Origin of the sequence: Proteus columbae, from assembly GCF_002777965.1 — a bacterium.
Classification (GTDB): Bacteria; Pseudomonadota; Gammaproteobacteria; order Enterobacterales; family Enterobacteriaceae; genus Proteus; species Proteus columbae.
This window is the reverse complement of record NZ_NGVR01000021.1, coordinates 230,686-288,356: the sequence shown is the minus strand read 5'-3', so window position 1 is coordinate 288,356 and position 57,671 is coordinate 230,686. Positions and strand designations below refer to the sequence as shown.

Annotated in this window: 44 protein-coding genes and 1 tRNA gene (1 of these 45 running past the window's edge); 24 read left to right on the top strand and 21 right to left on the bottom strand. The window is 38.4% G+C overall.

The window, feature by feature from the left end; genetic code table 11:
- The first annotated feature begins 557 nt into the window (after nt 1–557).
- Nucleotides 558–1,076 (top strand): 4-hydroxyphenylacetate 3-monooxygenase, reductase component, encoded by a 519-nt coding sequence (gene hpaC, locus CBE70_RS10695; RefSeq protein WP_100159334.1) that lies wholly within the window; start codon nt 558–560, stop codon nt 1,074–1,076.
- A 598-nt stretch (nt 1,077–1,674) separates the two neighbouring features.
- Nucleotides 1,675–3,162: a dipeptide/tripeptide permease DtpB gene (dtpB, locus tag CBE70_RS10690; protein WP_100159333.1), complete on the top strand. Its 1,488-nt coding sequence runs from the start codon at nt 1,675–1,677 to the stop codon at nt 3,160–3,162.
- Nucleotides 3,163–3,420: 258 nt separating this feature from the next.
- Here dtpB and fbaA read toward each other — a convergent pair whose 3' ends face one another.
- The 9 genes from fbaA to dnaQ form a co-directional block, all read right to left on the bottom strand.
- A complete protein-coding gene (gene fbaA / locus CBE70_RS10685; RefSeq protein WP_098940983.1) occupies nt 3,421–4,500 on the bottom strand; it encodes a class II fructose-bisphosphate aldolase in 1,080 nt (359 codons plus the stop codon).
- A 63-nt stretch (nt 4,501–4,563) separates the two neighbouring features.
- Nucleotides 4,564–5,727 carry a phosphoglycerate kinase gene (gene pgk, locus CBE70_RS10680; RefSeq protein WP_100159332.1) on the bottom strand — a complete coding sequence of 388 codons (1,164 nt, stop codon included), beginning with the start codon at nt 5,725–5,727 and terminating at the stop codon, nt 4,564–4,566.
- 87 nt (nt 5,728–5,814) lie between these two features.
- Nucleotides 5,815–6,834 carry an erythrose-4-phosphate dehydrogenase gene (gene epd, locus CBE70_RS10675; RefSeq protein ID WP_100159331.1) on the bottom strand — a complete coding sequence of 340 codons (1,020 nt, stop codon included), beginning with the start codon at nt 6,832–6,834 and terminating at the stop codon, nt 5,815–5,817.
- A gap of 257 nt (nt 6,835–7,091) precedes the next feature.
- The gene (gene tkt / locus CBE70_RS10670) at nt 7,092–9,086 is read right to left on the bottom strand and encodes a transketolase (RefSeq protein ID WP_100159330.1); all 1,995 of its coding nucleotides are present in this window, start codon (nt 9,084–9,086) and stop codon (nt 7,092–7,094) included.
- Nucleotides 9,087–9,602: 516 nt separating this feature from the next.
- On the bottom strand, nt 9,603–10,583 hold the full coding sequence (locus CBE70_RS10665) for a hypothetical protein (protein WP_100159329.1): 981 nt from the start codon (nt 10,581–10,583) through the stop codon (nt 9,603–9,605).
- A gap of 50 nt (nt 10,584–10,633) precedes the next feature.
- Nucleotides 10,634–11,086, bottom strand: a complete 453-nt coding sequence (locus CBE70_RS10660) for a hypothetical protein (RefSeq protein WP_100159328.1) — start codon at nt 11,084–11,086, stop codon at nt 10,634–10,636.
- 327 nt (nt 11,087–11,413) lie between these two features.
- On the bottom strand, nt 11,414–11,539 hold the full coding sequence (locus tag CBE70_RS18620; protein ID WP_269800199.1) for a hypothetical protein: 126 nt from the start codon (nt 11,537–11,539) through the stop codon (nt 11,414–11,416).
- A gap of 384 nt (nt 11,540–11,923) precedes the next feature.
- Nucleotides 11,924–12,000 (bottom strand) — tRNA-Asp (locus CBE70_RS10655).
- A gap of 123 nt (nt 12,001–12,123) precedes the next feature.
- Nucleotides 12,124–12,876: a DNA polymerase III subunit epsilon gene (gene dnaQ, locus CBE70_RS10650; RefSeq protein WP_100159327.1), complete on the bottom strand. Its 753-nt coding sequence runs from the start codon at nt 12,874–12,876 to the stop codon at nt 12,124–12,126.
- A 65-nt stretch (nt 12,877–12,941) separates the two neighbouring features.
- Between dnaQ and rnhA the strand changes: the two genes are divergently transcribed.
- The gene (rnhA, locus tag CBE70_RS10645) at nt 12,942–13,424 is read left to right on the top strand and encodes a ribonuclease HI (RefSeq protein ID WP_023581088.1); all 483 of its coding nucleotides are present in this window, start codon (nt 12,942–12,944) and stop codon (nt 13,422–13,424) included.
- Nucleotides 13,425–13,432: 8 nt separating this feature from the next.
- Here rnhA and CBE70_RS10640 read toward each other — a convergent pair whose 3' ends face one another.
- Complete coding sequence (locus CBE70_RS10640) at nt 13,433–14,149, bottom strand: methyltransferase domain-containing protein (RefSeq protein WP_100159326.1); 717 nt, start codon at nt 14,147–14,149, stop codon at nt 13,433–13,435.
- Between the two features lie 38 nt (nt 14,150–14,187).
- Here CBE70_RS10640 and gloB point away from each other — a divergent pair, with 38 nt between their 5' ends.
- Together gloB and mltD are read left to right on the top strand one after the other, a co-directional pair.
- Nucleotides 14,188–14,943: a hydroxyacylglutathione hydrolase gene (gene gloB / locus CBE70_RS10635; protein WP_100159325.1), complete on the top strand. Its 756-nt coding sequence runs from the start codon at nt 14,188–14,190 to the stop codon at nt 14,941–14,943.
- A 75-nt stretch (nt 14,944–15,018) separates the two neighbouring features.
- On the top strand, nt 15,019–16,353 hold the full coding sequence (mltD, locus tag CBE70_RS10630; protein WP_100159324.1) for a murein transglycosylase D: 1,335 nt from the start codon (nt 15,019–15,021) through the stop codon (nt 16,351–16,353).
- Nucleotides 16,354–16,509: 156 nt separating this feature from the next.
- Here mltD and CBE70_RS10625 read toward each other — a convergent pair whose 3' ends face one another.
- The 7 genes from CBE70_RS10625 to dgt form a co-directional block, all read right to left on the bottom strand.
- The gene (locus CBE70_RS10625; RefSeq protein WP_100159323.1) at nt 16,510–17,892 is read right to left on the bottom strand and encodes an SLC13 family permease; all 1,383 of its coding nucleotides are present in this window, start codon (nt 17,890–17,892) and stop codon (nt 16,510–16,512) included.
- A gap of 320 nt (nt 17,893–18,212) precedes the next feature.
- Nucleotides 18,213–19,514: a phosphopyruvate hydratase gene (gene eno / locus CBE70_RS10620; RefSeq protein WP_099074305.1), complete on the bottom strand. Its 1,302-nt coding sequence runs from the start codon at nt 19,512–19,514 to the stop codon at nt 18,213–18,215.
- Nucleotides 19,515–19,576: 62 nt separating this feature from the next.
- Nucleotides 19,577–21,214, bottom strand: a complete 1,638-nt coding sequence (pyrG, locus tag CBE70_RS10615) for a glutamine hydrolyzing CTP synthase (RefSeq protein ID WP_075673391.1) — start codon at nt 21,212–21,214, stop codon at nt 19,577–19,579.
- Nucleotides 21,215–21,725: 511 nt separating this feature from the next.
- Nucleotides 21,726–22,523 carry a nucleoside triphosphate pyrophosphohydrolase gene (mazG, locus tag CBE70_RS10605; RefSeq protein ID WP_100159322.1) on the bottom strand — a complete coding sequence of 266 codons (798 nt, stop codon included), beginning with the start codon at nt 22,521–22,523 and terminating at the stop codon, nt 21,726–21,728.
- 102 nt (nt 22,524–22,625) lie between these two features.
- A complete protein-coding gene (gene relA / locus CBE70_RS10600; protein WP_100159321.1) occupies nt 22,626–24,863 on the bottom strand; it encodes a GTP diphosphokinase in 2,238 nt (745 codons plus the stop codon).
- 71 nt (nt 24,864–24,934) lie between these two features.
- Nucleotides 24,935–26,260, bottom strand: a complete 1,326-nt coding sequence (gene rlmD / locus CBE70_RS10595; protein WP_100159320.1) for a 23S rRNA (uracil(1939)-C(5))-methyltransferase RlmD — start codon at nt 26,258–26,260, stop codon at nt 24,935–24,937.
- A gap of 389 nt (nt 26,261–26,649) precedes the next feature.
- Nucleotides 26,650–28,158 (bottom strand): dGTPase, encoded by a 1,509-nt coding sequence (gene dgt / locus CBE70_RS10590; RefSeq protein WP_100159319.1) that lies wholly within the window; start codon nt 28,156–28,158, stop codon nt 26,650–26,652.
- A 127-nt stretch (nt 28,159–28,285) separates the two neighbouring features.
- Between dgt and mtnN the strand changes: the two genes are divergently transcribed.
- A complete protein-coding gene (mtnN, locus tag CBE70_RS10585; protein ID WP_100159318.1) occupies nt 28,286–28,981 on the top strand; it encodes a 5'-methylthioadenosine/S-adenosylhomocysteine nucleosidase in 696 nt (231 codons plus the stop codon).
- 104 nt (nt 28,982–29,085) lie between these two features.
- Nucleotides 29,086–29,910, top strand: a complete 825-nt coding sequence (gene btuF, locus CBE70_RS10580; protein ID WP_100159317.1) for a vitamin B12 ABC transporter substrate-binding protein BtuF — start codon at nt 29,086–29,088, stop codon at nt 29,908–29,910.
- A gap of 216 nt (nt 29,911–30,126) precedes the next feature.
- Here btuF and erpA read toward each other — a convergent pair whose 3' ends face one another.
- Entirely contained in the window at nt 30,127–30,471 is a 345-nt protein-coding gene (gene erpA / locus CBE70_RS10575) for an iron-sulfur cluster insertion protein ErpA (protein WP_064719135.1), read from the bottom strand.
- Between the two features lie 275 nt (nt 30,472–30,746).
- Between erpA and hemL the strand changes: the two genes are divergently transcribed.
- Entirely contained in the window at nt 30,747–32,033 is a 1,287-nt protein-coding gene (hemL, locus tag CBE70_RS10570; protein WP_100159316.1) for a glutamate-1-semialdehyde 2,1-aminomutase, read from the top strand.
- A 110-nt stretch (nt 32,034–32,143) separates the two neighbouring features.
- Here the strand turns inward: hemL and CBE70_RS10565 are convergent, their stop codons facing one another.
- From CBE70_RS10565 to hrpB, 3 genes are all read right to left on the bottom strand, one after another.
- Nucleotides 32,144–33,166: a hypothetical protein gene (locus tag CBE70_RS10565; RefSeq protein WP_100159315.1), complete on the bottom strand. Its 1,023-nt coding sequence runs from the start codon at nt 33,164–33,166 to the stop codon at nt 32,144–32,146.
- Nucleotides 33,167–33,484: 318 nt separating this feature from the next.
- On the bottom strand, nt 33,485–35,791 hold the full coding sequence (gene mrcB, locus CBE70_RS10560) for a bifunctional glycosyl transferase/transpeptidase (protein ID WP_100159314.1): 2,307 nt from the start codon (nt 35,789–35,791) through the stop codon (nt 33,485–33,487).
- 144 nt (nt 35,792–35,935) lie between these two features.
- Complete coding sequence (gene hrpB, locus CBE70_RS10555; protein ID WP_100159313.1) at nt 35,936–38,368, bottom strand: ATP-dependent helicase HrpB; 2,433 nt, start codon at nt 38,366–38,368, stop codon at nt 35,936–35,938.
- Between the two features lie 85 nt (nt 38,369–38,453).
- On the opposite strand from hrpB, the gene sfsA reads away from it, so the two are divergent.
- The 16 genes from sfsA to CBE70_RS10475 all read left to right on the top strand — a co-directional run.
- Nucleotides 38,454–39,164 carry a DNA/RNA nuclease SfsA gene (gene sfsA, locus CBE70_RS10550; RefSeq protein WP_100159312.1) on the top strand — a complete coding sequence of 237 codons (711 nt, stop codon included), beginning with the start codon at nt 38,454–38,456 and terminating at the stop codon, nt 39,162–39,164.
- 196 nt (nt 39,165–39,360) lie between these two features.
- The gene (dksA, locus tag CBE70_RS10545) at nt 39,361–39,816 is read left to right on the top strand and encodes an RNA polymerase-binding protein DksA (protein WP_023580786.1); all 456 of its coding nucleotides are present in this window, start codon (nt 39,361–39,363) and stop codon (nt 39,814–39,816) included.
- 53 nt (nt 39,817–39,869) lie between these two features.
- On the top strand, nt 39,870–40,781 hold the full coding sequence (gluQRS, locus tag CBE70_RS10540) for a tRNA glutamyl-Q(34) synthetase GluQRS (protein WP_100159311.1): 912 nt from the start codon (nt 39,870–39,872) through the stop codon (nt 40,779–40,781).
- A 307-nt stretch (nt 40,782–41,088) separates the two neighbouring features.
- Nucleotides 41,089–42,426, top strand: coding sequence for a polynucleotide adenylyltransferase PcnB (gene pcnB / locus CBE70_RS10535; protein ID WP_232797390.1), 1,338 nt, complete (start codon nt 41,089–41,091; stop codon nt 42,424–42,426).
- Entirely contained in the window at nt 42,419–42,913 is a 495-nt protein-coding gene (gene folK / locus CBE70_RS10530) for a 2-amino-4-hydroxy-6-hydroxymethyldihydropteridine diphosphokinase (RefSeq protein WP_100159309.1), read from the top strand. Before pcnB ends, folK begins: the two co-directional genes overlap by 8 nt.
- A gap of 359 nt (nt 42,914–43,272) precedes the next feature.
- Nucleotides 43,273–44,064, top strand: a complete 792-nt coding sequence (gene panB / locus CBE70_RS10525; protein ID WP_100159308.1) for a 3-methyl-2-oxobutanoate hydroxymethyltransferase — start codon at nt 43,273–43,275, stop codon at nt 44,062–44,064.
- A gap of 42 nt (nt 44,065–44,106) precedes the next feature.
- Nucleotides 44,107–44,958 (top strand): pantoate--beta-alanine ligase, encoded by an 852-nt coding sequence (panC, locus tag CBE70_RS10520; RefSeq protein WP_100159307.1) that lies wholly within the window; start codon nt 44,107–44,109, stop codon nt 44,956–44,958.
- Nucleotides 44,959–44,990: 32 nt separating this feature from the next.
- Complete coding sequence (gene panD / locus CBE70_RS10515) at nt 44,991–45,371, top strand: aspartate 1-decarboxylase (RefSeq protein ID WP_064719124.1); 381 nt, start codon at nt 44,991–44,993, stop codon at nt 45,369–45,371.
- Nucleotides 45,372–45,603: 232 nt separating this feature from the next.
- Nucleotides 45,604–46,236: a response regulator transcription factor gene (locus tag CBE70_RS10510; protein ID WP_100159306.1), complete on the top strand. Its 633-nt coding sequence runs from the start codon at nt 45,604–45,606 to the stop codon at nt 46,234–46,236.
- 1 nt (nt 46,237) lies between these two features.
- Complete coding sequence (locus CBE70_RS10505; RefSeq protein ID WP_100159305.1) at nt 46,238–47,794, top strand: MASE1 domain-containing sensor histidine kinase; 1,557 nt, start codon at nt 46,238–46,240, stop codon at nt 47,792–47,794.
- 67 nt (nt 47,795–47,861) lie between these two features.
- The gene (gene uhpC, locus CBE70_RS10500) at nt 47,862–49,214 is read left to right on the top strand and encodes an MFS transporter family glucose-6-phosphate receptor UhpC (RefSeq protein WP_269800200.1); all 1,353 of its coding nucleotides are present in this window, start codon (nt 47,862–47,864) and stop codon (nt 49,212–49,214) included.
- Nucleotides 49,215–49,216: 2 nt separating this feature from the next.
- A complete protein-coding gene (locus CBE70_RS10495; protein WP_069368510.1) occupies nt 49,217–50,248 on the top strand; it encodes an ABC transporter substrate-binding protein in 1,032 nt (343 codons plus the stop codon).
- Between the two features lie 74 nt (nt 50,249–50,322).
- Complete coding sequence (locus CBE70_RS10490; protein ID WP_100159303.1) at nt 50,323–52,401, top strand: ABC transporter permease; 2,079 nt, start codon at nt 50,323–50,325, stop codon at nt 52,399–52,401.
- A gap of 15 nt (nt 52,402–52,416) precedes the next feature.
- On the top strand, nt 52,417–53,457 hold the full coding sequence (gene fbpC, locus CBE70_RS10485; protein ID WP_100159302.1) for a ferric ABC transporter ATP-binding protein: 1,041 nt from the start codon (nt 52,417–52,419) through the stop codon (nt 53,455–53,457).
- Between the two features lie 225 nt (nt 53,458–53,682).
- Nucleotides 53,683–55,761, top strand: a complete 2,079-nt coding sequence (locus CBE70_RS10480) for a TonB-dependent receptor domain-containing protein (RefSeq protein WP_100159301.1) — start codon at nt 53,683–53,685, stop codon at nt 55,759–55,761.
- A gap of 10 nt (nt 55,762–55,771) precedes the next feature.
- Nucleotides 55,772–57,671, top strand: the 5' portion of a protein-coding gene (locus CBE70_RS10475) for a TonB-dependent receptor domain-containing protein (protein ID WP_100159300.1). The gene runs 470 nt beyond the window's last position; the window shows 1,900 of its 2,370 coding nt (coding positions 1–1,900); its start codon is at nt 55,772–55,774; its stop codon lies off the right edge, out of view.

Below are 57,671 nucleotides of genomic sequence, written 5' to 3'. Positions count from 1 at the left end.
AATGACAAAATATCACTCAATATAGACAGTGAAAAAGTACCGCTGTTTATGGTTTATAAAACGACTATATTCTAAGAATAGACTAATTGTTACAATTATTCATATTAACAAATAAATAAAGTTGACTCAATTTTTGCAATTTTCTTCCCTTTGTGCAATTTATCACCCATGCTCCTTTTTTAAGATTAATTTCATCTTTCGCAACATCTTGAGCTATACGAAATTTTTATGAATTGGCAATTTGTGTTATCTCTTCACCAATCAAAAAAGTAGCCTAATTTGCCTATTATCCTACCTTTGAATTAGGAATAATGTGTTTAGCGATAAGGTTGTCTCACAATTTTTTGAGATAAAGTTAACAGGTTGTAACAAAGAAAGATTGCTATCTTTGTTCATGCGCGGTAGCGTTACGGCTTTAAAACAACGCAACAAAGAAACCGGCAATAACATTACAACTTTGTTAGCGGAGTAGTTAGATGATTTTATTAGTTATCTAACTAATAATTATTTTAAGTGAAGACGCCCACAGACGAGAAGTCTGGCAGTAGGAGTAAATAATGTCTGAGGAAAAACAGGCTAACCCACTTTTTCGGGATGCGATGGCAAGCTTAGGTGCTGCGGTCAATATCGTGGCAACAAATGGCGATGCGGGATGTTGTGGCTTAACAGCAACAGCGGTATGTTCTGTTACTGATAACCCGCCTACCGTGATGGTTTGCATCAACAGTAAAAGTCAGATGAACTCTATTTTTCAAAAAAATGGGAAACTGAGCATCAATATATTGAATCATGAGCAAGAAGAAATGGCATGTCATTTCGCCGGAATGACAGGGCTCGCGATGGCTGAGCGCTTTACCCAACCAGGATGGCAAAACGGACAATTACAACAACCCGTACTAACAAATGCGCTTGCCTGCCTAGAAGGTGATATTTATGATGTACGCCAAGTTGGTACACATTTTGTTTATATGACCGAAATTAAGAATATTTCAGTGCGTGAAGATGGTGATGGGCTTATTTATTTCAAACGTCGTTTCCATTCTGTTAAAAATGAACAAGTACCAATCTCTGTTTAAATTTCACCTATTTTACCTCAAGATAAAAACGCACTTTTAATAAGGGCGTTTTTTTATTGATTATAATCACATCATAAAATTAAATATTTACTCATATTAAGTGAATACTTATTTAACGAAGTAACATTGACTCGCTTTTAGATATTTATTAAATATTTATTAACATCTGTTTGTTATAAAAGAATAATTTTTAATTATAATGAAAATTTTCTTTCTAGAATCAATCAGTCACATAATCAAAAATATTTTCTCTCTACTTTTACCCTTTGTCTTTATTTAATTCACTCAGATTAAAATATAAACAAATAATAATTTTCTTGGTTATATTTTATACCAAAGATCAATTAAATGACTTTATTTGAAAATAAACTAATGAATATTTTTTTCAATCTGGTATTAATCTTACCCACAGTGTGATCAACCTTTGAGAAGTCATTCCATCAATATATTAGTCTACTCGACTTGCTGATTACCTTCTTAAATTTGCAAACATCACTCTAAATGCGACAGATAATGTTAGCGTCGTGTAACATTCCTCGTGAATGTGAGTAAATAACATCGTTGTTGAAAATAAATAATAATTAGGGGCATTACAGATATGGATAAACCCGCTCAAGTCGGTTTATTACAACAGCCTAAACCATTCTTTATGATTTTCTTTGTAGAATTATGGGAACGTTTTGGTTACTACGGCGTACAAGGTATTCTTGCCGTTTATTTTGTTAGTAAACTCGGTTTCTCTCAAGAACAGGCTTTCATTACTTTTGGTGCATTCTCTGCACTGGTTTATGGGCTTATTTCTATTGGTGGTTATGTTGGTGACCACTTATTAGGAACAAAGCGAACAATTGTTTTAGGTGCTATCGTCTTGGCTATCGGTTATTTCATGACTGGTATGTCAATTATGTATCCTAATTTAATTTTCTACGCATTAGGAACTATCGCAGTAGGTAATGGTTTATTTAAAGCCAACCCTGCCAGCCTATTAGCAAAATGTTATCCACCTAAAGATCCACGTCTTGATGGTGCATTTACGCTATTTTATATGTCGATCAATATCGGCTCATTAATTTCTTTATCTATCGCCCCTGTACTTGCAGAACGTTACGGATATGCACTGACTTATAATATCTGTGGTGTTGGCTTGATCATGGCGTTATTAGTTTATTTCTTCTGTCGTAAAATGGTTGCCAATATTGGTTCTGAACCAGACCATTTACCAATGAGCTTTAGCAAACTGTTATTAGTTATTGCTGGCTCAATTGCGATGGTATTTGTTTGTGCATGGTTATTGCACAATGTGATGATTGCAAATATCGTTTTAGTCAGTCTGTCTATTATTGTTGTCTTCATTTATTTCCGTGAAGCTTTTAAACAAAAAGACAGAGTTGCTCGTAATAAAATGTATGTTGCATTTGTTCTGATGTTAGAAGCTGTTGTTTTCTACATTCTGTATGCTCAGATGCCTACTTCACTGAACTTCTTTGCTATTCATAACGTTCATCACACGCTTTTGGGCTTTGATATTAACCCTGTAAGCTTCCAAGCACTAAACCCATTCTGGATCATTGTTGCTAGCCCAATCCTTGCTATCGCTTACAGCCATTTTGGCGCGAAAGGTAAAGACTTCTCAATGCCAGCGAAGTTTACTGCTGGTATGCTTCTGTGCTCATTAGGATTCCTTACAGCAGCAGCATCAGGTATGTGGTTTGCCGATGCTCAAGGCTTAACATCTCCTTGGTTTATCGTTCTGGTTTACTTATTCCAGAGCTTAGGCGAACTGATGATCAGTGCGTTAGGTTTAGCAATGGTTGCAGCATTCGTACCGCAATACATGATGGGCTTTATTTTAGGTATGTGGTTCTTAACACAGGCCACAGCTTATCTGTTAGGGGGTTATGTAGCGACTTTCACAGCAGCACCTGAAGGCATTACTGATCCACTACAAACATTACCTATTTATACTGATGTATTTGGTAAAATTGGTATTGTAACCTTAATTGTAGGTATCGTTATGTGGGCAACCGTACCTTTATTAAACCGCATGATGAAAGAAGAAAGCAAAGACGTTAAAGTCACAGGCTAATCTTCCAATCAATATATTGCTCAATATAAGCGTCTATTTATTAATAGGCGCTTTTTTATATCTGCGTTATATCAACGCTACATCTCATTTCATATTGGCAAGATATCCCTAAGACTAAAGATATTGATTATCTATGTATCTCATCGTCAACGTTTAAAGATAAATATCATCAAAATCAAACTGACTGATAGCTTTTTAGCCGACATAAAAAAACCCGCCAAATAAGCGGGTTTAGTTTAATCATTAAGAATGATTCAATTACAGAACATCAACTGAATTCAGTTCTTTAAATGCTTGTTCTAAACGAACAACCATTGATGCTTGTGCTTGACGTAACCAGTTACGTGGGTCGTAGTATTTCTTGTTAGGTTTATCAGCACCTTCTGGGTTACCTAATTGACCTTGCAGATAGCCTTCGTTCTTTTTGTAGAACTGTAAGATACCATCCCAAGTTGCCCACTGAGTATCTGTATCGATATTCATTTTGATGACACCATAGCCAACAGCTTCTTTGATCTCTTCTGCTGAAGAACCGGAGCCACCGTGGAAAACGAAATCTAAGCTATTGTGTGGCAGATTGAATTTCTCTGATACGTAGTCTTGTGAGTTACGTAGAATTTTTGGCGTTAACTGAACGTTACCTGGTTTATAAACACCGTGAACGTTACCAAAAGATGCCGCAATAGTGAAACGAGGACTTACTGCACTCAGTTTTTCGTATGCGTAAGCAACATCTTCTGGTTGAGTATAAAGCGCAGAGCTGTCCATACCCGTGTTATCAACACCGTCTTCTTCACCACCTGTACAGCCTAATTCGATTTCTAAAGTCATATCGATTTTAGCCATACGCGCTAAATATTTAGCACAGATTTCGATGTTTTCTTCTAATGACTCTTCAGATAAGTCAATCATGTGAGAAGAGAACAGTGGTTTACCTGTTTTAGCGTAATGTTTTTCACCAGCATCTAACAGACCATCAATCCATGGTAATAATTTTTTCGCACAGTGGTCAGTATGCAGAATAACAGGAACACCGTAGTATTCAGCCATTTGATGCACATGATGAGCACCAGAAATTGCGCCTAAAATAGCAGCTTGCTGTGGTACATCAGATTTAAGACCTTTACCTGCGATAAATGCAGCACCACCGTTAGAGAACTGTACAATAACAGGAGAACGAACTTTCGCAGCAGCTTCTAACACAGCATTGATTGAGTCAGTACCTACACAGTTAACCGCAGGCAGAGCAAATTTGTTTTCTTTTGCTACTGCAAATACTTTTTGTACATCATCACCAGTGATGACACCCGGTTTCACGAAATCAAAAACTTTAGACATGTAATAAGATCCTATATTTGGAACAGGTAGAAAATAGCTTCCTACCTGTATGAGCTGACTTAATTACTGTTTAGCGCGTTCTTCTAACATTGCAACAGCAGGAAGTTTTTTGCCTTCAACGAATTCTAAGAAAGCACCACCACCGGTTGAAATGTAAGAGATTTTGTCTGCGATATCAAATAAATCAATAGCAGCCAGCGTATCACCACCACCAGCGATAGAGAATGCTTCACTATCTGCGATTGCATTAGCGATGATTTCTGTACCTTTGCGGAAGTTAGGGAATTCAAACACACCTACTGGACCATTCCACAGAATAGTTTTCGCGTTTTTCAGGATCTCTGCTAAACGTTCTGCTGTAACATCACCGATATCCAGTACTTGTTCATCATCTTTGATATCACTTGCTGATTTTAAAACAGCGTCTGCAGTTTCAGAGAATTCAGTTGCAACACGAACATCACTTGGTACTGGAATATCACATTTTTCCATCAGTTTTTTAGCATCATCAACAAGGTCTGCTTCATATAAAGAGCGACCTACTGGATGACCTTCTGCTGCGATAAAGGTATTTGCGATACCACCACCAACGATTAATTGGTCAGCAATTTTTGATAAAGAATCTAATACAGTCAGTTTAGTTGAAACTTTAGAACCACCAACAATCGCAACCATTGGGCGCGCAGGTTTATCTAATGCTTTACCTAATGCTTCAAGCTCTGCTGATAACAGAGGGCCCGCGCAAGCAACTTGTGCGAATTTAGCAACACCATGAGTTGATGCTTGAGCACGGTGAGCGGTACCGAATGCATCCATGACGAATACATCACATAATGCAGCGTATTGTTTAGACAGCGTTTCGTCGTCTTTCTTTTCGCCTTTGTTAAAACGAACGTTTTCAAGAACAACTAATTCACCAGCATTGACTTCAACACCATTTAAATAGTCTTTAGCAAGGCTAACTGGTGCAGTTAATTTGTCTTTCAGATAGTCAACAACTGGTTTTAAAGAGAACTCTTCGTTGTACTCACCTTCAGTAGGACGACCTAAGTGAGAAGTTACCATCACTTTAGCGCCTTGTTTTAACGCGGCTTCAATTGTTGGTAAAGAGGCACGGATACGCGCATCTGAAGTCACTTTACCATCTTTAACTGGAACGTTCAGGTCAGCACGGATAAGAACTCGTTTACCCGCTAGGTCTAAATCGGTCATCTTAATTACAGACATGATGAATCCTCTCATTGATTCTCTAAAATTTAGTAATCTTCTGTTCAGTGCCTTGTATTATTACGCGACACCGTCATTAAAACATGATTATTTAAAACCAGTTGCAGCCATTGCTAACGTTGTATCAAGCATTCTGTTAGCAAAGCCCCATTCATTATCACACCAGACTAAAGTCTTGATCAGGTGTTGCCCACTGACTCTTGTTTGTGTGCCATCAACGATTGCACTATGAGGGTCGTGGTTAAAATCAGTTGAGACTAATGGCAATTCTGTGTAATCCACTATACCACGAAATGCGCCAGTTGCTGATTTTTGAATTAACTGATTGACATCTAACACATTTACAGCAGTTTTTACAGTGACACTTAAATCAATTGCCGTCACATTAATTGTAGGAACTCGTACAGAAATTGCCTCAAAATGATCCTTAAATTTCGGGAAAATTCGCGTAATTCCTGCAGCCAGTTTCGTATCAACAGGAATAATAGATTGTCCTGCTGCTCGAGTACGGCGTAAATCCTTATGGTATGCATCAATCACGGGTTGATCGTTCATGGCTGCATGGATTGTTGTTACTGTTCCTGATTCTATATTAAACGCGTCATCCATCATCTTAATGATGGGAATAATGCAATTTGTTGTACAAGATGCGTTTGAAACAATTCGGTGCTCTTTTTTAAGTTCGTGTTGATTCACACCAAAAACGACAGTTGCATCTAAATCCGTTGTACCGGGATGAGAAAAAAGCACTTTCTTTGCGCCTTGTGCAATATGCGCTTCGCCATCAGCACGGGAGCCATATGCACCACTACAATCAAGTACGACATCAATACCAAGTTCACCCCAAGGTAAATCAGTAATATCAGCGTGATGAAATAAACGAATAGTATCATCACCCACTTGCAATAAATCGTTATTAATTCGTACATCCCAAGCAAAACGTCCGTGACTAGAGTCATACTTGAGAAGATGCCCAATACCTTGTGCATCAGCCAATTCATTTATTGCAACAACCGTTATTTCGGCTCGTTTACCTGATTCATAAAGCGCTCTTAACACATTACGCCCTATCCGACCAAAACCGTTAATAGCGACTCTGATTGTCATGTGACTTCCTTGATAACTAGTGATTTGCAACCGCTTAGAATAATAGAGCAAGATACTAATCAACAACGATAAATCAAGTAAATCTAGAAATTGTGCAGTCACCGACATTTTAAGATTAACTGAAACGGTTCAGCTTACTGATAATCAGATTACGAGAAATGAGAGAAGATCGCAATAGTAAACAAAGATAGAAGGATAAAAAAAGAGCACATCTGAGAAATTCTTCCCAAAAATGTGCTCTTGTTAACATTTATTGATTATTTAAGTAAAGATTTTGCCTGTGTAACCACATTTTCAACAGTAAAACCAAACTCTTCAAATAATTCGTTTGCAGGTGCAGATTCACCGAAGCTACGCATACCTACAATCGCGCCATCTAAACCAACATACTTGAACCAGTAGTCAGCAATACCTGCTTCGATAGCAACACGCGCTTTTACTGATGCTGGTAATACTGCTTCGCGGTAATCTGCATCTTGTTTATCAAATGCATCTGTTGCTGGCATAGAAACAACACGTACTTTACGGCCTTCAGCTGTCAGTTGTTCATAAGCGCTAACCGCTAATTCAACTTCAGAGCCTGTTGCAATAAAGATTAATTCTGGCGTACCAGCGCAATCTTTCAGGATGTAACCACCCTTCTCGATGTTTGCCAGTTGCTCTGGTGTACGTGGTTGCTGTGCAAGATTTTGACGAGAGAAGATCAGCGCTGTTGGGCCATCTTTACGATCAATTGCATATTTCCATGCAACAGCTGATTCAACTTGGTCACATGGACGCCATGTGCTCACGTTTGGCGTTACACGCAGGCTTGCCATTTGCTCAACAGGTTGGTGAGTTGGACCATCTTCACCCAGACCGATAGAGTCATGAGTATAAACAAAGATACTGCGGATCTTCATCAGCGCAGCCATACGTACAGCATTACGTGCATATTCCATAAACATCAGGAAGGTAGCGCCGTAAGGAACAAAACCACCATGTAATGCAATGCCGTTCATGATTGCAGACATACCGAATTCACGCACACCATAATGGATGTAGTTACCCGCTTTGTCTTCGTTCAGCGCTTTAGAACCAGACCACATAGTCAAGTTACTTGGTGCTAAGTCCGCAGAACCGCCCATGAATTCTGGTAATACTTTACCGAATGCTTCTAATGCATTTTGAGACGCTTTACGGCTTGCAATGCTTGAAGGGTTTTGTTGCAGATTTTCAATAAATGCTTTGGAATCTTTTTCCCAGTTTGCTGGTAATTCACCAGAAACACGACGTTTGAATTCAGCCGCTAACTCAGGGAACTGTTCTGCGTATGCAGCAAATTTAGCATCCCATGCAGCTTCTTTTGCTTTACCCGCTTCTTTCGCATCCCACTCTTTATAAATTTCTTGTGGAATTTCGAATGCGCCGTATTCCCAGCCTAACGCTTTACGTGTTTCAGCGATTTCTGCATCACCTAATGGGGAACCGTGAGAATCAGCAGTACCTGCTTTATGAGGAGAACCAAAACCGATAGTGGTTTTACAAATCAGCAGTGAAGGTTTGTCAGTAATTTGTTTTGCTGCTTCAACCGCTGCTTTAATGCTTGCTGCATCGTGACCATCAATGCCACTGATGACATGCCAGCCATAAGCGTCGAAACGTTCTGCTGTGTTATCAGTAAACCAACCATGCACTTGACCATCAATAGAGATGCCATTGTCATCATAGAATGCAATCAGTTTACCTAACTGTAATGTTCCTGCTAAAGAACACACTTCGTGGGAGATACCTTCCATCATACAACCATCACCCATAAAGGCGTAGGTGTAGTGGTCAACAATATCATGACCAGGACGGTTAAATTGAGCCGCTAATGTACGTTCTGCAATAGCAAAACCCACTGCGTTTGCAATACCTTGACCTAAAGGACCCGTTGTTGTTTCAACACCTGGGGTATAACCATATTCTGGGTGACCTGGTGTTTTAGAATGCAATTGACGGAAGTTTTTCAGATCATCTAAAGAAACTTCATAACCAGACAGGTGCAGTAAGCTGTAAATCAGCATTGAAGCATGACCATTAGATAAAACGAAACGGTCACGATCAGCCCAGTTAGGGTTAGTTGGGTTATGATTTAAAAAATCACGCCATAATACTTCTGCAATATCAGCCATACCCATAGGGGCGCCAGGGTGTCCTGATTTCGCTTTTTGCACAGCATCCATACTTAAAAAACGGATCGCATTAGCAAGGGTTTTACGAGTGGTCATTTTCTACTCCAAGTCGGATAAAAAGCATCTAGATAGCTGATTCTCTCAATGCGGACAAAAAACCGCAATATAAAAAATCCACAAAGGTGGCTATCGTAATTAGCATAAAGCAATAATTCTTTGATTTTCATGGCATTTTTTACGATCAAAGCGGAAAATAACATTACACCACCGCATTGTTGCGCAACAAAAAGAAAAAAAGGAAACTATTTGCGCAATTGAGAAGCGTGCTATTAAACCTTAGCTTGATATGACTAATCAAGATAAAATTTCATTGCTGAATTATCCATCAAATCAAAGAAATACCGTATCTGTTTTGATTATAGCCTAATAACTGACTGAACTTGTTACAAGGACGTAGAATTATAAGGGCTTAAATAAGATAAAAAGCAGATAATTCACTGATTCAGTAATAAAAATCTTATTTACATCATATATAGCTAAAAGGAAAACATCGCGTAACACAGTTGTTACTTCTTTTATAAGAAATAATTTATTTATATATTCTACTTATTTTTAATTAATTTTAGATAAGTAATATTCTAAGTGTAATTCCTTAAAATCTTCTTTCCTGACAAAAAAATGCAAATCAATAATTGATTTCAATAATAGAAAAAATTTTAAATTATCTCTTCTACAAAAAGCTTTTAACTTCAAAATTTCATTTGGGTTGTTTTTCAAAACATAATAATTATAGTTCATGATGATCATTTTAGACACAAAGGTATTGAGTGCTGATTGATCTTTACTTAATAAACTGGCTAATATTTTAAATATTTTATCCGTATCATTTTTATACGTTGTGATAAATTTTTCAGGTGATAGATAAATTAAATATTGATCTTCTAGTGTAAAAATAAAGTTTTTATCTTCCTCTAGAATAAATTGAATGATCTCTATTTGTTGTTTTTTAATTATATTCAAATCGTCATGATATTTTTCATTACTGTATTTTAATACAAGATCATAGGTTGTATTAATTAGCTCATCAATTTTTATGACTTCATCACTAGAATAACGAAAGTAGAGTTTATTATCTTTAACTAAAAAATAATGATAATAAAAATCAGCAAATCCAATATCATAGAATAAATAGTTAATAAGTTCGGTTTTATAGGTATTCTCTTTTTCTTTACCTAAAAAAGAAAGATCGGATTTTAATTGTGAAACGATATAGCTTGAAAATAAATTTTTATTATAAAAATTTTCAGTTCTATTTATAGATAATAAATTAGGCAAGATCCTCAGAAAAGAAAAAAATTGATAATAATTTTGATCATAAGGTTCATCGCTAATAATTTCATCTACTTTTTTTGAATTAAAAAGCTCATTCCACCACGAAAGATAAAGAGCTGATTTATTTTTTAGTTTTACTGAAATAATTTCATCCAACTCACCGTCCCAAGGCTGTAAAAATAAAATATCATGCTCAAAAGGAACTGCTCTTGGATTAAATAGTTTTCTTAATTTATATTGATAAATTTTAGTGATATCCATTTCTCTAAGTCCTTATGCCATTATACAATTTATTGAAAAACTTATTAAATTCAAATAATTATTACTTTATTATGGTAAATCCCTATTGGCCAATATCCTTGGTAGTAGATATTAACAATATTTTCCCAGTTGTCTCCAAGGGAAAAGTATTTTTCTGATAAGTATTGCCGAAATGCGTAACTAATCGCATTTTTAGCTGCAATATTGAAATCATGGGCATCATATTGAAATGGGGCACATGAGATATTTTTCACGCTATCCATCACACAACGCGTTATCTTTATACGTTGTTCTATTAATGCTTTAGGCAGGGTTTGCTTTGTATAAAAAGGATCATCTTGAGTTGGTGAGGTAGGTAACCATATAAAATCCAACTCAGAGAGCAGTAAACTCTCCAGCCCTGAAAATAAAATCACATTATCAGACTGTAAATCCGCTTTTCCCATATTAGAAAAAAAAGCGGTACACTGTACTTTGTGTTGTACTTCGTCAAAAAAAGTCATGATTAATCGGCTCAATAAACTCAACATCAATTCTATCGACTATCACCGTAATATACTGGTTTTCAAAATATGAGTAATGATAAAAAAGATTATCTTCAAATAACTCATTGTATATTTCATTAATAACAAGCTTATCTTTTTTCATTATTTTCCTTTGTGTTAAAACCAACGCCCCATAGGTGAATTCTCTCTCAGATTTTTATCAATCAATTCCTGTGTAATAATATTTTTTTCAATAATAGGGGGCATGATTTCATCTAGAATTCTACAATCAATATGACTCCCTGTATGGTGAAATATAAGGTTTAGCGCCTCATCAATGAATGCTTACTCACCATGTTGTTTCATTTCAAGGATAAACTGAACAATGGCTTGTTTTATCTCTTTATTTTTGCTGTATTCGGCTTGTTCAGTTTCGAATTCTTGATAATAACTGAGGTTCTTCTTCTTCAAACCACCAATTTTGATCTTTAAAATAATTGATTAACTTGGGTGTCAACATATCACAACCTAAATAATTAAATTTTTTTTATCAAACTTTACCCCATATTAGTCTTAAAAAAGCCATGAGATCTGTAAAGAGAAGAAATAACTAAGAAATAAGTTATCAGCTATTAAAAATAGTGTATTAATTGAGGATTAGAATAATTAAGATTAGAAATTTTTTTGGACTAAGAAAAGCAAAAACCCCAGCATAAATGCTGGGGTTTGGNTAAGAAATAAGTTATCAGCTATTAAAAATAGTGTATTAATTGAGGATTAGAATAATTAAGATTAGAAATTTTTTTGGACTAAGAAAAGCAAAAACCCCAGCATAAATGCTGGGGTTTGGAATGTTGGCGGAACGGACGGGACTCGAACCCGCGACCCCCTGCGTGACAGGCAGGTATTCTAACCAACTGAACTACCGCTCCGCGTATCCTTTCGGACGAGGTGAATATTACGAATCTCTTGCCTTGTCGTCAACTGTTTTTCTAACAAAAAGATGCATTTGGATAAATTTTAATCTCAACTTACCCTTTGTGCTTTTTTTATATTCAAACTGCCTCATCATTTGATGCTGGGCGCCATAAACAATGCCCGCCTTTCTTCTCAACTAAATCTAATCGAGACTCATGCTCAGCAAGTTCTTCTGCGTTTGCTCTTATTACTTTTAATCCTGAAACTGGGCGCTCGATACGCTGAATATCATTTTGCTCTTGTTCGTTACTTGATTCGCCTTCCATTGAAAATGCTAATGCGGTTTGTCCACCGGTCATTGCCAAGTAAACATCAGAAAGTATTTCAGCATCCAATAACGCGCCGTGAAGAGTACGTTTAGAGTTATCTATTAAGTATCTATCACATAAAGCATCAAGATTATTTCGTTTACCTGGGAATAATGCCCTTGCCATTGCAAGGCTATCGGTAATTTGGCAGAACGTTTCGGTAGGCGGAATATCACGATTAAGTTTTCTAAACTCATAATCCATAAAACCGATATCAAACGATGCGTTATGAATGATCAGCTCTGCGCCACGAATATATTCTAAAAATTCATCAGCAATATCTGCAAAAGAAGGACAATCCTCTAAGAATTCATCACTAATACCGTGAACTTCAAACGCTTCAGGATCAACTAATCTTTCAGGCTTAATATAAACATGGAAATTTCGCCCTGTTAGTCGACGATTGATAACCTCTACGGCACCAATTTCAATGATATTATGACCTTCATAATGAACGCCCAGCTTATTCATACCGGTGGTTTCGGTATCAAGTACAATTTGTCGTGTGATTGGAGTGCTCATAATCCGTTTTTATGTCAGACTTAGGGTTAGTTTTTCGTATTAATCAAAAAGGATAAGTCGCCTTTATGCACAAGCAGGTAGAAATATTCACCGATGGTTCATGCTTAGGCAACCCAGGCCCTGGTGGTTATGGCGCTATTTTACGCTATCAACAACATGAAAAAACCCTAAGTGAAGGTTTTTTTATGACCACCAATAACCGAATGGAACTTCTTGCCGCTATCGTAGCATTAGAAACATTAAAATTCCCTTGTAAAATTACACTGACAACAGATAGCCAATATGTCAGACAGGGTATCACACAGTGGATCCATAGCTGGAAAAAGCGCCAATGGCGTAAAGCAGACAAAAGCCCTGTGCTTAATGTCGATTTATGGAAACGCCTAGATAGTGCGATTACTCGTCATGAAATTGAATGGCATTGGGTAAAAGGCCATGCAGGTCATGATGAAAATGAACGTTGTGATGAATTAGCAAAAACGGCAGCTCAATCACCCACACAAGAAGATACTGGTTATATTGAAAGCCAGAAAGATAAAACACAATGAATCATATTTTATGGCTCTAAGTGATTGCGTGTAGCACCTAATACTCGACCTTTTACACTCATGCGTGGTAATGCAAATTTCAATGCAGTGGGTGTTAAAGGAAGCGTTCTTTTACGAGCAATAATTAAATTTAAACAGCCACCAGTGTGATAGCGGCTACCATCACGTTTTATTGGCCTTGAAAATGGCATAATTTGGAAATTCTGTTGTGTCATCACTTCGTAATTTAGCACACTAAGCCAATCAATTTGGCGTCGAAGTGAAAACATACGACTTGAATAAGGCTGCTTTTGTCGTAAAAGGGGCGTGCATTTACCCAGTCCTAATAAACTAATAGGGTTAAAGCTCGTTAATACTATCCAGCCATCGTCAATTAAAACACGATCAGCTTCTCTTAATAACCAATGGGGATCTGCACTATAATCAAGCACATGAGCCATAAGGCAAACATCAACCGATTTATTTTCAAAGGGTAGATAATCTAAAGACGCGATAACATCCGCATTTATTGCATTCGATGTCACATTGACTTGATGTGAAACGATACTTAATTTGGTATCCAGTTCGACACTGAGTTGACCGAGTTTCAGTAAATGAAAGCCATACATTTTTGGCCACCAGTTTTGTAAACGCAGTTCAATTGCCATGCGATAATATTCCCCCCAAGGAATATCACGCCAAGAATCCGGCATTGTAATTGGTTTTACTGAACGCGCTGCTTTCATCGTTTAACCCTTTTTATTTTATAAGTAAGGTAACTTATATGGAGCTTATCAGAATTCCTGCTTTATCCGATAACTACATTTGGCTATTAAGTAATGAAAATAGTGAATGTGTGATTGTGGATCCGTCACAAGCCAAACCAGTTATTGAAATGCTCTCACAACGCTCACTAACACCTATCGCGATTTTATTAACCCACCATCATGATGATCATGTTGGGGGAGTTGCTGAACTTGTAAAAAAATATCCTAACATTGACGTTTTTGGCCCACAAGAAACACAAAGTAAAGGTGCCGAAAATATTATTCATAATCAAGAGCGCATCATTGTTGGTACTTTCACTTTTAATGTGATTGGCACACCGGGTCATACATTAGGTCATGTTGCTTATTATTGTGAGCCATATTTATTTTGTGGCGATACACTTTTTTCTGGTGGTTGTGGTCGTTTATTCGAAGGTACTGCACAACAAATGTTTAGTTCATTACAAAGATTGAGTGCTTTACCTGATAACACATTAATTTGTTGTGCTCATGAATACACCCTATCAAACATGAACTTTGCACACCACATCATGCCAGAAAATGCACTTATCACCGATTATTTAGCCCAAGTTAGTGAAATGCGTAAAAATTTGCAACCTACTGTGCCAATAACACTGAAAAACGAAAAGAACATTAATCTTTTTTTGAAATCTGACGATATTGATTTACAAAGGATTTTAGGTATAACCACTAATACTTACGCTCCAATTAAGGCATTTACAAAATTAAGAGAATTAAAAGACAACTTTTAATCTCTATTGATTGTTTTATTTTGGCACACTAAGTATCATTTGGTTCAAAAAACACACAGGATGAATTTTTCTATTATGAAGACAAAAGCGATTTTGTTCTCCTTATTGCTATTGGCGGGCTGCCAGCAATCTGAGAACATTAAACCTAATTTGTCTGCGATCACACCAACATCAACGAAAGGGACTTCAACTTCTCACCAACCTCAATATGATGTAAAAACCAATTTATGGGGTTATGTGGTAAGTGAATTAAAAATGGACCTCCCTGAAAATGAAAGGATCTCGCAGCAAGAATTATATTTTTTAAATAATCCCAAACATATACAGAGCGTTGCCTCTCGCGCTGAACCTTATATGTATTCGATTATTGATGAAATTGAAAAACGTGAATTACCGATGGAACTTGCTCTTGTTCCTGTCGTTGAAAGTGCGTTTAATCCCCATGTTACCTCTTCTGCAAATGCAGCAGGTTTATGGCAATTTGTGCCGATAACCGGTAATTATTATGGTTTGGCACAAAACCAATGGTATGACGGTCGTCGTGATGTTATGGCATCAACTAAAGCTGCCCTTAATTTACTAGAGCGTTTGTATGTGATGTTTGATAGTGATTGGGCACTTGCCCTTGCTGCTTATAACGCAGGTGAAGGCCGTGTTATGCAAGCAATAAAGGCAAATGAGAGTCAAAACTTACCAACAGACTATTGGTCGCTTTCTTTACCTAAAGAAACGATGAATTATGTGCCGAAAATTCTCGCATTGAGCAAAGTTATTCGTGAAAACGAACAAACCATTACTTTTCCAAAAAGTAACTATCGCGATAAAGCATTAGCCTCGTTTGATGTCGGCGAACAAATCACGTTAAATAAAGTCGCTGAGTTAAGTCAGTTACCTATTAATACCGTGAAAGATTATAACCCCGGCTATAAGCGTGGAATAACTGCACCGAATGGCCCTCATGTCATTATGTTGCCTCGCAATAAGCTTGACCAATTCCGTAACGCTTTTGAGGATGAAGCTGTATTAGAAACTATTCGCTTGGCTGTTGCCAAAACGAACCAATCTATTAAGCAAGAAGGCGTGTATAAGGTTCGTTCAGGGGATTCGTTTTACGCTATTGCTCGTCGCTACAATATGAGTGTAAAAGACTTACAACGTATTAATGGATTGAATGCAAAGAGCACATTACTAGTTGGTCAGACATTAAAAATTCATAATGCAGGTAGTGTCAGTAATACCACGACAACGAAACCAACAAAACCTTCACCAAGCTACTATAAAGTACGCCAAGGTGACTCTTATTACAGTATTGCCCGTCGCCACGGCATTAACCTAAAGCAGTTAATGAGCTGGAACGCTGACATTAAAATGTTAAAACCGGGTACTCAATTAACACTGTATATAAAATAGTTTTCTGTACTTAAGCTTCTTTAAAGCCATCAATATATTTAAGACCTTAGAGGTAATAAATGGAGATGGCTTTTTTATTGCCAATAAAAAAGCGCCTGATATTTAACTATCAAGCGCTTCATTTTTATCTCTATTTAATTAATTTAGCGAACTAACTTATAGCCAGAAGAACCAAGCAAACAGAGAGATAACTAAGATACACACTAAGTTTAGTACACCACCAACACGTACCATTTCAGTTTGTTTGATGTAACCTGAACCAAAGACAATCGCATTTGGTGGGGTTGCAACAGGCAACATGAACGCACAAGATGCACCAATACCGATAATCATCGTCAACGCCATAACTGGCATACCTAATGCTTGTGCTACTGTTGCAAAGATAGGTACTAATAACGCGGCACTCGCGGTATTACTGGTAAATTCAGTTAAGACAATAATAAAGGTTGTTACCGCAAGAATGATCACAAACCAATGACTGTTACCGAAAGTATCTTTCATAAAGTCAGCCATAACTAAGCTTGCACCAGAAGATTGTAAAATTGCGCTCAGTGTTAAACCACCACCGAACAGCATTAACACGCCCCATTCTGTGTTCTCTTGGATTTGGCTCCAGCTTGCTACACCTGTTACACCGATAACAATTGCTGCACTGACCGCAATGACTGTATCTAAATCTTTTACACCACCAAAAGCACTGCTGATAAAAGAGCTGAAGATCCAGCAAAATACAGTAACTAAGAAGATTATCATGGTGATAACACGTTTGTTATTCCACTCTAACACTTCTAATTTTAGGTCAAATTTATGTTTTAAGTTAGGACGCAACATTAGGTACATCACAATAAACATGATAGGCAATAAGACCAACATGATTGGAATACCGTACTTCATCCATGTAATGAAATCTAAATTCAGTTGAGCTGCTGCAATCGCATTTGGAGGACTACCAACCAATGTACCTAAACCACCGATACTTGCACTATAAGCGACACCTAATAATACGAATACAAAAGTATTACGCTCTGAACGAATATCTAAGTTAGATAAAATACCTAATACTAAAGGTAGCATCATCGCAGCTGTTGCTGTGTTACTTATCCACATTGAGAGTAATGCAGTCACACCAAATAACAGCAATACCGCGATTGAAAGTTTACCTTTTGCAATCATCAGCAAGCGGTTAGCAATTAAGCGATCTAGCCCTTGAATATGAAGTGCTGTCGCTAATGCAAAGCCACCGAAGAATAAGAAAATGATGGGATTCGCAAATGATTTTAATGACTCATTGGTATTCATTAGCCCAAGTACAACGGCTAATATAGGTATAAATAGTGCTGTTATCGTAACGTGAATAGCTTCTGTCAGCCATAACACACCCACAAACACCATTAATGCTAAACCTGCATTGGCCTTTGGATCATAAGGTAAAAATTCTAGCAAAAGTAGTAATAACACCACATCAATAGCCAGAATAATTAACCCTCGTTTGTTTATCGGGCTAGACTTCGCCGATGGGGCTAAATTGGACGCGTCCATGATAATACTCCACATTAGCTGATATGAACATTGGATTCACTAAGCTTAAATTGTTAACGAAATAGGTTATATGTGAAATATAAAAACATTTCTCTCCATTGAAAATGTGCAAAAGCTATATTTGAGATCTCATCCACGAGAATTAACCAATTTATTAATAAAAGAGTAATAATTGAACACTATTTTCTCTTACACATCACACTTTTTTCAAAGGTGTTAAGAATAAATATTCTATTTTTTCCGTAAAAAACTAAAAAAAAGGGACGAACTCAAGGTTCGCCCCTTTAAAATTAATAAGATTTTTTAATCAAAGGTGCAGATTATGCTTGGCCTTTAACTTCTTTCAGACCGTTGAAAGGCGCTTTGTTACCTAATGCTTCTTCGATACGGATCAGTTGGTTGTATTTAGCAACACGGTCAGAACGGCTCATAGAACCAGTTTTGATTTGACCTGCTGCTGTACCTACTGCTAAGTCAGCGATAGTTGCATCTTCAGTTTCACCAGAACGGTGAGAGATAACTGCTGTGTAGCCTGCATCTTTCGCCATTTTGATTGCTGCTAAAGTTTCTGTCAGTGAACCGATTTGGTTGAATTTGATCAGAATTGAGTTAGCGATGCCTTTATCGATACCTTCTTTCAGGATCTTAGTGTTAGTTACAAACAGGTCGTCACCAACCAGTTGGATTTTGTCACCAAGAACTTTAGTTTGGTATGCGAAACCATCCCAGTCAGATTCGTTTAAACCATCTTCGATAGAAACGATTGGGTATTGTTTAGTCAGTTCTTCTAAGTAATGAGTGAACTCTTGTGAAGTGAAGGTTTTGCCTTCGCCTTTCAGTTCGTAGTTACCAGTTTCATTGTTGTAGAACTCAGAAGCTGCACAGTCCATAGCCAGAGTAACGTCTTTACCTAAAACGTAACCTGCTTTCTCAACTGCTTCTTTGATAGCAGCTAATGCAGCAGCATTAGATTCTAAGTTTGGTGCATAACCACCTTCGTCACCTACTGCAGTGTTCATACCTTTTGCTTTCAGCACTTTTGCTAAGTGATGGAAGATTTCTGAACCCATACGCACTGCTTCTTTCAGAGAAGGCGCGCCAACTGGTTGGATCATGAATTCTTGGATATCAACGTTGTTATCTGCGTGCTCACCACCATTGATGATGTTCATCATTGGCAGAGGCATAGAATATTGACCGTGAGTACCGTTCAGATCAGAAATGTGCTCGTACAAAGGCATACCTTTCGCAGCAGCTGCTGCTTTTGCGTTTGCTAAAGAAACCGCTAGGATTGCGTTTGCACCAAAGTTTGATTTGTTTTCAGTACCGTCTAAATCGATCATGATTTTATCGATGTTAGCTTGGTCTTTTGCATCCTGGCCAAGGATCGCTTTAGCGATTGGGCCATTAACAGCAGCAACCGCTTTCAGAACACCTTTACCTAAGAAACGTGATTTATCACCATCACGTAATTCTAAAGCTTCGCGAGAACCTGTTGATGCGCCTGATGGAGCAGCCGCCATACCAACAAAACCACCTTCTAAGTGAACTTCTGCTTCAACTGTAGGGTTACCACGAGAATCAATAATTTCACGACCAAGTACTTTAACGATTTTGGACATTCGGTTTTCCTCTGTACAAGTTAAATTTCCGAGAAGAGATACCCTATCTCTTCTCATATATCCTATTTCAGCAGACCTTTTTGGTTATCAAAGGCTGCTTTCACAAAGCCTGCAAATAACGGATGGCCGTCACGCGGCGTTGAGGTAAACTCTGGGTGGAATTGACAAGCAACAAACCAAGGATGGTTTGGATTTTCAATAATTTCCACCAGTTTGTTATCTACTGAACGACCTGCAATACGTAAACCCGCATCTTCGATACGTTTTAATAGTAGATTATTTACTTCATAACGGTGACGATGGCGCTCTGTAATGGTATTTTTGCCATACAGTGTACGAACTAAGCTATCACCACTTAAATGGCAAGGCTGAGCACCAAGGCGCATCGTGCCACCTAAATCACTTTCATCTGAACGCACTTCAATGTTGCCATTTTCATCGCGCCATTCAGTAATTAACGCGATAACTGGATATTTGCAATCTGGTGCAAATTCAGTGGAGTTTGCGCCTTCCATACCAACAACATTACGAGCAAACTCAATCATAGCAACCTGCATACCTAAGCAAATGCCTAAGTAAGGGATTTTATTTTCACGAGCATATTGAGCAGCCATAATCTTGCCCTCAACACCACGTTCACCAAAACCACCTGGTACTAAGATTGCGTCTAACCCTTTAAGCATTTCTACGCCACGAGTTTCAACGTCTTGTGAATCAATTAGTTTGATATTTACAGTAACACGGCTTTTGAAACCACCATGTTTTAATGCTTCAATCACTGATTTATAGGCATCTGGTAATTCAACATATTTACCCACCATACCAATGGTTACTTCGCCTTCAGGATTAGCTTCTTCGTAAATAACTTGTTCCCATTCTGCAAGATTTGCGACTGGGCAATCTAAGCTGAATCGTTTACAGATATAATCATCTAATCCCTGTGATTTCAATAGTGCAGGGATTTTATAAATGGAATCGACGTCTTTTAATGAAATAACCGCTTTCTCTGGTACATTACAGAACAGTGCAATTTTGGCACGTTCGTTTGCAGGAATAACGCGGTCTGAACGGCAAATCAACGCATCAGGTTGGATGCCGATCGACAGTAATTCTTTTACAGAATGCTGAGTTGGTTTGGTTTTCACTTCACCAGAAGCAGCTAAATAAGGCACCAATGTTAAATGCAGGTAGAATGTGTGCTCGCGGCCCACTTCTGCTGCCATTTGGCGAATTGCTTCTAAGAATGGTAAAGATTCGATATCACCAACTGTTCCGCCAACTTCAACTAAAACGACATCATGGCCTTCACCGCCACGGATGATGCGTTCTTTGATTTCATTAGTAATATGAGGAATAACTTGAATTGTAGCCCCAAGATAGTCACCACGGCGCTCTTTGCGTAATACTTCTGAGTATACGCGACCTGTCGTGAAGTTATTACGACGGGTCATTTTCGTGCGAATGAAGCGCTCATAGTGTCCTAAGTCGAGATCAGTTTCAGCACCATCGTCAGTGACGAAGACTTCCCCGTGCTGAATTGGGCTCATAGTACCTGGATCGACGTTAATATACGGATCCAACTTCATCATGGTGACATTGAGTCCACGGGCTTCGAGTATAGCCGCCAGAGAGGCTGCGGCAATGCCTTTACCCAGAGAGGATACGACCCCGCCGGTCACAAAAATATAATTCGTTTTCATGCTGAACCTGAAAGTTTAGGTGTATTAGGATGATGGATATAACTGGACGGGAACACAGTATACCCGAACCTTATTTTCGCTACAAACATTCTTAGTAGTATAAAGTTCTTTTTCATCACGCCACTTATCCGTTTAAACACGAAAAAACAGTAAAAATTCAATAAACTAAACCCGTGAAAATATTTCTCAAGCATTTTAGCTTAATCCTTTCAGCTAAGATATCACTTTTAAACAAGAGATGCTTTATTTTTTTCACGATATTAAGTGTAGCAGGTTTATAGCGAGATCTTTTGCTTATGATCATGCTTTTAATTTTTTTGATGTTGATCACACTTTTAATGCAATAAAATGTAACTGCAAGATTTTAAATTATCCAAAAACAAAAAAACGAAATTACCTTTTATAATTTCGCTTTTTAAAAATTTTTATAAAAATAGCTGAAAGAACGAGATGTTACAGACTATTTTTACCGCATTTTATGCCACGCTGGCGTTAATTTGCGTGTCACAATTCACTCAACCTGTTGTCTTTTGGCTTTCTGCCAACAGATCTCCATCTCTTCCAATGAGGCATTTTTTATGCCTATACCTTCTTCTGAGAGCGTTTTTTCAACAAAACGAAAACGTTGTTCGAATTTTCGACAAGCTCGATTTAATGCTTGCTCCGGTTTTTGTTTTAAATGACGCGATAAATTCACCACAGAAAACAATAAATCACCTAACTCATCTTCAATTCGAGAGGCATCTTGAGGCTCTTTTTTTACTTCAGTCATCACTTCATCAATTTCTTCATAAACTTTACCTAAAACAGGCTCTAGTTCATTCCAGTCAAACCCCACAGAAGCACAACGCTTTTGGATTTTTTCTGCTTTCATTAAGGCGGGTAAAGCAGCGGGAATATCATCTAATAATGAAAATTGAGCTTTTGCCTCACGCTCTTGAGCTTTAAGCTTTTCCCAACGATGTTTTTCTGCTGATAAATTATTGTCACTTTCAGAGGCAAAAATATGAGGATGGCGACGTTCTAATTTATTGCTAATGGCTTCGCAGACATCATTAAAATCAAATAAATTTTGCTCTTGCGCCATTCGTGAATAAAAAACCACTTGATAAAGTAAATCGCCTAACTCTTCTTTTAGATCAGCAAAATCTTTACGGGCAATAGCATCTAACACTTCATAAGTTTCTTCTAATGTATAAGGTGCGATAGTGTCAAAAGTCTGCACTTTATCCCATTCACATCCAGTATTAGGATCACGTAGTTGCGCCATAATTTCTAATAAACGAAAGATTTCACGATTTTCTGACATCATATTGCCTTTTAAATAAGAGTTAGCTTTATCCTGTTTAACACATTTCTAGATAAAAAAATGCCGAGAACAGTTGTCTCGGCATCTTATCATTTTAATATTTTAGTGAGAAAAGCGTTTCGCTTCTATCACATCAGGCAACTGATTAAGTTTTGCCAATATACGACCTAATACTTGGAGATTATAAATCTCAATATTCATATCGATGGTTGCAATTTGTTGCTTCACATCACTACGGCTACTCACACCAAGTACGTTGACTTTTTCATTGGCTAAAATTGTCGTGATATCGCGTAATAACCCACTACGATCATTGGCAACAACACGAACCACTAATGAATAACCACTGGAATAATTCTCTCCCCATACTGCATCAACAATACGCTCTGGTGCATGAGAAAGTAATTCAGCAAGTTGCTCACAGTCAGCTCGGTGAATCGAAATACCACGCCCTTTAGTAATAAAACCGACAATATTGTCACCCGGAATAGGCTGGCAACAACGCGCAATGTGATGCATTAAGTTACCCACACCTTCAACGACAATACTACCGCCTGAACCCGTGGTTCTTGGTGCTGGTGTTTTGCTTTCGAGTGTTCGCAGTGCCTCTTTATCTTCATCTTCCGCGGTGGCTTTATTCAATTTACTTTGAATAAAGTTCACTAATTGGTTGATTCGGATATCACCCACACCAATACCTGCTAATACTTCATCAACACTGTGCACGTTATAACGTGCAATCAGCAGTTTTTCTGCTTCTTTCATGTTGATATCCATATGCGCCAATTCGTTATCTAAAATCTGACGCCCAGCAAGAATATTTTTATCGCGATCTTGCTTACGGAACCAATTGTGAATTTTCGCACGCCCACGGCTTGTCGTGACATAACCTAAGTTAGGATTTAACCAATCGCGGCTTGGATTTGGATGTTTTTGCGTAATAACTTCAATTTGGTCGCCCATCTGTAATTGATAGCTAAATGGCACAATACGTCCGCCAATTTTTGCCCCAATACAACGGTGCCCCACATCACTGTGAATATGATATGCAAAATCAAGCGGTGTAGAACCCGCAGGTAAATCAACCACGTCACCTTTTGGCGTAAACACATAAACCCTATCATCAAAGACTTGACTACGAACTTCATCCAGCATTTCGCCAGAATCCGCCATCTCTTCTTGCCATGCAATCAGTTTACGTAACCACGCAATACGGTTTTCATAACTGCCTGTACCGCCTTTCGTCGCAGCGCCTGTTGCACCTTCTTTATATTTCCAGTGCGCAGCCACACCCAATTCTGCATCTTCATGCATTTGGCGAGTACGAATTTGAATTTCAACCGTTTTACCTTCTGGTCCTAACACAACGGTATGAATAGATTGATAGCCATTTGGCTTTGGATTTGCGACGTAATCATCGAATTCATCAGGTAAATGACGGAAATGAGTATGCACGATCCCTAATGCCGCATAGCAATCTTGAAGGCGCTCAACGACAATACGTACCGCTCTCACATCAAATAATTCATCAAATGCGAGATTCTTTTTCTTCATTTTGCGCCAGATACTATAGATATGTTTGGGACGACCATAGATATCTACATCAACATTCTCTTCTTTCATATAACCGCGTACCGTACTGACAAAATTATCAATATACTGTTCGCGGTCGATACGACGCTCATGAAGCAAGCTGGCTATTTTCTTATATTCATCAGGATGAAGATAACGGAAACAGAAATCCTCAAGTTCCCATTTTAATTGCCCAATACCTAATCGGTTGGCTAATGGAGCATAAATATTAAAACACTCTTTTGCAGCCAGTACGCGCTCATCTTCTGTGGCATCTTTCACTTCTCGTAAATGCGCAATACGCTCTGAAAGTTTGATGACCACACAACGGAAATCTTCCACCATAGATAACAACATACGGCGAACATTATCCACCTGAACAGAGCTTGTTTCATTGGTATGCGTTGCTTTTAACTGGCGTATGGCGTCCATTTCCATTACACCGCGTACTAAGCTCCAAATCGCATCACCAAAATGTTCAGTAACGATTTCCTGATCAATAAGATTTTCTTCAGCAAGTGGGAAAAGAAGCGCCGCCCTCATGCTGTCTTTATCCATGCTTAGTGTCGAAAGAAGCTCAACCATTTCAACACCACGCCACAATAGCAGTTCGGCATCTTCACGCCCTTGAACAGTACGATGGCAGTATTCCCAGGTTTGCATGATTTCACTACCCGCATTGACATGGGTTAAGTTCAAGCTGTTGACCCATTTATCAACAGCAAACTCTCCTGCAGGTGTTAAGTGAGCACTTCTTACTGCAACCATATTCTCTCCCTACACGGTATAAATCTTATTTGCGACTTATTTACTGGCTAACTGTTTATTTTCGACTAAATTTATTTTCGACTAAACAGTGCCATTGATTCCAGATGACCCGTTTGTGGAAACATATCCAACATTTTTAAACCGGTTAGCTGATATCCAGAATCTAATAATATCTTACTATCTCTGGCTAACGTGGTCGGATTACAGGAGACATACACGATTTTTTCTGCGGATAACTTCACAATATGTGACATTACCTCCAAAGCCCCTGCTCTTGCTGGATCTAACAACACTTTGTTAAATCCTTCTTTCGACCACGACATCGCAGAAAAATCAGCGGATAAATCTGCGTGCCAAAAATGTGCATTACCTAATTGGTTTAGTTCTGCATTCTGTTTCGCCATTTCAACCAGTGCGGGCACACCTTCTATACCTACCACTTCACTGACACGTTTTGCGATAGGTAAGGTAAAATTCCCCATACCGCAAAACAGATCTAACACGCGATCTTCTGGCGATAAATCAAGCCACTCAATGGCTTGAGCAACCATCTTAGGATTTATTTCATCATTCACTTGAATAAAATCAGTGGGTGCAAAACGTAAATTAAGACCTTCTATTTGATAAAAGGGTTCCTTCTCAATTGAAGTTAATCGTGCTATCTCGCTATTATCACCTGCAAGATACATCGTAACTTGATGAGTTTGAGAGAAATCACGCAAACTCTGTTTATCACTTTCAGGTAATGGTGATAAATGACGTAAAATCACCAATGGTCCATTATCGGCAAGCACCATTTCAACATGCCCTAAATCACGTACTGATGTTAATTTTTTAAGGCATGTCCAAAGAGGAGACAATAAATCATTTAACTGAGGTTTTAATACTGGGCATTTTTTTATCATGACCAAATCATTAGAGCGCTCTTGACGAAATCCCATTACCAAGCCTTTTTCAGCTTGATAACGTAATCCCAACCTTGCTCTACGACGATAACCATATTCAGCACCCGCAATCACAGGCTCGGCTGAAATAATCACACCAGTTTCACGCTTAATAAGGTGCGATAACACACCCGCTTTTGTTGTACGTTGTAGCGCAATAGGCACATGCTGCTGCTGACAACCACCACAACGCTCATAATATTCACAATGAGGCGCTATACGCTGTTCGCTGGTAGTCAAACGTTTAATAACCTCGCCTTTAGCAAACTGGCGCTTTTCTTCTGTTAAACGAATACGAGCAGTTTCTTGTGGGAGTAGTCCTTTTACAAAAATCGTTTTGCCCTCAGCATGAGCAATACCTTGACCATTTGCATCCAATGCACTGGCGGTCACTTCCAGAGTTGTTGCCTGTTTTTTCACAGGACGTTTTTTAGGAGAATAAAACTGCACCATAGTATTAAATTAAGTATCAATGACGGATTAACAGTGAAATGACATCGTTTTAGAATACGCTGTATGTTTTTCAGCGTTACATGAATGACTATGCATTTCAGAAGAAAACATTGGGAGAGTATAACATCGAACAAGTTATTTACTTAACTGATATAAGCAATATTTTTGTTAATTTGAGAAAACTTTTAATGATAACAACCTAAGACACTCGCTTTATGGATTTTATATTGTTCTATAACTAACAAATATTATATATAACTTTTATATTGAATATATTTACAATTAATAACATCTATTTTCTGTTATTTTAATAAATCTTTATTATCACTAAGAAAAGTCTAAAAATTATCACCAATCAATTAGATAGCGTTTTTCTTAATGTTCACAAATCAATCACAAACCATTAATTTTCTATATTCTTCATAAGCATAATGATCTGTCATTCCGCTGATATAATCTTGAATTAATCTTGTGCGATAATAAAACTCTAAAATTTTTCCTCTTTCAGTATTTATATCATTTAGCTTTTCTAACATTTCGTTATAAGCCAGTTTATGTTTAACAGAAAGCTTATGATATAAACGCGTCTCAATGACATATTTAGGATGTTCGTTATATTTATGCAATCTTAAAAAATCTTCAGTTGATAATAAAAGCAAGGGCTTATAGATATCGAGTAATCCACTGATCACGCGATATCCTTTCATTTCAAGCTCTTCAACTTCAGGATGGCTAAACACCCATTTTTTAGCAACACTTTTTAATGTTGTTAATAACCGATGCTCAGCACTATTTCCTTCCAATAAGGCGTGGTTAAAGCTCCCTTCATAAACTTGAGAGATATTTTTTATAAAACGGTATGCCGTATAAGGGACTAATTTTCCTGTAATATAAACTCGTAAATACATAAAAAACTGATCTTGCATACTGCGTTTGGCTTCATTTTGATCAACTTTTTTATAAGCACGATTCACCGTAATATCGAATAAATCACCGTCGGTTATATCACCATTTTCACGCCATGCATCTCGTAACAGCTGAACAAGACGGTTGATATCAAAAATCCCTTTTTCTACTGCATCATCTAAATCCGCAATGCAATAAGAGATGTCGTCGGCTGCCTCCATAATATAAGTGAGTGGAAAACGACAAAATTCTCCCATATTTAATTTTTCTTGTACTTCTTTTACGAATTCTAATTCAGACCAGTAATACCCCGGTTTTTTCATTAAATAGCTATATTCTTTGGGGATTTCACCTTGCCAATAAGCTGGACGAGTATATTTTAATACACAGCCAATTTGCGCATAGGTTAAATTCAATTTAAGCAAATGGTGCGCCATTCGAATAGCTTGAGCATTTCCTTCAAATTGACATAAATCTTGGCGTAAAGTTTGTCGCAATTCATTTAATTGCACTTTAGCTGAATACTGCATAGGAATAAAAGGACAACTATCGAATTCGGCAGTCGCCTCTGGTGATAATATTTTTTGAAACCAATGTTTAATCGCAGCTTCACCAAAATGACCAAAAGGTGGATTACCAATATCGTGCATTAAACACGCCATCTCAATTAAACTCTCAAGGCTATCGATACGATCAATTAAGCCATAGGCTTCAAGCTTATTTTGCTTTTTTAATTCACCAATAATTTGTTTTGCGATATAACGCCCAATTTGTTGAACTTCAAGAGAATGAGTAAGGCGGCTACGTACTGCTGAATTTTGTTCTAAGGGAAAGACTTGCGTTTTTTGTTGTAAACGGCGAATAGCTGCTGAGTTAATAATACGTCCACGATCACTTTCAAATTGACGAGAAACCTGTATTTCATCGTTAATATCGATATCACTGCTGTTATATTTGCGTTGATAATTTAACTTCAGCTTAAAATCGATCATTTCTGTCCTCTTTCTGGTTTCGATGAAACGAATTCTCTATTCTTTGTGTTATATCGTGTTTTTCCGATAGATGTTAAACTCTATTTAAATTTCTATTTATTATTAACCTACAAGTGAGTATGACACAATGAGAGTTGGCGTAATAGGTGCAATGGAGCAAGAAGTCACACTTCTGCGTGAGAAAATTGAAGATTGCCAAATCTTATCGCATGGCGGTTGTGAAATCTATACAGGCACAATCAACGGTGTTGATGTTGCATTATTAAAATCAGGTATTGGTAAAGTTGCGGCCGCGATTGGCACAACATTATTACTTGAGCATTTTCGTCCTGATGTCGTAATTAATACTGGCTCTGCGGGTGGCTTAGACTCAAGATTAAATGTCGGTGATATCGTTGTTTCAACGGAAGTTCGTTATCACGATGCAGATGTTACTGCATTTGGTTATGAACCAGGTCAAATGGCACAATGTCCTCCTGCTTTTATTGCTGAACCTAAGCTTGTTCAAATAGCAGAAGAATGTATTGAATCGCTAAAATTAAATGCTGTTCGTGGTTTAATTTGTAGTGGTGATGCCTTTATTAATGGTGCTGAACCTTTGGCTCGTATTCGTCGCACATTCCCAGATGTTGCAGCCGTAGAAATGGAATCAACCGCAATTGGCCATGTTTGCCATCAATTTGGCACGCCATTTGTTGTCGTGCGTGCTATTTCTGATGTAGCCGATAAAGAATCGCACTTAAGTTTTGATGAGTTTTTATCTGTTGCAGCAGAACAATCAAGCTTAATGGTGACAGCGATGTTGGATAAATTAAAAGACTAATTAAGTCGAGATAATCCTAATATCACTTTATCAATATCCCACCTTTATTTTTTGCTTATCCTAAGATAAAAAATAGGTGGGTATTTTTTACTATTGGAAAAGTAATGCGTTTATTTATCAATCTTGGATTATTACTCTGTTCATTATTTGGGCTCAATTTTGCTATTGCTATCACGCCTGCTGATCGTGTTATTACGTTATCGCCGTCAGCCACTGAAATGGCTTATGCCGCAGGTATGGGTGATAATATTGTCGGAGTCAGTGCTTACTCTGATTATCCAGAGAATGCCAAAAGTATTGAACAAGTCGCTAATTGGCAGGGTATTAATATAGAGCGCGTCCTATTATTAAAACCTGATTTAGTCATTGCATGGAGGGGCGGCAATCCACAACGTTCATTAGATCAGTTAAAAGCCTTGGGTATTTCTATTATTTATTCTGATCCACAAAGCATCGAAGAAATCGCAGACGATCTGGTTACTCTTTCCAATTATAGCCATCATCCTGATATTGCATTAAAAAATGCCCAACAGTTACGTCTGCAATATCAAACATTACAGCAACAATATGCATCAAACACACAAAATCAACCAAAGAAAAAAGTGTTTATTCAATTTGGGATGCAACCATTATTCACGACATCTGATCGCACATTACAAAGCCATATTACGGCGCTTTGTGGTGGAGAAAATATCTTTGCTAACAGCCCAGTAACATGGCCTCAAGTAAGCCGTGAGCAAGTACTTACAAAGAAACCTGATTTGATTATATTCAGTGGTAAAGCAGATCAAATACCTACTGTACAAGCATTTTGGCAACCCCAGCTTACTGTTCCTGTTATTGCGATTGATGAAGACAGTTTTAGTCGGCCTGCACCACGTATTATTAATGCAGCACAGCAAATTTGTGAGGCTATTGCGAGCCATTGATTAGAAGAATAGACAGAATTTTGAATTTTGAATTTTGAATTTTGAATTTTGAATTTTGACAGATTTTGTCTTTAACTTTCACAGACAAAAGTTGTGAGCGAGCAAGAAGTTATCTGCGACAGACAGTGCGCAACAAACGAGCATACATTAGTATGTGAGTCTTGTGAGCACACTGTCTAACAAAGGATAACTTTGACGCAGCCACAACCTTTCAAATTAAATACTAAACGAAGAGCCGCAACCACACGTACTCTTAGCATTAGGATTGGTCACAATAAAACGCGAACCCTCCAATCCTTCGGTATAATCCACACAACCGCCCACTAAATACTGCAAGCTCATCGGATCAACCACTAAAGCAACGCCTTGTTTTTCTATGGTCATATCGCCGTCGTTCATGGCATCATCAAAGGTAAAACCATACTGGAATCCGCTACAACCGCCACCCGTGATATAAACACGTAAACGCAGATTTGGATTTTCTTCATCTGCAATCAGATCTTTTACTTTATTTGCAGCCGCGTCAGTAAATTGTAACGGCAGAGCCATATCATCACTCATTGTTCACTCCAGACTGGGTATTCCAGCAAAAAAACAGCCAGCAAAAATTTATATTTCTTGCTGATATAATGTGATGATTATCTAATACCTGCTCATAACCTTCAAGTTTGTTGTGGACAAAATACACTTTTTGCTACCTATCACTTTTTACGATAAACCACGTACCCACAATAACAGTGATAAATCAAAATCTTGTTGCCGTGTATTTGGCTTCATCTCCGCGGTGCTTTAGAATACGCCTTAATCTTACGCTCACCCATCATTAGGAGTCTGACATGAGCAAGTCTGAAACGCTTTATAATCTCGCACAACAAGTGATCCCCGGCGGTGTCAACTCACCTGTTAGAGCATTTAACGGTGTAGGTGGAACCCCTCTTTTTATTGAACGTGCTAATGGTGCGTATATTTATGATGCCGATGGACGTGCTTACCTTGACTATGTTGGCTCATGGGGACCTATGGTTTTAGGTCACAATCACCCTGCTATTCGTGATGCGGTGACTGATGCAGTACAAAAAGGGTTAAGTTTTGGCGCACCAACCGCCGCTGAAGTTGAAATGGCAAATCTCGTCACTGAACTTGTACCTTCAATGGATATGGTTCGTATGGTGAACTCAGGTACAGAAGCGACAATGAGCGCGATCCGCCTTGCTCGTGGTTATACTGGACGCGACAAGATCATCAAATTCGAAGGTTGCTACCACGGTCACGCTGACTGCTTATTAGTAAAAGCAGGCTCGGGTGCATTAACTATGGGACAGCCAAATTCACCAGGTGTACCGGCTGATTTTGTTAAACACACCTTAACTTGCACTTACAACGACTTAAACTCTGTACGCCAAGCCTTTGAAAACTACCCAGAAGAAGTGGCTTGTATCATTGTCGAACCTGTTGCAGGCAATATGAACTGCGTACCACCAAAAGCGGACTTCTTACCGGGTTTACGTGCATTATGTGATGAGTTTGGTGCATTACTGATTATTGATGAAGTGATGACAGGCTTTCGCGTGGCATTAGGTGGTGCCCAAGCTTATTACGATGTTGATCCTGACTTAACATGCTTAGGTAAAATCATTGGTGGCGGTATGCCAGTTGGTGCTTTTGGTGGGCATATGGAAGTAATGTCTAAACTCGCACCTATTGGCCCTGTTTATCAAGCTGGTACTTTATCAGGCAACCCTATTGCAATGGCAGCGGGTTTAGCCTGTTTACATGAAGTCTCACAACCGGGCGTTCATCAAACATTAGATGAGCTAACAACAATGCTAGCTGACGGTTTACTTGAAAAAGCACAACAAGCAGGTATTCCAATGGTTATCAACCATGTTGGTGGTATGTTTGGTCTGTTCTTTACAGATGCAAAAGAAGTTACTTGCTATCAAGATGTAATGAATTGTGATGTTGAACGCTTTAAACAATTCTTCCATTTAATGCTAGAAAAACGCGTCTACCTTGCACCTTCTGCATTTGAAGCGGGTTTTATGTCTATCGCTCATACTAAAGAAGATATTCAACGCACTATTGATGCCGCGGAATATGCTTTTGGTAAAATGAAAGGCTAATACCTCGTTATTTTTTAAGAAAAGTATTTTTTATTAATGCCATTCATTTTATTGAATGGCATTTTTATCTATTAGGTTAATAAATAAAAATTTTATAGTTCTATTTCAAATTATTTATTAAGATTTTTATTAAATTCAAGTGATTTTATTAAGCTTTTCATTAAATTCAAATGATACTCAAGCTCATTTTTTTTTGTCATTCCAAGTAATGTATTAAAAATCATGCTATCACTTAATTTATTATTTTTACTATGAACAAGAGCATCATTTAACAACTCCACCTCAAAATCTGTAGGCGCCAATTCAACCAAAACCACATTAAGTTTCTTTTTTATTTCATTAATGCATTTCATGCATTCGGAATATTTTGTATTTTCTTTATTAATCTGTAATTTTAAATCATCATTATTATCTACTTTATCAGAATAATTATTTTTTATATTTTCCAATACAAAATTTAAATCATTTTTAAATTTAATAAATTCATTTTTAAGTTTTTCTAGTTTATACTCAGCCATAGTCTTAGTTTCATCTTTTGAAGATAGTAAATAATATTTTTCACATGAGTGATTAAAAAAACACTCTAATTTATCTATTTTCTTATTAATACTTTCTATTCCCAACTTGATATTATTGGATCTGAAAATTACATTATCTTTAAGACTATAGATAATATAATTATTTAATATATTCAATTCATTACTATTAGAAGTAAATATACTATTAATAGGTAGATATTCATTAAAATTATCGCTCTTAATTCTCATAATATTATTAATTTTATCTCTATTCTCTTGGCTCTTACTTCCATGATTATAAATATTCGCGATATGAGAGAAGGCATTGCAATATGCTAAATAATTTTCATTAAAATCAATGTATTGATGTAAACTAGTCTTTTCATAATTAAATTTATTAGATTCTAAAGAATGTAATAAATTAATAACACCATAAAAAACATGATTTTTATTACAATTATCTTTATTCATTTGTTGTTCAAATGATTTTATTGTATTACTTAAATTTTTTATTCTTCTTTTCCCTCCAATATCAAGTAGATATTTTTTATCATTCAATTGATTTATTTTTTTAAAAAATGATTCTTGCATATATTCATTAGATATTTTAGGCATCATATTTCCTTTTTTATTAGAAATTAGTCAACTTCTTTAAATAAATACTAGAACTGTACATAATATGACATAAACATTTCATTTCTGTTATCAAAAAAAAAGATAAAGGTACTTATTCGTAATAAAAAATAGAGGTTTAAATATGATATAAAATAAAAATAAATTAAGAAAAAAAAGTAACTGCTAGATTTATTAAAAATAGAACACGATATCCTGCACGTGAATTCTAGTCGTTTAAACAACAGACCCGATATTAAATATCAAAACCCAACGGCACCTTAGTACCGTTGGGTTTTGCGAATAAATATATGTTGCTACTTACTCAGAAAAGAGATCTTGTAACCACTTTGGAGCGCCACTTTCATCAGTATCTTGCTGAACAGGTGTGCATAATCCATCTGGATTTGCTGTCCATACAGGTAGAGTACGAACACCACCGCCATAACAAGCAAAGTTACCTTGAGCATCAACAGACATTTCTGCGATATCTTCTGGTGCTGATGGATTTAATTTCAGCGGTGCCTGATTCTCTAAATAGTTACGGTACAGCAACAATGCCCCTGTTGAACCCGTTAAGTTCGTTGGACCATTATTGTCACGCCCCATCCATGAAATCGTCACTTCTTTGCCATCAATCCCTGCAAACCAGCTATCACGGAGATCGTTTGTCGTACCTGTTTTACCAGCAAGATTGTAATTACCAAATTTTGGTTTTAATACACGCCATGCCGTTCCTGAATTCACAACTTGTTGCATACCAAATAGCGTCATATAAGCCGCTTGAGGCGAAACAGTTGTTTCCGCTTGAGGATAACTTTGGTAAAGCACAGTACCATCTTGGGCAATAACAGAACGTAATGATGATAGTTTTGCACGATTACCTAAACTGCCAATTGTCTGGAAGGTTTGAGCCACTTCCATTGGTGTTAAGTTTAATGCGCCTAATAACATCGCGGGTACTTTTTCTAGATTTTCTGCTGGCGCGCCCAAGTTAATCCAAGTTTGGATCACTCGATCTAACCCAACTTCTAAACCAAGATTAACGGTAGGAACATTACGTGATGTTGCCAATGCATCCACCAGCATTAATTTACCTTTATAACCTCGATCGTAGTTACGTGGTTGCCAAGGCTTACTGCCCGGAATAGGCACCGAAATAGGTTCATCCGCAAGCCAAGTATTTAAACGAAAACGTTCAGGCTCACTTAATGCCGTTAAATATGTGGCTGGTTTTGCCAAAGAACCAATTGAACGTCGAGCCGATAATGCACGGTTAAAACCCGCATATTGAGGTTGAGAACCACCCACTAATGCTCTCACTTCGCCACTTAAACGGTCAACCACCACCATCGCACCTTCAAGATCATCAATCTTACGTGCTTTGCGCAAATCAGCGACACCCACTTCAACCGCTTTTTCAGCCGCATCTTGTGAGACAGGATCTAATGTAGTGAAGATTTTCGTACCCGATAAATCTTTAACTTTATCGCCTAGGGTTGTTTGTAACTCTTGGCGAACCAATTGCATAAATGCAGGCTGAGGCGTTAACGCTTCACTGCGTGGCTTCACACCTAAAGGACGCGCACTAAGCACATTGTAAAGCTCTTGGTCGATTATCTCTTGAGTTTGCAGCAATTTTAATACTACATTACGACGCTCTAACGCCGCTTTAGGGTTACGCCATGGGTTATAGGCAGATGCACCTTTAACCATTCCCACTAAAAGCGCCTGTTGATCAAGGCTTAATTCATCAACGGGACGACCAAAATAGTAGAGGCTAGCTAAAGGGAAACCTCGAATTTGTTCATCACCACTTTGCCCTAAAAAAACCTCATTAAGATACAGCTCTAAAATACGATCTTTGCTATAACTCGCATCCATAATGATCGCCATATAGGCTTCATTAAGCTTTCTTTTTAACGTTCTTTCGTTAGTCAAAAATAGGTTTTTCACTAACTGTTGCGTTAAGGTACTACCGCCTTGGACTGCTTTACCCGCAGTAAAGTTCGCTAATACCGCACGTCCAATTGAATAGAAACTAATGCCGTCATGTTCATAGAAGCGACGATCTTCTGTTGCAATTAATGTATCTACCAATAATTGTGGGAATTTATCTCTTGCTAAGAATAAACGTTGCTCACCATTTGCGGATTGCATCATGGTAATCAGCTTAGGATCAAGACGGAAAAAGCCAAATTGACGCTGATTATCCATGTTAGTAATACTAACCAGTGAATTTTGCTCAAAGGCTAATTTAGCTAAAATTTGCTCTTCACGGCCATCAGGGAAATCGAAAGGTCGGCGCAACATTTCAATCGCGTTACCTCTTACCACAAATTCGCCAGGACGCGTGATTTTGTTAACATTGCGGTATTGCATACCCTCAAGTAAGCTCACCATCTCTTTTTGGCTATAATTCATGCCCGGTTCTAAGTTAACGGTACGTCCGTAAACCGCAGCAGGTAATTCCCAAACATTGCCATCAAGGCGCTCTTTGATTTGAGAATGTAAATAAACACCATAAATGCCCATTAAAACCGCAACTACAATGGCGATTTTGACAAATAACCAAAACCAAGAACGACCTCTTTTGGTTTGTTTCGCTGGTCTTTTCTTTCTACTCATGAACTGTATCTCTCATTAAAACCCCTTTACCACGGGATAAAGAAGCCTAACATTGTCGCTATTTTTCTGTGTGATCCCACAAGAAAGCTCTCAAATACGAATAAAACTAGAGCATATTGATGCTGGGGTGAAACTAATATTCATTTATTGGCTATATTTTTTTACTCGTCTTGTTGGTGCCGTATTCGCTGGATCATCAGGCCATAAATGCTTTGGATAGCGCCCTTTCATCTCTTTTTGCACCTCTTTATAACTTCCGGCCCAAAATGTTGCCAAATCTTGTGTTTTTTGGATAGGTCGATGGGCTGGTGATAATAATTCCATGACTACTGGCAATTTACCATTCGCAATAATAGGGCTTTTTTGTTCGCCATAAACTTCTTGAATGCGAATAGCAATCACAGGAGGCAACTCCAAATCATAGTTGATAATCACTGTTGTCCCTGTTGGCGCTAAATAATGCGTCGGAAATAAGCTTTGAAGCAACTGATTTTCATGCCACGTTAATTGGTTTTTAATAATCGTATTAATATCCATTTGTTGTAATGCTTTTAATGTCTGAACGTCTCCCAGTTCAGGCAAGAGCCATGTTTCTAAAGTTTCAAGTAACACAGCTTCTTCTAAATCAGGTAATAAAGCTTCTGGGCACCATTTTTTCGCTAAAGAAAGGCGTATAAAAAGCTGTTGAGTCTCTTCACTAAGTGCTAAAGCATTTAAACCGTTATCTCTCAACCAATTTAATAATGCTTGTTGCATTTGCTGTTTATTGGGTTTGTCTAATTGGCGCTGATTTAAGGTTAATCGCCCTAATTGATGCTGTTGCCAAGCAACCAATGTACCTCGTTTTTCATCCCACTCAACCGTGGTATTATTTTCAATAAGCTCAGGAAAGGTAGTTAATATTTCATCAATTTCAATGGGTAACGCTAATAAAATACGCACATCGGCATAATGTGCATTTTGTAGTAATAATGGCGCTAAGATCCACGGCGCATCACTCATTGAGTGCGTATCATCCATCATAGCACCTTGTCCATTTGCTAAACGAAAACGCCCTTGATTATCACGATTTTTAGCAATCCTATCAGGAAATCCAACCGCTAATAATGAGCCTAACAATTCAGGGCAAAACGTCCCTTTACAATGTTGAGAAAGCTGTTTTTCACGTCGTGACCAGAAGGTATTTTTTTGTTGAGCAATCCACTCTAAATTAATTTCTTGTCCTCGCGGAGGCTCTTCTAAAATTGCACATAAACGTGCAGCCGTCGCAAGATGATTATCACTTTGCTCACTTGCGTAATCCAAAATCGCCGCTAATCGAGGTTCAATGCCCCATTGCGCCATGCGTGAACCTCGTGGTGTTAATCCACCTTGTTTATCTATCGCCCCTAAACGATATAATAAATCTTTAGCTGCATGTAATGCTTGTGGTGTTGGTGTATCCAACCAACTCAGCTGATTAATGTCGCGACATCCCCACTGCAAAACAGAAAGCCATAACGATGATAAATCACTACTTAAAATTTCGGGTATTTGGTGAGAAGCAACGCGCTCTGCCTGTTCTTGGCTGATTAAATGCCAGCAAATACCTGCCTCAAGACGTCCTGCTCGCCCAGCTCTTTGTGTTTGTGATGATTGACTAATTCGTTGACGCAATAAGCTAGTGACACCACTTTTCAGATCAAATTGAGCGCGTTTTTCAATGGCACTATCAAGAACTAAGCGAATACCTTCAATAGTCAGACTGGTTTCTGCAATATTGGTGGCAAGTACGATTTTTCGATAACCTTTTTTAGTCGGCTCAATCGCTTTTTGTTGTTCAGCTAATGAAAGCGCGCCATAAAGTGGGAATAACAAAACATTGTCATCCACTTTATCTTTTAGAATGTCAGCAACACGCACGATTTCTGCACTTCCCGGCAAGAAAATCAGCATAGAGCCAGCCTCTTGTGCCAATAATCTCAATGCCATTGTGGCAATTTCTTGTTCAAAGGGTTGATGCGTATTGATAGGAAAATAGACTCTTTCTACGGGATAACTACGGCCTTCGGCGTTGATCATAGGGGCATTGGGTAGTAGTGAGGTAAGTTTTTGATTATCTAAGGTTGCAGACATAATCAAAACACGCAAATCATCACGTAATCCCATCTGTACATCGAGCAATAGCGCCAGTGCTAAATCTGCTTGTAAACTGCGTTCATGAAATTCATCTAAAATCACAAGGCTTACGCCAGCCAACTCCGGATCTTGCTGTAACATCCGGTTTAATACCCCTTCTGTTACCACTTCAAGCCGAGTTTTTGAGCTGACTTTGCTTTCCGCTTTCATTCGATAACCTACCGTATTGCCAACGTCTTCATTTAGCTGATTGGCTAAACGGTAAGCAATACTTTTGGCAGCAATTCGTCTTGGCTCTAATAAAATGATTTTGCCATCAAAGCAATTTTGCTCCAGTAAATAGAGGGGAAGTGCCGTGGATTTACCTGCACCAGTGGGTGCATGAAGCAAAACTTGTGGGAATTGTTTTAATGCAGTAACGATTTTTTCTGCTACATCAAAGATTGGCAATAAATGCACACAGGCTCCATGGCTCATTAACTTTCTTGGCTGGGCATTGTAGCATTAGCGCTTTATTAAAGGTCATATTTTCCTCGGAGTCGTTATGAAATTTGAGCAACCGCTACAATCCGCCACTTTACTAAAACGATATAAGCGTTTTTTAGCAGACGTTGTTACCCCTAATGGAGAAGAATTCACGCTCCATTGCGCCAACACAGGTGCAATGACGGGATGTGCGACACCTGGTGATACTGTTTGGTACTCCACCTCTGCAAATGCAAAAAGAAAATATCCTCATAGTTGGGAACTGACACAAACTAAAACTGATGATTGGATTTGTGTAAATACCTTAAGGGCAAATGGGATTATTGCTGATGCTATTGAGGCGGGTAACATTCCAGAATTATCTGAATATGACGAGATAAAACGAGAAGTTAAATACGGTAATGAGAACAGCCGTATTGACATTTTACTTAAATCAAATCATAAAGTTGACTGTTATATTGAAGTGAAGTCAGTCACCTTACTCGACAACGGTATGGGCTATTTCCCTGATGCAAAGACAGAACGTGGTCAGAAACATCTTCGAGAGTTGACCGCTATCGCAAAATTGGGTTTAAGGGCTGTCTTATTCTACGCAGTTCCCCATACTGGCATTACGGAAGTGACTGTTGCTAAAGAGATTGACCCTAACTATGCTTCACAGCTAAAAGAAGCGAGTGATGCAGGGGTTGAAATCTTGTGTTATCGCATCAATATTAGTGAATACAATTTAACAATTGGACAGCAATTACCTTTTATTTCAAATAGTTAATTGAAATACATGGCATTAGTTAAGCATTTTTTAACTAAAAAGGGACATTTACTTGCGTGCCTTCACACCATGAGAAAACTTATTGAAGGAATAATTGCTATCCTCGCGGGCATCTGCTATTTATAGCGCCCTATTTTTTCCCCTTCCTGTTTTGAAGGTGGGGATTATTCAGAAATGCGTATGTAGGAGAAGCATTATGCAAGAAGGGCAAAAGCGTAAAACATCGTCCATGAGCATTCTCGCTATTGCTGGCGTTGAGCCATATCAGGAAAAAGCGGGCGAAGAGTACATGAACGAAGCCCAATTAGCGCATTTTAAGCTAATACTTGAATCTTGGCGCAATCAGCTCAGGGATGAAGTCAACCGCACCGTTACTCATATGCAAGATGAGGCGGCAAACTTCCCCGATCCCGTTGACCGTGCTGCACAAGAAGAAGAATTCAGTCTTGAGCTGCGTAACCGTGATCGTGAACGTAAACTCATTAAGAAAATCGAAAAAACACTGAAAAAAGTCGAAGATGATGACTTTGGTTTCTGTGAATCTTGTGGAGTGGAAATCGGCATTCGCCGTTTAGAAGCTCGTCCTACAGCCGATTTATGTATCGACTGTAAGACATTAGCTGAAATCCGTGAAAAACAGATGGCTGGCTAATAATGAGCAAACGCCTCAGCCGAATACGTTGAGGCGTTAATCTGAATCTTTCGATGCACGAGATTACAGACTATATTGGGCGCTTTGCGCCATCGCCAACGGGTCAACTTCATTTTGGCTCATTGGTTACTGCACTTGGCAGTTATCTTCAAGCTCGCGCACATCACGGGCGTTGGCTTCTGCGCATCGATGATATCGACCCTCTTAGAGAACCTCCCGGCACTGCATTCCAAATTATTCGCACATTAGAACATTATGGTTTGTTTTGGGATAAAGAGATCCTTTATCAATCGCAACGCCATGATGCTTACCGTGAAATTTTACACACCCTTTGGAAAGAAGGTGTTTGCTACCACTGTCATTGTAGCCGCCATCGTTTACATGACTTAGGGGGCGTGTATGATAACCACTGTCGTCATCAGGAGCCGCTCACAAATAATGTGATACCTTTTGATAAAGAAAGTGCATGGAGATTGATCCAACAGCATCCTGTTTATCATTTTGAAGATGTCATTCAAGGTACATATTATTCAAAGAGTACGTCTATCGTGTTAGAAGATATGATTATTCACAGAAAAGATAACTTATTTGCGTATAATCTAGTGACAGTGATTGATGATAGTTATCAGGGTGTAACCGAAGTTGTTAGAGGTGCCGATCTACTTGATCCCACGTTGCGACAAATCAGTTTACATAAACAACTGAATTTACCTATTCCGCGTTATGCTCATTTACCTTTAGCAATAAATCATGACGGTAATAAATTATCAAAACAAAATCACGCACATGCGTTGCCAGATACTGATCCAAGACCCGTCATTATTGATGCTTTACGGTTTCTGAATCAGCCTGTTATTGCGGGTTGGCAAGATTATTCGTTAGCATCATTGTTAGAAATTGCGATAGCGCAGTGGTCACCTTCTGAGATTTTAAAACAAAATCATCAGCAACAAGGGTATGAATAAACCACACAAAGCATTCTCAAAAAATGTTCAGTAGGCTATGATTAGCCGCTTAATTTTTTTAATTATTAGAATTTATTATTCGAGGTGTCATATTTTTAATCGAGTAGCACATTTCTGCCGTAATCTGCTAGGGCGACAAACAACGTCATCAGACACACAACCGGTAGCAAGTGAAAGGCCAGTCACTGCATCTGACCGACCAATACAAGAAACACAGAAACCTGTGCGTCGGCGTCCTGCTATATCCGCAGACCGTCCCCGTAAAAAAAAGAGTAATAAAGAAAAGGCGAACGGGAGTGATTTGCCAATGACTGTGATCCCAAGAGATCAACACCCAATTTCACGTAACGACATTAGTGATAATGCATTAAAAGTGCTTTATCGCCTAAATAACTCTGGCTTTCAGGCTTATTTAGTTGGTGGCGGTGTCCGTGACTTATTACTGGGAAAAAAACCAAAAGATTTTGATATTGCCACTAATGCAACACCTGAAGATGTACGTCGATTATTCCGTAACAGCCGTTTAGTTGGTCGTCGTTTCCGTCTTGCTCATATTATGTTTGGTCCTGAAGTGATTGAGGTTGCGACTTTCCGCGGCTCTCATGAAGATCATGAAGTTTCAGACAACAACCAATCCCAGCAAGCACAAAGCGGCATGTTACTGCGCGACAATATTTTTGGCTCAATTGAAGAAGATGCCATTCGTCGTGACTTTACATTAAACAGCCTCTATTACGGTGTTGATGACTTTGCTGTACGTGATTACGTTGGCGGTTTAGCAGATCTGAAAGCGGGTATTATTCGCTTAATTGGCGATCCTGAAACGCGCTATCGCGAAGATCCCGTAAGAATGCTCAGAGCCATTCGTTTTGCTAGCAAATTAGATATGCAAATTGCGCCAGAAACCGCAGAGCCAATTGCCAGACTTGCTCCTTTATTACGTAATATTCCATCGGCTCGTCTTTTTGAAGAATCACTGAAATTATTACAAACAGGGCAAGGCTACAAAACTTACAAGTTAATGTGCCGTCATCAATTACTTGAGCCACTGTTTCCGTTGATTGCCTCTAAAATGACAGAGCAACACGATACGCCGATGGAGAGAATGCTAGATCAAGTTCTCAAAAACACAGACTACCGCATCAACAAAGAGATGCGAGTCAATCCGGCGTTCTTATTTGCGGCAATGCTGTGGTATCCATTAATTGAACATGCCGAAAAATTAGTCCAAGAAAGTGGTCTTTCTTACTATGACTCTTTCTCTATGGCGATGAATGATATTCTCGATGAGCAATGCCGTACTATTGCGATACCAAAACGCATTACCACAACCATGCGTGATATCTGGCAATTACAGCAACGTTTACCTAAACGCCAAGGTCGTCGTGCGAATAAATTACTTGAGCACCCTAAATTCCGTGCAGCGTTCGATTTACTGGAATTACGTGCCAATGTACAACGCAATCCTGAGCTTGAAGCGTTAGCAAGTTGGTGGGCTGATTTCCAAGCCTCTAACAATACACAACAACGCTCAATGGTTTCTGAATTAGGCCAAGCGCCAATTCGCAGACGTCCACGTCCACGTAAACGCCCTCGTCATCCAAGTGCAAAACCGGCATCTAGACACGAGAATACCAATGAGTAAACAGAAAAAACGTGTTTATATCATTTTAGGTAGCAATTTGAATTCACCTGAAAATCAGGTGAATTCAGCGATTAAGGCAATCAGTGAGATCCCACAAACCACATTGATTGCACAATCATCTTGGTATCGTACACGTCCAATGGGACCGCAAGATCAGCCTGATTACCTTAACGTCGCGGTTGCGGTTGATACAACATTAGCACCAGAAGAGTTGCTGAATAACACACAAGCGATTGAATTAGCGCAAGGTCGTGTTAGAAAAGAAGGCAACCGTTGGGGACCGAGAACACTTGATCTTGATATTATGTTATTTGGTGATGACGTGATCCAAACCGAGCGATTAACCGTACCTCATTACGGGCTTAAAGTACGCGAATTTATGCTTTATCCATTAGCGGAATTAGCACCCGATCTTCGCTTTCCTGATGGTGAGTTATTAGCAGATAGATTGGCGTTAGTGCCTGAAAATGGCATGGAAAAGTGGTAATTTCACACTAATGCGTTCTTAATGCTAAAGGTTGATACTGTAGAAAATATAAACAGTATCAGCCTATCTCTTCTCTTTTCATTTCCCTCGATTTTTTAAATTCACCTCTCCGTCTCAATCTCCAAACTCTTTTATATTTATTTTTCACATATAGACAATTGATAAATATAAATAAAAATTATCATTTGTTAATTTTCATTACTCATTTAATTACTTTTTCTTCGTTTTTAGTCCTTAAATGCTACAATCGAAAGCGGCTTTATTTTGATAATCTAACATTTTCTTTAATAAACAAATAATTATGTGAAGTGATTAATTTTATCTACACACAAAAAACGACAATAATGGAGTTTGTTACAATGAAACCCACTACGCTTTCAACGCTGAACCGCTATAAACAAGAAAAGAAAAAATTCGCCACAATCACCGCTTATGATGCAAGTTTTGCTCGCCTTTTTGCACAAGAAGGTATTCAAGCTATGCTGATTGGTGATTCATTGGGTATGACACTACAAGGTCATAACAGCACCTTGCCTGTCACCGTTGAGCAAATTGCCTATCACACTCGTTGTGTAAGAGCGGGGGCGCCTAATGCTTTCTTGATTGCAGATATGCCGTTTATGTCTTATTCCACCCCTGAGCAAGCTTGTCTTAATGCCGGCATTCTGATGCAAGCTGGGGCTAATATGGTGAAGATTGAAGGTGGAAGTTGGTTAATTCCTACCGTTAAAATGCTCGCTGAGCGTGCGGTTCCTGTCTGTATTCATTTAGGTCTAACACCACAATCTGTCAACGTTTTTGGGGGTTATAAAGTCCAAGGCAGAGAGCACGATGAAGCAGAGCAATTGAAGCAAGATGCTATTGCCCTTGAAAATGCGGGTGCTCAATTGGCGGTATTGGAATGTGTTCCTGTTACTTTGGCAAAAGCGATTACAGACGCATTAACAATGCCGGTTATTGGTATTGGTGCAGGTAATGTCACTGACGGGCAAATTCTTGTTATGCATGATTTATTAGGCTTAACACCTCAAGCACCTAAGTTTTCAAAAGACTTTTTACAAGAAGCAGGCTCCTTAAAAGGTGCAGTTAGTCTTTATGTTCAACAAGTTGAACAAGGCCTGTTTCCCGAAGAAAAACATTCATTTAACTGATTTATTATCTTAATTATCAATATTGTTTAAAGGAGTCACGCCGTGCTAATTATTGAAACTACGCTTATCTTACGCAGAGAAATCAAGCGATTAAAGCAAGAAGGTAAACGCATTGCATTGGTTCCAACGATGGGTAATCTGCATGAAGGTCACCTAAAATTAATTGAAGAGGCGCGTATTCACGCAGATGTTGTGATCACATCTATTTTTGTTAACCCACTTCAATTTGATAGAGAAGCGGATTTAGCAAATTATCCTCGTACTTTACAAGAAGATTGCGAGTTACTGCGTGATAAACATGTTGATATTATCTTTGCGCCTTCAGCGAAAGAGATGTATCCACACGGTATGGAAAATCAAACCACTGTTGATGTACCTGTATTGTCTAGCGTATTAGAAGGTGCAAGCCGCCCTGGTCATTTCCGTGGTGTCACAACAGTTGTCAGTAAGCTTTTTAACCTTGTACAACCTGATGTTGCGATGTTTGGTGAAAAAGACTTTCAACAACTGCAAATTATCAAAAAGATGGTAAGCGATTTATGTATGGATATCAGCATCGTTCCTGTTGCTATCGTACGTGACAAAAATGGTTTAGCGCTCAGTTCGCGCAATCGCCTATTATCTGATAACGAAAAACAACAAGCCCCTGCACTTTATCAAGCGATGCAAGAAATTGCAGAACAATTAAAGTCAGGTAATCATGATGTTAATCAGCTACTGCAAAATGCAAAAAACACCTTAGAGCAGCAAGGTTTTCGTGCAGATGAGTGCTTTATTTGTGATGCAGATACACTCACACCATTAAATGAAGAGAGCCAGCGAGCCGTCATTTTAATGGCTGCATGGCTGGGTAATACGCGCTTGATTGATAACCAGCAAGTTAACCTTGTTTAATATTCATTATTAAAAAAATAGGAAACACAACAATGCTACGCACTATGTTACAAGGCAAACTTCATCGCGTAAAAGTCACGCAAGCTGATCTTCACTACGAAGGCTCTTGCGCGATTGATCAGGATTTTATGGATGCCGCAGGCATTCTTGAAAATGAAGCGATTGATATTTATAACGTTGATAATGGTGAGCGCTTTTCAACTTATGCCATTTGTGCAGAAAGAGGCTCTCGGATTATTTCAGTCAATGGAGCAGCAGCGCGCCGTGCCGCCGTTGGCGATCGCTTAATTATTTGCTCTTATGTGCAAATTCCTGATAGTGATGCGCGTAGCCATAAACCTAATATTGCTTATTTTGAAGATAACAACGAGATGAAACGTATTGCAAAAGCAGTGCCGGTTCAAGTTGCATAATCAATAAAATATGACTGACATCCCATAGGCAGAGGTTCCCTGCTTATGGGAAACAATAGCAAGAACAATAAATAACCTATTGCTATTATTTGCTTGTCACGATTCACCTCGATAAAAACGAGATATAAGATTCAAAATCAGGTTTCTTATCCCTTTTTCCTCGCTTATCTTCCTGTAGCTTGTTATAAATCATATAAGCATTATCTGACTACTCCCTGACTAATAAAAAATTATGATAAAAGTTGCTTTAGTAGATGATCACATTGTTGTGCGTTCTGGCTTTGCACAACTCTTAATGTTAGAACCCGATATTCATATCGTTGGTGAATATTCTAATGGGCAAGAAGCATGGCCTTATTTAGCACATGACGATATTGATGTTGCCGTGATGGATCTCTCTATGCCCGGCGAAAGTGGTCTACAACTCCAAAGCCGCTTAAAACAAAAGCGCCCTGATTTTCGGACTATTATTTTAAGTATTTATGATACCCCTGCCTTTGTTCAAAGTGCGCTAGACTCTGGTGCTCGCGGTTATTTAACCAAACGTTGTGGCCCTGAAGAGCTAGTACAAGCTGTACGTGCTGTACATCAAGGTGGCTGTTATCTTTGTTCTGATGCGATGAAAGCATTGCGACAAACACCTGAAAAAGAAGATGCATTACATACTTTAACGCCCCGTGAAAAAGAGGTTTTTAATCTTTTAATTCAAGGTGTTAATGTAAAAACAATTGCGGTACAACTTAATCTTAGCCATAAGACAGTTCATGTTCATCGCGCCAATGTACTAGGTAAATTAGGCTGTGAGACAACCATCGATTTAGTTCATTTCGCCTTAAAAAATCAGTTGATCACAGGCTCATTGTAAAATGAAAAGAGGACTGCGTTTTCTTCTTCAATCCCTCTTTTTATTACTCACCTACTCGTTACTTTGGCTATCACTTTGGGTGATTGGATTCTATTTAAGTCAAAACGGGCAACAAGCTGCTCTTTTCTTACCTCAAGGTCTACGATTAGCCCTAATAATTTTACTTTGGCGTCGCTTTTGGCTACCGATGTTATTTGCCGAATGGGGGCTTTATTACTGGTTAGCGCAAGAGCAATTAATTACTCACGCTATTATTTATCTCTCACCAATACTAAGCCTAGTTGTCGCGCTAGAAGTTCAGCGTATTTGGTGGCGATATCCTCTTTATTGGCAACGCTTAACCCTATTAATTGGTGCTGTTGGCTTTAATAGCCTGCTACAAGCCTTTATTCTTGGTTTTGTGATTAATACCACCAGCGGTATTTTCCTGACATCCGTTACTGGTGGCATATTACTCGCCCCTTTTGTTTTTTTACTTTATGAATATCTACGCGAATTACAAAGTCGCGCTTTAGTCTCTGACGGCACGCTCGATCCGCCATTAAGAACGTCCTTACTCATGTGGGGATTTCTATTTTGCCTTATCGGACTAAGTGCACAGTTTTTCTTAACACCCGAGATAGAACGCTTATTAGTTATTCTAGTTTTTATCCCTAATGTCTTTATGGCGTATCGATATGGCTGGCAAGGCGGCGTATTATCCGCAATATTGGGCAGTTTGATCATTACGTTTGCTCGCCAAGTGAATGACGCATTTAATGACTTACGTGAGTTAGAAATGTTTTTAACTACGCAAGCTATTATTGGCATTGGTTTAGGGATAGCAATAAGCCGCCAACAGCAATTAGCCCATAATTTACGTCATTATCGCTTACGCTTAGAGCAAGAACTCCAAGCTCGACGCGAATTAATGGAGCAATTGGTTCACACTGAAGAAGATGTAAAAAAAGCCATTGCCCGTGAATTACATGATGAAATTGGACAAAATATTACAGCCATCCAAATTCAATCTATGTTAGTAAAAAAGATGGCTGATAACGATAAAACTCGCCAAACAGGGGAACAAATCGAACGGCTTGCACTGCAAATTCACCAATCTACACGTCAGCTACTCCGACAATTACGCCCTCCTGTTTTAGAGGAAATGTCGCTTGAAAAAGCCCTTCATCATTTAATCAATGAATTTGCTTTTGATGACAACGGCATTACTTGTAATTTTAATTACTCGTTAGACAAAGAGCCTGAAAACGAAACCATTATTTTTACCCTCTACCGTTTAGTACAAGAGCTATTAAACAACATTAGTAAGCATGCTAATGCAACCTATATCCAAATCTCACTGACTCAAAACCAAAACCGTTTACGGCTAATTATTAGTGATAATGGTGTTGGTATGTTACCAGCTTCATTATCTGCACAACAAAGCAGTGGCTTTGGATTACGAGGCATAGAAGAACGCATTCGCGCTTTAGGCGGAGAATGGGAAGTGATTAATCATCACGGTACGAAAATAATTGTTAACTTACCCACAAATTCAAAAGAAAACAGTGAAAACTAAGAATAAGTCTTAGTCATCTACAACCTTATCTCATTCTTTTTCGCGACATTTTTTTTACATTTGCAACATCAAAGAGGATGTTATGTCAGGTAAAAATTCGGCATCAATAAATAAGACCTATAACTTTTGGCGCAAAAATTTAATGCTGTCGATGATTATCGGTTATGCCACTTTCTATCTCACACGTAAAAGCGTCAACTTTGTTATGCCCGTTATGCAAGTTGAATTGAATTTAGATAAAGGGGATATCGGTTGGATAGCCAGCCTTTTTTATCTCACTTACGGTTTATCTAAATTTGTTTCTGGTGTTTTCCATGACAAATGGGGATACCGCTGGTTTATGGGTGTGGGATTAGTGATGACGGGCATTATGAATATTATCTTTGCCTATTGTCTTTCGTTTCCTGCACTGCTTTTGGTCTGGGCACTAAATGGTTTCTTTCAAGGCTTTGGATGGCCACCCTGTGCAAGGTTGTTAACACACTGGTATTCACGCAATGAGCGCGGTTTCTGGTGGGGATTATGGAATATCTCAATCAACCTTGGCGGGATGAGTCTTCCCATTTTAACTGCGTGGCTAGCGACGCATTATAGTTGGCAAGTCGCACTGCTTGTCCCCGGGATTATCGGCATCATCATCGGGCTATGGTTGTGTGTACGATTAAAAGGAACACCCGCAGAGGAAGGACTTCCGACTGTGGGTGTGTGGCGGCGCGATGTTTTTGAATTACGTCAAGAGCAGGCATCTCCTCCTAAACCCATGCTAACTATTTTGAAAGAAAGCATTTTATTTAACCGAATGATTTGGTTACTGGGTTTTTCCTATATTTTGGTTTATCTCATACGTATGGCGATTAACGATTGGGGAAATATCTGGTTATCAGAGACACATGGCGCCAATTTATTAAGTGCAAATGCCATTCTCTCTTTGTTTGAAGTAGGTGGCTTACTCGGGGCGTTATGTTCAGGCTGGGGCTCGGATTTATTATTCCGTGGCCAACGAGCACCAATGATATTGCTGTTTTCACTCGGACTTTTTACCGCAGTAACAGCACTTTGGTTAATTCCAATTCATCATTATGCTTTGCTCGCAGCCTGTTTTTTTAGTATCGGTTTTTTTGTGTTCGGACCACAGATGTTAATCGGGCTTGCTGCAACAGAATATTGCCATAAAAACGCAGCAGGTACGGTAACTGGCTACTTGGGATTGTTTGCCTATTTAGGGGCGGCAATGGCAGGTTGGCCATTAAGTCAGGTCATGGCGCATTATGGTTGGACTGGGATGTTTGCATTATTAACCAGTGCTGCGGCCTTAATGGGACTCTTACTAATGCCATTGTTGATTGCTGATGTTAGCAAACAAGAGCATTTAGTTGGCCCACTTTCATTTTCCGATGACGACACATTTAAAAGGTTCTGAACATGAAATTGAAAACCCTCTCTACACTCGTTGCTGCTGGTTTGGCTCTTTCTGCGGTTAGCTTATCAACAAATGCAGCTGGTCGCTTAGTGGTTTACTGTAGTGCAACAAATGCGATGTGTGAAGCTGAAACAAAAGCCTTTGCCGAAAAGTATGATGTTAAAACTACCTTCGTTCGTAATGGTTCTGGTAGTACTTTAGCCAAAATCGAAGCTGAAAAACGTAATCCACAAGCTGACGTTTGGTATGGCGGTACAATGGATCCTCACTCACAAGCGGGTGAAATGGATCTGTTAGAGCCTTATGTTTCTCCTAATCTCGATCAAATCATGCCACAATTTCGTGATCCCGCTAAACGCAAAGGTAACTACTCTTCTGCGGTTTATGTTGGTATTTTAGGTTTTGGCGTCAATAAAGATCGCTTAAAAGAAAAAGGCATTGCCATTCCAACATGCTGGAAAGATTTAATTAAGCCTGAATATAAAGGTGAAATTCAAATTGCCGATCCACAAAGTTCAGGAACGGCTTACACTGCACTGGCAACCTTTGATCAATTATGGGGCACTGAACAAGCCTTTGATTATCTAAAGAAAATCAATACAAATATCTCTCAATACACCAAATCAGGTATTGCTCCGGCACGAAATGCAGCCCGTGGTGAAGCTGCCATTGGTATTGGTTTCCTACATGATTACTCATTAGAAGTCGAAAATGGCGCTCCACTTGAATTGATATCGCCTTGTGAAGGTACAGGCTATGAAATCGGTGGTGTCAGTATCATTAAAAATGCCCGCAATATGGATAACGCAAAATTATTCGTAGATTGGACACTTTCAAAAGAAGCTCAGGAAATTAGCTGGAAAGAAGGTAAATCTTACCAAATTCTGACAAATACCTCGGCTGAATCTTCACCAATGGCACTGAAATTATCAGACTTAAAACTCATTAACTACGACATGGATAAATATGGCGATAGTGAAGTACGTAAAGAGCTGATTAATAAGTGGGTTACCGAAGTAAAAATGGGTAAATAGCTCATTAACAGAGCGAGATAACCTCTCGCTCTCTTTTTCTCATAATAATAAATACATTTACTCTCGGGGGATTTATGTCTCACACACTCGCTTTACCTGAAAAAAAGAGGCGGGATCCCATATTTTTATGGATCCTAATTGCATGGATGGCATTTGCTTTGCTGCCATCATGGAGCCTTGATTACGGTCTTTTAGACTCAACAGCAGATGAATTACTCACCTCTTATGGCTGGAGTAGTGTCAATATCAGTTGGCTCTGGTTTTTATTGCCTAGCTTACTGCTATTTCGCCCATTAACTGCTCCTAAACGTGAAAATCGCTCTCGCCACTATTTTGACGCGGGTTTTGCCCTATTTTGTGCATTTATTACGATAGTCAGTGCAACCCTTGAAGGACGTGGCTTAGGTTATTCTGCGATCATCCTCTTTATTTCTCTGGGAATGATCATGAAAACAGCCTTAACACGCCTTGAATGGCTAGGCGGTGATAGCTTTGTTATCGGCTCCTTGATAACCGTTGTTGCTCTTATCGGTGCCTTTATTATCTTCCCTAGTATCGCTATTTTTATTCCTATGTTTAAAGATAGCGCAGGTAATTTTGCACCATTTGAGTTTATCGCTATTTTAAGCCAAGCGCATATTGTGCAAGTGATGCTCAACTCTATTGTGCTTTCTATTGCAGTAGGGATAGGCTGTACTTTCTTTGGTTTAATTCTGGCAATTTATACATCTCGTATTGCGGTACGCTCTGCCATTATTGGTCGTGTATTTTCTATCTTACCTATTGTTACGCCACCTTTTGTTGTCGGTTTAGGGGTGACATTAATGATGGGGCGTTCAGGTTATGTGACGGAGTTTCTCGCCACTTATGCCGGCCTTGAAAACACCAACTGGCTATATGGCTTTACGGGGATTTGGTTAGCTCAAGTGCTCGCCTTTACCCCTATGTCATTTATGATTTTAGATGGCGCCATTAAAACCATTCATCCTTCATTAGAAGAAGCGTCTTACACTTTAAGAGCCAACCGCTACCAAACCTTCTTTAACGTCTTTATGCCGTTACTTAAGCCAGCGTTAGCCAATGCGTTTTTAATTGTGATTGTGCAATCTCTTGCTGACTTTAGTAACCCGTTGGTTTTAGGGGGCAACTTTGACGTTATCGCCACACAAATTTACTTCTATATCACCGGCTCTCAACTGGATTATCAATCAGCCAGTACATTAGGTGCGTCACTCTTAGTTTTCTCACTATTAGTGTTCTGTGTGCAGTATATGTGGATTGGTAAACGCTCTTACGTCACGGTATCAGGTAAATCTTATCGTGGTGATGTTCAACCTCTTCCATCGTCACTGATTGCATTTGTGACTACTGTTTTAGGTATTTGGGTTGTCTTTAATATCCTGCTCTATGGCAGTATTTTCTACGGCAGCTTCACCGTTAACTGGGGAGTTGATTACACCTTAACACTTGATAACTTTATCAAATTATTTGGTCAAGGAATGAGTGACGGTGCATGGCCTTCGTTGTTAGATACCTTGTTATATGCGGGTATTGCAGCGCCGATCACGGCTATTCTCGGACTATTAATTGCCTATATCGTAGTACGCCAAGACTTTAAAGGTAAAAAAAGTATCGAGTTCACAACCATGCTTTGTTTTGCCGTACCAGGAACTGTCGCAGGTGTCTCTTATATTCTTGCGTTTAACGACTCGCCTTTCTATTTAACGGGAACGGCGGCAATTGTCATTATTTCGATGACAATGCGTAACGTGCCTGTGGGAATACGTGCGGGTATTGCGGGATTAGGACAAATTGATAAATCTCTTGATGAAGCTTCTCTAAGTTTAAGAGCAAACTCAATGAGAACCATTTTCTATGTGCTGTTACCGTTATTACGCCCTGCTATTTTATCTGCGCTGATTTATAGCTTTGTGCGTGCAATCACCACAGTTAGTGCCATTGTTTTCCTTGTTACACCAGATACACGCGTTGCCACCGCTTATATTTTAAACCGCGTTGAAGATGGTGAATACGGTGTCGCAATTGCCTATGGCTCGATTTTAATCGTCGTCATGTTGGCAATTATTTTCTTATTTGACTATTTGATTGGCGAAGCCCGTGTTTCACGCTCTAAAGCCAAAAATGCACAGTAATACGGAGTATAAATCATGACACAACAACATTTCGTTGAACTGAAAAATGTCGTTAAGCGTTTTGGCACTAACACGGTGATTGAAGAACTCAGCCTGTCTATTCCACAAGGTAAAATGGTTTCATTATTAGGCCCTTCAGGTTGCGGTAAAACCACCGTATTACGTTTAGTTGCAGGATTAGAAAAACCGACAGAAGGCAAAATTTTTATCGATGGCGAAGATGTGACTGATCGTTCTATCCAGCAACGCGATATCTGTATGGTGTTTCAGTCTTATGCCCTTTTTCCTCATATGTCGTTAGGAGAAAACATTGGCTATGGCTTAAAAATGCTAGGTCGACCTAAAGCCGAAATCAAGCAACGAGTAGGCGAAGCTTTAGAGCTGGTGGACTTGGCAGGATTTGAAGACCGCTTTGTTGACCAAATATCAGGAGGACAACAACAACGGGTTGCCTTAGCACGCGCCTTAATTTTAAAGCCCAAAGTGCTTTTATTTGATGAGCCATTAAGTAACCTTGATGCCAATTTACGTCGTAGTATGAGAGAGAAAATTCGCGAGTTACAACAACAGTTTAATATCACCTCTCTTTACGTAACCCATGATCAAAGCGAAGCATTTGCGGTTTCTGATATGGTTTTAGTAATGAATAAAGGGAAGATAATGCAATTAGGTTCACCACAAACCCTTTATCGCCAACCGGCTTCTGAATTTATGGCAAGCTTTATGGGGGATGCAAACTTATTCCCAGCCACATTGGGCGCTGATTATGTTGATATCTTCCAATATCGCCTACCAAAACCAGATACGTTTAATACGACTAAAACAGAAGTCAGAGTCGGTGTTAGACCAGAAGCTATCACCTTATCTCAGCAAGGCGATGCCTGTCAGCAATGCAAAATCGTCCATGTTGCTTATATGGGACCTCAATATGAAGTGACAGTGGAATGGCAAAATCAAACCTTGCTATTACAAGTCAATGCGACTCAGCTTCAACCTAATGTAGGCGACAGCTACTATCTGCAAATCCATCCTTATGGCATGTTTATTTTAGAATAGACAGTTTCATCCTGTTTTATCATTTATCTTCAAGGCGTCGTTATGACGCCTTTTTCACCTATTTATCCTCCTACATTTGAAATTTATTTTTATTCTCAAATTACAATAAGTTATAAATTTTTTATTGTTTTTAAAAAATCATCACTTGCTAATGATAATTATACTTACTTACAATATTCACGAAATGTTATGTTATAACATTATAAACAAAGGAGGATAAATGGTATGAAAAAATCTATTTTTAGTTACACAACTCTTTTTATTTCAATAAGTTATTCTTTATTTGCAAATGCAAATCCTGAAATAAAGTCAAAGGAAAATCAGAATAATGAGGTTTTAAAGGTTTATTCAACACCTTTACAGACACCACAAGAAAAAATGGCAATACCCGTTGCGGTTTTAACACAAGAAGATCTACGCGCTAATCGTAGTGCATCTATTGCAGAAACGTTGACATCTTTGCCGGGTTTTCACGCCAGCTTTTTTGGTGGCGGTTCAGTACATCCTGTTATTCGGGGAATGTCAGGAAATCGAGTCAAGGTATTACACAGTGGTAGTGATCTTATGGATGTGTCATCTATTGGTGCAGATCACGCGATCACTAGTGAACCCTTTTTAAGCCAGCGTATTGAAGTGTTAAAAGGGCCTGCAACATTGCTTTATGGAGGCGGTTCAATAGGTGGTGCAATTAACGTTATTGATAGCAAAATTCCTATGTCAGTGCCTGAAAAAGGCTACGAGGGCGAATTACAGTATCAATACGATTCCGTTTCTAAAGGAAATACAGGATCAGCCGGATTAACATTAGGAGAAGATAATTTAGCTCTGCGTATTGAAGGTACTAAACGTTATCAAAGCGATTACAAACAACCCGCACCTTTACATCAAGGAGGATCTAGCCGTTTAGCAGGTTCTTATCAAGATAACCAATCGGCAAATATCGGTGCATCTTGGATCTTTGATGATGGCTATATTGGAATTGGCTATGGTGAACAACATCGCCGATATGGATTACCTGGTCATACGCATTTTCATGATCATGAGGAGGAGCACCATCACGCCCCAATTAGCCCTCCTTTAGTCGGTCATCATCATCATCATCACAATCATGAATACCCTGATGAACAACATGAACATGGCATTCCCTACATTATTATGGAGAGTAAACGATGGGATCTTCGTGGTGAAAAAAGTAACCCATTTGCCGGTATTGAATCAGTACGTTTCAGTGCGGCCAGAACCGATTATCATCATGATGAAAAAGAAGGTCATGAAGTTAGTACCCAATTTAAAAACAAAGGAGATGAATTAAGATTTTCTTTCACACATCAACCTATTTTAGGTTGGCATGGTGTTATTGGCGGGCAATTTAATCAACGTGATTTTAGTGCTTATGGAGAAGAGGCTTATGTTCCTTCAACAAAAACAAAAAATCACTCACTCTTTTTATTAGAAGAATACCAATTAGGTGATTTTCGCTATGAATTAGGATTTCGCCAAGAGTGGCAATCACTGTTAAATAGAGAAACTCAAAAAAACAATAAGCAGAGTGCATCTTCTATTTCTGCTGGATTAGCGTGGAATTTTACACAAGACTATTTTTTAAATTTATCACTATCACACACAAAAAGATTACCTGTTGCAGAAGAGCTTTACGCGAATGGTGTTCATGCTGCAAGTCGAACTATTGAAAAAGGCGATCCTAATTTAACGGCTGAGGCTGCAAATAATATTGATATTGGAATAACTAAAGTAACAGGTGATATTCAATTCAATATGAGTACCTATTATAACCGTATTAATAATTATATTTATGGCCAGTTTACGGGAGCTGAATTAAATAATGGCTATCGTTCATTACAATATGTGCAACATGATGCAGAGTTTAAAGGGATAGAAGGAAATATTGATTATTACTATAACCAAGATAGCTTAATTGGTATTTCTGGTGATTATGTTAGAGCAAATTTACTACACAATAAGGGAAATATACCAAGAATACCACCTTACCGATTAAGTACTTATCTTAAACACCACTTAACAGAAAACCTAAGTGGGCAAATTCGTATTGACCATTTTGGAAAACAAACCAAAACGGCCGAATATGAAACATCAACCGCATCTTATAATACAGTCAGTTTAGGCAGTGAATATAACGGCTATTTAGACCAACTTGATTATACCTTGTATGCAAAAATTAATAATATCTTTGATGCAAAAGGAAAAGACAGCACCTCTTATATTAAAGATGAAATGTATTTACCGGGTCGTAATATCATCTTAGGCGCTACTCTTACATTCTAATATAAATATCATGAAAAAAAGTAAACTCTCTATTATTTTACTTATGCTTTTGTCATCTCCTTTATATGGAAAAGAAAGTAATGAAGATAAAAGCAAAGAAAAAGAAACTCAAAATGATGTAATAACAGTTAAAGGCTCACTAATAAAAAACAAAGAGACGTTCTCCTCTTTATTACTTAATAATCGTGAGGAAATAAAAGGTAAACAACTTGAACAAATAAAAACAAATACGATTGGTAATACCGTTGCAAAAGTCGCTGGTGTACAAGCCGAAGGCTTTGGACCTAATGCCGCAAGACCTGTTATTCGAAGTCTCTCTGGCAATAGAGTCGGTATTTTAGTAAACAATCTACCAATTAATGATGTTTCATTTATTAGTGGGAATATGCCTATTCCTGTTGATATGAATAGAATTAATGAAATATCAATTAGTAAAAGCTCCGAAGCACTACTTTATGGTGGCAGTAGCAGTGGTGGCGCTATTCATTTGTGGGATGACCGAATAATGACACAGTTGCCTGAAAAAGCGATTTCAGGTGCTGTGACATTTAATGGAAGTACCAATAACGGTAATGGTGGTTCTGCAAATATTAAACTCAGCGATGAAGAAAATTGGATTTTCAATCTTTCTGGAGCAACTAAACGTGTCTCTAGATATAAAATTCCTACACATTCTAAAGTTGGAGCTTGCTATAATTATCAACAGCTGAAAAACCATTTTGCATTACGTGATCAATGCCAAGTGGATATGAAAGTGTTTACTAGCCGTAATCCTGAAGCTTATCCTTATATTAGTGAATTTTGGAAAAAATATCAGATTGAATATGAGCTAAGTGAAGACGATAAATACACATTTAAAGATAAAGACTATTTTTCAGGTATTGGCTATGTCGATAATGAGCCAAATTCACAATATAAACCCGGCAGCCCTACATCTATTGAACACGTTACGCCACCTAAACATTATGTTGAAAATAACAATAAAGAGATCCCAAATAGCTTTTTAAAAAGTCAAAGTGGCAATGCATCGCTTTCTTATATTAGAGATGAAGGCTATATAGGTTTATCTGTTACTGATTTTCAAACTTCTTACGGTGTACCGGGATATGCTTATCTCACCACAAAAACAAGTCGAGAAATGTATAAACCTGTTTCGGTTTCAAACCATAATCGACGAATAGATATACAAGGAAAACATTATCACTTAACACCTTTTTTAAGAGACAGCGCTTTTTATTACTCTTATTCTGAATCTAAAGACGAAGAACTAGTGGGACAATTTGCATCATCAGTATTTGAGACAAAAAACCACCAGCTAGCATTGGAAACAGCACACACCCCGCTCTTTAATCGGTTAAATGGTGCTGTTGGAGTTAACGGTAATTATCGTGATCTGAAAACGTCTGGTTATGATGCTTATTTACCAAGTGTATTAACCAAAGAGTACGGAATATATTGGGTTGAGTCGCTAAATTTATCTCCTTTTGAAATCACGGCTGGATACCGTAAAGGCTATACTCAACATCATCTCAATATTCCTGCTAATTATAATAGCGGTCGAGGACAAGGTTCTAATTTACAAAACCGTCATTTTGATACCAGTGCAAATACACTAGCCCTATCTTTTACACCAATTGATGAATGGACATTAAAGCTACAACAAAATATTTCTTATCGAGCACCAGAAATTAATGAACTTTATACACATGGCTCACATTATGCTTATTTAATTGAAGAGCAGGGAAACAGTAAATTTAATACAGAGAAAAGTAAGAGTATTGAGTTATCGTCTGTTATTGAGATCGGTAATTTTTCGAATAAACTCAATCTGTATAAAACAGACTACAGTGATTTTAAATTTAGACGATTAACAGGCATCAGTCGTGGTGGCGTTACAGTAATGGAATGGG

Coding starts and splice junctions, on each gene's coding strand:
- dgt (WP_100159319.1), bottom strand. CDS start 28,158: ATGATCGATTTTAAGCTGAAGTTAAATTATCAACGCAAATATAACAGC.
- dksA (WP_023580786.1), top strand. CDS start 39,361: ATGCAAGAAGGGCAAAAGCGTAAAACATCGTCCATGAGCATTCTCGCT.
- panB (WP_100159308.1), top strand. CDS start 43,273: ATGAAACCCACTACGCTTTCAACGCTGAACCGCTATAAACAAGAAAAG.
- CBE70_RS10505 (WP_100159305.1), top strand. CDS start 46,238: ATGAAAAGAGGACTGCGTTTTCTTCTTCAATCCCTCTTTTTATTACTC.
- sfsA (WP_100159312.1), top strand. CDS start 38,454: ATGAAATTTGAGCAACCGCTACAATCCGCCACTTTACTAAAACGATAT.
- erpA (WP_064719135.1), bottom strand. CDS start 30,471: ATGAGTGATGATATGGCTCTGCCGTTACAATTTACTGACGCGGCTGCA.
- pcnB (WP_232797390.1), top strand. CDS start 41,089: ATGACTGTGATCCCAAGAGATCAACACCCAATTTCACGTAACGACATT.
- fbpC (WP_100159302.1), top strand. CDS start 52,417: ATGACACAACAACATTTCGTTGAACTGAAAAATGTCGTTAAGCGTTTT.
- gluQRS (WP_100159311.1), top strand. CDS start 39,870: ATGCACGAGATTACAGACTATATTGGGCGCTTTGCGCCATCGCCAACG.
- mrcB (WP_100159314.1), bottom strand. CDS start 35,791: ATGAGTAGAAAGAAAAGACCAGCGAAACAAACCAAAAGAGGTCGTTCT.
- CBE70_RS10480 (WP_100159301.1), top strand. CDS start 53,683: ATGAAAAAATCTATTTTTAGTTACACAACTCTTTTTATTTCAATAAGT.
- tkt (WP_100159330.1), bottom strand. CDS start 9,086: ATGACCACTCGTAAAACCCTTGCTAATGCGATCCGTTTTTTAAGTATG.
- hpaC (WP_100159334.1), top strand. CDS start 558: ATGTCTGAGGAAAAACAGGCTAACCCACTTTTTCGGGATGCGATGGCA.
- CBE70_RS10625 (WP_100159323.1), bottom strand. CDS start 17,892: ATGGACGCGTCCAATTTAGCCCCATCGGCGAAGTCTAGCCCGATAAAC.
- pyrG (WP_075673391.1), bottom strand. CDS start 21,214: ATGAAAACGAATTATATTTTTGTGACCGGCGGGGTCGTATCCTCTCTG.
- CBE70_RS10660 (WP_100159328.1), bottom strand. CDS start 11,086: ATGACTTTTTTTGACGAAGTACAACACAAAGTACAGTGTACCGCTTTT.
- CBE70_RS10495 (WP_069368510.1), top strand. CDS start 49,217: ATGAAATTGAAAACCCTCTCTACACTCGTTGCTGCTGGTTTGGCTCTT.
- mtnN (WP_100159318.1), top strand. CDS start 28,286: ATGAGAGTTGGCGTAATAGGTGCAATGGAGCAAGAAGTCACACTTCTG.
- mltD (WP_100159324.1), top strand. CDS start 15,019: ATGAAGACAAAAGCGATTTTGTTCTCCTTATTGCTATTGGCGGGCTGC.
- fbaA (WP_098940983.1), bottom strand. CDS start 4,500: ATGTCTAAAGTTTTTGATTTCGTGAAACCGGGTGTCATCACTGGTGAT.
- btuF (WP_100159317.1), top strand. CDS start 29,086: ATGCGTTTATTTATCAATCTTGGATTATTACTCTGTTCATTATTTGGG.
- CBE70_RS10665 (WP_100159329.1), bottom strand. CDS start 10,583: ATGGATATCACTAAAATTTATCAATATAAATTAAGAAAACTATTTAAT.
- rlmD (WP_100159320.1), bottom strand. CDS start 26,260: ATGGTGCAGTTTTATTCTCCTAAAAAACGTCCTGTGAAAAAACAGGCA.
- mazG (WP_100159322.1), bottom strand. CDS start 22,523: ATGTCAGAAAATCGTGAAATCTTTCGTTTATTAGAAATTATGGCGCAA.
- folK (WP_100159309.1), top strand. CDS start 42,419: ATGAGTAAACAGAAAAAACGTGTTTATATCATTTTAGGTAGCAATTTG.
- CBE70_RS10490 (WP_100159303.1), top strand. CDS start 50,323: ATGTCTCACACACTCGCTTTACCTGAAAAAAAGAGGCGGGATCCCATA.
- rnhA (WP_023581088.1), top strand. CDS start 12,942: ATGCACAAGCAGGTAGAAATATTCACCGATGGTTCATGCTTAGGCAAC.
- CBE70_RS10565 (WP_100159315.1), bottom strand. CDS start 33,166: ATGCCTAAAATATCTAATGAATATATGCAAGAATCATTTTTTAAAAAA.
- dtpB (WP_100159333.1), top strand. CDS start 1,675: ATGGATAAACCCGCTCAAGTCGGTTTATTACAACAGCCTAAACCATTC.
- eno (WP_099074305.1), bottom strand. CDS start 19,514: ATGTCCAAAATCGTTAAAGTACTTGGTCGTGAAATTATTGATTCTCGT.
- pgk (WP_100159332.1), bottom strand. CDS start 5,727: ATGTCTGTAATTAAGATGACCGATTTAGACCTAGCGGGTAAACGAGTT.
- CBE70_RS10640 (WP_100159326.1), bottom strand. CDS start 14,149: ATGAAAGCAGCGCGTTCAGTAAAACCAATTACAATGCCGGATTCTTGG.
- epd (WP_100159331.1), bottom strand. CDS start 6,834: ATGACAATCAGAGTCGCTATTAACGGTTTTGGTCGGATAGGGCGTAAT.
- relA (WP_100159321.1), bottom strand. CDS start 24,863: ATGGTTGCAGTAAGAAGTGCTCACTTAACACCTGCAGGAGAGTTTGCT.
- gloB (WP_100159325.1), top strand. CDS start 14,188: ATGGAGCTTATCAGAATTCCTGCTTTATCCGATAACTACATTTGGCTA.
- panD (WP_064719124.1), top strand. CDS start 44,991: ATGCTACGCACTATGTTACAAGGCAAACTTCATCGCGTAAAAGTCACG.
- CBE70_RS10510 (WP_100159306.1), top strand. CDS start 45,604: ATGATAAAAGTTGCTTTAGTAGATGATCACATTGTTGTGCGTTCTGGC.
- hemL (WP_100159316.1), top strand. CDS start 30,747: ATGAGCAAGTCTGAAACGCTTTATAATCTCGCACAACAAGTGATCCCC.
- dnaQ (WP_100159327.1), bottom strand. CDS start 12,876: ATGAGCACTCCAATCACACGACAAATTGTACTTGATACCGAAACCACC.